The sequence below is a fragment of the Streptomyces sp. NBC_00223 genome (genome assembly GCF_036199905.1).
Lineage (GTDB): Bacteria > Actinomycetota > Actinomycetes > Streptomycetales > Streptomycetaceae > Actinacidiphila.
The window spans coordinates 6,623,187-6,679,159 of sequence record NZ_CP108109.1 but is presented as its reverse complement, the minus strand read 5'-3'; the positions used below and the strand labels follow the sequence as shown (position 1 = coordinate 6,679,159).

At 72.3% G+C, this 55,973-nt stretch carries 51 protein-coding genes and 2 pseudogenes (2 of these 53 cut by a window edge); 24 read left to right on the top strand and 29 right to left on the bottom strand.

Annotated elements, in window-relative coordinates; all coding sequences use genetic code 11:
- The 3 genes from OHA30_RS28490 to OHA30_RS28480 all read right to left on the bottom strand — a co-directional run.
- Window positions 1–13 carry the 5' end (the start) of a hypothetical protein gene (locus OHA30_RS28490; protein WP_328916737.1) on the bottom strand. Its footprint begins 1,193 nt before the window's first position, so only the first 13 of its 1,206 coding nucleotides appear in the window; the start codon lies at window positions 11–13; the stop codon falls past the left edge of the window.
- Window positions 14–78: 65 nt separating this feature from the next.
- The gene (locus tag OHA30_RS28485; RefSeq protein ID WP_328916736.1) at window positions 79–390 is read right to left on the bottom strand and encodes a chaplin family protein; all 312 of its coding nucleotides are present in this window, start codon (window positions 388–390) and stop codon (window positions 79–81) included.
- 182 nt (window positions 391–572) lie between these two features.
- A complete protein-coding gene (locus tag OHA30_RS28480) occupies window positions 573–1,550 on the bottom strand; it encodes a GlxA family transcriptional regulator (RefSeq protein ID WP_328916735.1) in 978 nt (325 codons plus the stop codon).
- 71 nt (window positions 1,551–1,621) lie between these two features.
- Between OHA30_RS28480 and OHA30_RS28475 the strand changes: the two genes are divergently transcribed.
- Together OHA30_RS28475 and OHA30_RS28470 are read left to right on the top strand one after the other, a co-directional pair.
- A complete protein-coding gene (locus tag OHA30_RS28475) occupies window positions 1,622–3,085 on the top strand; it encodes an MFS transporter (protein ID WP_328916734.1) in 1,464 nt (487 codons plus the stop codon).
- Between the two features lie 45 nt (window positions 3,086–3,130).
- Window positions 3,131–3,493, top strand: coding sequence for a DUF488 domain-containing protein (locus OHA30_RS28470; RefSeq protein ID WP_328916733.1), 363 nt, complete (start codon window positions 3,131–3,133; stop codon window positions 3,491–3,493).
- 728 nt (window positions 3,494–4,221) lie between these two features.
- Here OHA30_RS28470 and OHA30_RS28465 read toward each other — a convergent pair.
- A complete protein-coding gene (locus OHA30_RS28465) occupies window positions 4,222–5,751 on the bottom strand; it encodes an aldehyde dehydrogenase (NADP(+)) (protein ID WP_328916732.1) in 1,530 nt (509 codons plus the stop codon).
- Window positions 5,752–5,881: 130 nt separating this feature from the next.
- On the opposite strand from OHA30_RS28465, the gene OHA30_RS28460 reads away from it, so the two are divergent.
- From OHA30_RS28460 to OHA30_RS28445, 4 genes and pseudogenes are all read left to right on the top strand, one after another.
- Window positions 5,882–6,652 carry an IclR family transcriptional regulator gene (locus OHA30_RS28460; protein WP_328916731.1) on the top strand — a complete coding sequence of 257 codons (771 nt, stop codon included), beginning with the start codon at window positions 5,882–5,884 and terminating at the stop codon, window positions 6,650–6,652.
- Window positions 6,653–6,670: 18 nt separating this feature from the next.
- Window positions 6,671–7,591 carry a class I SAM-dependent methyltransferase gene (locus tag OHA30_RS28455; protein ID WP_328916730.1) on the top strand — a complete coding sequence of 307 codons (921 nt, stop codon included), beginning with the start codon at window positions 6,671–6,673 and terminating at the stop codon, window positions 7,589–7,591.
- A gap of 88 nt (window positions 7,592–7,679) precedes the next feature.
- A pseudogene (locus OHA30_RS28450) lies at window positions 7,680–8,258 on the top strand (SigE family RNA polymerase sigma factor); the annotation flags it as partial.
- 230 nt (window positions 8,259–8,488) lie between these two features.
- Window positions 8,489–9,427, top strand: a complete 939-nt coding sequence (locus tag OHA30_RS28445) for a hypothetical protein (RefSeq protein WP_328916729.1) — start codon at window positions 8,489–8,491, stop codon at window positions 9,425–9,427.
- Window positions 9,428–9,622: 195 nt separating this feature from the next.
- On the opposite strand, the gene OHA30_RS28440 is transcribed toward OHA30_RS28445, so the two are convergent.
- Both OHA30_RS28440 and OHA30_RS28435 read right to left on the bottom strand, forming a co-directional pair.
- Window positions 9,623–10,813 carry a hypothetical protein gene (locus tag OHA30_RS28440; protein ID WP_328916728.1) on the bottom strand — a complete coding sequence of 397 codons (1,191 nt, stop codon included), beginning with the start codon at window positions 10,811–10,813 and terminating at the stop codon, window positions 9,623–9,625.
- 111 nt (window positions 10,814–10,924) lie between these two features.
- Window positions 10,925–11,857, bottom strand: coding sequence for a 5-dehydro-4-deoxyglucarate dehydratase (locus OHA30_RS28435; protein WP_328916727.1), 933 nt, complete (start codon window positions 11,855–11,857; stop codon window positions 10,925–10,927).
- Window positions 11,858–12,134: 277 nt separating this feature from the next.
- Here OHA30_RS28435 and OHA30_RS28430 point away from each other — a divergent pair, with 277 nt between their 5' ends.
- Window positions 12,135–12,959 carry an NAD-dependent epimerase/dehydratase family protein gene (locus OHA30_RS28430; RefSeq protein ID WP_328916726.1) on the top strand — a complete coding sequence of 275 codons (825 nt, stop codon included), beginning with the start codon at window positions 12,135–12,137 and terminating at the stop codon, window positions 12,957–12,959.
- A gap of 39 nt (window positions 12,960–12,998) precedes the next feature.
- Here OHA30_RS28430 and OHA30_RS28425 read toward each other — a convergent pair whose 3' ends face one another.
- Genes OHA30_RS28425 through OHA30_RS28415 form a run of 3 tightly spaced genes read right to left on the bottom strand, consistent with a single transcriptional unit; the run spans window position 12,999 to window position 16,440 of the window.
- Window positions 12,999–13,439: a response regulator gene (locus OHA30_RS28425; RefSeq protein WP_328916725.1), complete on the bottom strand. Its 441-nt coding sequence runs from the start codon at window positions 13,437–13,439 to the stop codon at window positions 12,999–13,001.
- Window positions 13,436–15,181, bottom strand: a complete 1,746-nt coding sequence (locus tag OHA30_RS28420; RefSeq protein WP_328916724.1) for a sensor histidine kinase — start codon at window positions 15,179–15,181, stop codon at window positions 13,436–13,438. Before OHA30_RS28420 ends, OHA30_RS28425 begins: the two co-directional genes overlap by 4 nt.
- The gene (locus OHA30_RS28415; RefSeq protein ID WP_328916723.1) at window positions 15,178–16,440 is read right to left on the bottom strand and encodes a PP2C family protein-serine/threonine phosphatase; all 1,263 of its coding nucleotides are present in this window, start codon (window positions 16,438–16,440) and stop codon (window positions 15,178–15,180) included. The genes OHA30_RS28420 and OHA30_RS28415 overlap by 4 nt, the downstream gene beginning before the upstream one ends.
- Before the next feature lie 298 nt (window positions 16,441–16,738).
- On the opposite strand from OHA30_RS28415, the gene OHA30_RS28410 reads away from it, so the two are divergent.
- Window positions 16,739–17,965: a TerD family protein gene (locus OHA30_RS28410; RefSeq protein WP_328916722.1), complete on the top strand. Its 1,227-nt coding sequence runs from the start codon at window positions 16,739–16,741 to the stop codon at window positions 17,963–17,965.
- A gap of 126 nt (window positions 17,966–18,091) precedes the next feature.
- Here the strand turns inward: OHA30_RS28410 and OHA30_RS28405 are convergent, their stop codons facing one another.
- Window positions 18,092–18,328 (bottom strand): hypothetical protein, encoded by a 237-nt coding sequence (locus tag OHA30_RS28405; RefSeq protein WP_328916721.1) that lies wholly within the window; start codon window positions 18,326–18,328, stop codon window positions 18,092–18,094.
- A gap of 287 nt (window positions 18,329–18,615) precedes the next feature.
- Here OHA30_RS28405 and OHA30_RS28400 point away from each other — a divergent pair, with 287 nt between their 5' ends.
- The 4 genes from OHA30_RS28400 to OHA30_RS28385 all read left to right on the top strand — a co-directional run bounded on the left by OHA30_RS28400 (window position 18,616) and on the right by OHA30_RS28385 (window position 22,759).
- Entirely contained in the window at window positions 18,616–18,882 is a 267-nt protein-coding gene (locus tag OHA30_RS28400) for a hypothetical protein (RefSeq protein ID WP_328916720.1), read from the top strand.
- A gap of 599 nt (window positions 18,883–19,481) precedes the next feature.
- A complete protein-coding gene (gene ltrA / locus OHA30_RS28395) occupies window positions 19,482–21,245 on the top strand; it encodes a group II intron reverse transcriptase/maturase (protein WP_328911761.1) in 1,764 nt (587 codons plus the stop codon).
- 104 nt (window positions 21,246–21,349) lie between these two features.
- Window positions 21,350–21,877 carry a DUF6879 family protein gene (locus tag OHA30_RS28390; RefSeq protein ID WP_328918031.1) on the top strand — a complete coding sequence of 176 codons (528 nt, stop codon included), beginning with the start codon at window positions 21,350–21,352 and terminating at the stop codon, window positions 21,875–21,877.
- Window positions 21,878–21,904: 27 nt separating this feature from the next.
- A complete protein-coding gene (locus tag OHA30_RS28385; RefSeq protein ID WP_328916719.1) occupies window positions 21,905–22,759 on the top strand; it encodes a helix-turn-helix domain-containing protein in 855 nt (284 codons plus the stop codon).
- A 64-nt stretch (window positions 22,760–22,823) separates the two neighbouring features.
- Here the strand turns inward: OHA30_RS28385 and OHA30_RS28380 are convergent, their stop codons facing one another.
- Window positions 22,824–23,261, bottom strand: a complete 438-nt coding sequence (locus tag OHA30_RS28380; protein ID WP_328916718.1) for a nitroreductase/quinone reductase family protein — start codon at window positions 23,259–23,261, stop codon at window positions 22,824–22,826.
- Between the two features lie 274 nt (window positions 23,262–23,535).
- Between OHA30_RS28380 and OHA30_RS28375 the strand changes: the two genes are divergently transcribed.
- Window positions 23,536–24,180 carry an HNH endonuclease family protein gene (locus OHA30_RS28375; RefSeq protein ID WP_328916717.1) on the top strand — a complete coding sequence of 215 codons (645 nt, stop codon included), beginning with the start codon at window positions 23,536–23,538 and terminating at the stop codon, window positions 24,178–24,180.
- Between the two features lie 131 nt (window positions 24,181–24,311).
- On the opposite strand, the gene OHA30_RS28370 is transcribed toward OHA30_RS28375, so the two are convergent.
- Window positions 24,312–25,883, bottom strand: coding sequence for a hypothetical protein (locus OHA30_RS28370; RefSeq protein ID WP_328916716.1), 1,572 nt, complete (start codon window positions 25,881–25,883; stop codon window positions 24,312–24,314).
- A gap of 404 nt (window positions 25,884–26,287) precedes the next feature.
- On the opposite strand from OHA30_RS28370, the gene OHA30_RS28365 reads away from it, so the two are divergent.
- Window positions 26,288–26,533, top strand: coding sequence for a hypothetical protein (locus OHA30_RS28365; protein WP_328916715.1), 246 nt, complete (start codon window positions 26,288–26,290; stop codon window positions 26,531–26,533).
- 2 nt (window positions 26,534–26,535) lie between these two features.
- Here OHA30_RS28365 and dapD read toward each other — a convergent pair whose 3' ends face one another.
- From dapD to OHA30_RS28350, 3 genes are all read right to left on the bottom strand, one after another.
- Window positions 26,536–27,516, bottom strand: coding sequence for a 2,3,4,5-tetrahydropyridine-2,6-dicarboxylate N-succinyltransferase (dapD, locus tag OHA30_RS28360; RefSeq protein WP_328916714.1), 981 nt, complete (start codon window positions 27,514–27,516; stop codon window positions 26,536–26,538).
- Window positions 27,517–27,625: 109 nt separating this feature from the next.
- Entirely contained in the window at window positions 27,626–29,407 is a 1,782-nt protein-coding gene (locus OHA30_RS28355) for a DUF2264 domain-containing protein (protein WP_328916713.1), read from the bottom strand.
- Window positions 29,408–29,892: 485 nt separating this feature from the next.
- Window positions 29,893–30,315: a MarR family winged helix-turn-helix transcriptional regulator gene (locus OHA30_RS28350; protein ID WP_328916712.1), complete on the bottom strand. Its 423-nt coding sequence runs from the start codon at window positions 30,313–30,315 to the stop codon at window positions 29,893–29,895.
- 160 nt (window positions 30,316–30,475) lie between these two features.
- Here OHA30_RS28350 and eno point away from each other — a divergent pair, with 160 nt between their 5' ends.
- Window positions 30,476–31,807 carry a phosphopyruvate hydratase gene (gene eno, locus OHA30_RS28345; RefSeq protein ID WP_328916711.1) on the top strand — a complete coding sequence of 444 codons (1,332 nt, stop codon included), beginning with the start codon at window positions 30,476–30,478 and terminating at the stop codon, window positions 31,805–31,807.
- Between the two features lie 361 nt (window positions 31,808–32,168).
- Here eno and OHA30_RS28340 read toward each other — a convergent pair whose 3' ends face one another.
- From OHA30_RS28340 to OHA30_RS28300, 9 genes are all read right to left on the bottom strand, one after another.
- Window positions 32,169–33,260, bottom strand: coding sequence for a DUF1996 domain-containing protein (locus tag OHA30_RS28340; protein ID WP_328916710.1), 1,092 nt, complete (start codon window positions 33,258–33,260; stop codon window positions 32,169–32,171).
- A 271-nt stretch (window positions 33,261–33,531) separates the two neighbouring features.
- Window positions 33,532–33,879 (bottom strand): metal-sulfur cluster assembly factor, encoded by a 348-nt coding sequence (locus OHA30_RS28335; RefSeq protein WP_328916709.1) that lies wholly within the window; start codon window positions 33,877–33,879, stop codon window positions 33,532–33,534.
- Window positions 33,876–34,346, bottom strand: a complete 471-nt coding sequence (gene sufU, locus OHA30_RS28330) for a Fe-S cluster assembly sulfur transfer protein SufU (RefSeq protein WP_328916708.1) — start codon at window positions 34,344–34,346, stop codon at window positions 33,876–33,878. Before sufU ends, OHA30_RS28335 begins: the two co-directional genes overlap by 4 nt.
- 105 nt (window positions 34,347–34,451) lie before the next feature.
- Window positions 34,452–35,714: a cysteine desulfurase gene (locus OHA30_RS28325; protein ID WP_328918030.1), complete on the bottom strand. Its 1,263-nt coding sequence runs from the start codon at window positions 35,712–35,714 to the stop codon at window positions 34,452–34,454.
- 2 nt (window positions 35,715–35,716) lie between these two features.
- Complete coding sequence (gene sufC, locus OHA30_RS28320) at window positions 35,717–36,481, bottom strand: Fe-S cluster assembly ATPase SufC (protein WP_328916707.1); 765 nt, start codon at window positions 36,479–36,481, stop codon at window positions 35,717–35,719.
- Window positions 36,482–36,488: 7 nt separating this feature from the next.
- Window positions 36,489–36,806 carry a non-heme iron oxygenase ferredoxin subunit gene (locus tag OHA30_RS28315; RefSeq protein ID WP_328918029.1) on the bottom strand — a complete coding sequence of 106 codons (318 nt, stop codon included), beginning with the start codon at window positions 36,804–36,806 and terminating at the stop codon, window positions 36,489–36,491.
- An 8-nt stretch (window positions 36,807–36,814) separates the two neighbouring features.
- Window positions 36,815–37,984, bottom strand: coding sequence for a Fe-S cluster assembly protein SufD (gene sufD, locus OHA30_RS28310; RefSeq protein ID WP_328916706.1), 1,170 nt, complete (start codon window positions 37,982–37,984; stop codon window positions 36,815–36,817).
- A gap of 102 nt (window positions 37,985–38,086) precedes the next feature.
- Window positions 38,087–39,508, bottom strand: a complete 1,422-nt coding sequence (sufB, locus tag OHA30_RS28305; protein ID WP_328916705.1) for a Fe-S cluster assembly protein SufB — start codon at window positions 39,506–39,508, stop codon at window positions 38,087–38,089.
- Window positions 39,505–40,269 (bottom strand): helix-turn-helix transcriptional regulator, encoded by a 765-nt coding sequence (locus OHA30_RS28300; protein ID WP_328916704.1) that lies wholly within the window; start codon window positions 40,267–40,269, stop codon window positions 39,505–39,507. Before OHA30_RS28300 ends, sufB begins: the two co-directional genes overlap by 4 nt.
- 133 nt (window positions 40,270–40,402) lie before the next feature.
- Between OHA30_RS28300 and OHA30_RS28295 the strand changes: the two genes are divergently transcribed.
- The 3 genes from OHA30_RS28295 (at window position 40,403) to OHA30_RS28285 (ending at window position 43,417) form a co-directional block, all read left to right on the top strand.
- On the top strand, window positions 40,403–41,329 hold the full coding sequence (locus OHA30_RS28295) for an ABC transporter ATP-binding protein (RefSeq protein ID WP_328916703.1): 927 nt from the start codon (window positions 40,403–40,405) through the stop codon (window positions 41,327–41,329).
- Between the two features lie 130 nt (window positions 41,330–41,459).
- A complete protein-coding gene (locus OHA30_RS28290) occupies window positions 41,460–42,254 on the top strand; it encodes an ABC transporter permease (protein WP_328916702.1) in 795 nt (264 codons plus the stop codon).
- Between the two features lie 89 nt (window positions 42,255–42,343).
- A complete protein-coding gene (locus tag OHA30_RS28285; protein WP_328916701.1) occupies window positions 42,344–43,417 on the top strand; it encodes a COX15/CtaA family protein in 1,074 nt (357 codons plus the stop codon).
- On the opposite strand, the pseudogene OHA30_RS28280 reads toward OHA30_RS28285, so the two are convergent.
- From OHA30_RS28280 to OHA30_RS28270, 3 genes and pseudogenes are all read right to left on the bottom strand, one after another.
- Window positions 43,349–44,401: pseudogene (locus OHA30_RS28280) on the bottom strand (amidohydrolase); the annotation flags it as partial. The gene OHA30_RS28285 and the pseudogene OHA30_RS28280 overlap by 69 nt on opposite strands.
- A gap of 66 nt (window positions 44,402–44,467) precedes the next feature.
- Window positions 44,468–44,815 (bottom strand): hypothetical protein, encoded by a 348-nt coding sequence (locus tag OHA30_RS28275; protein ID WP_328916700.1) that lies wholly within the window; start codon window positions 44,813–44,815, stop codon window positions 44,468–44,470.
- Window positions 44,816–45,457: 642 nt separating this feature from the next.
- The gene (locus OHA30_RS28270; protein WP_328915400.1) at window positions 45,458–46,849 is read right to left on the bottom strand and encodes an IS4 family transposase; all 1,392 of its coding nucleotides are present in this window, start codon (window positions 46,847–46,849) and stop codon (window positions 45,458–45,460) included.
- A 383-nt stretch (window positions 46,850–47,232) separates the two neighbouring features.
- Here OHA30_RS28270 and treZ point away from each other — a divergent pair, with 383 nt between their 5' ends.
- A complete protein-coding gene (gene treZ, locus OHA30_RS28265) occupies window positions 47,233–48,975 on the top strand; it encodes a malto-oligosyltrehalose trehalohydrolase (protein WP_405785125.1) in 1,743 nt (580 codons plus the stop codon).
- Complete coding sequence (locus OHA30_RS28260) at window positions 48,972–49,151, top strand: hypothetical protein (RefSeq protein ID WP_328918111.1); 180 nt, start codon at window positions 48,972–48,974, stop codon at window positions 49,149–49,151. The genes treZ and OHA30_RS28260 overlap by 4 nt, the downstream gene beginning before the upstream one ends.
- Before the next feature lie 32 nt (window positions 49,152–49,183).
- Here OHA30_RS28260 and zapE read toward each other — a convergent pair whose 3' ends face one another.
- On the bottom strand, window positions 49,184–50,179 hold the full coding sequence (gene zapE, locus OHA30_RS28255) for a cell division protein ZapE (protein WP_328918028.1): 996 nt from the start codon (window positions 50,177–50,179) through the stop codon (window positions 49,184–49,186).
- 1,122 nt (window positions 50,180–51,301) lie between these two features.
- On the opposite strand from zapE, the gene OHA30_RS28250 reads away from it, so the two are divergent.
- From OHA30_RS28250 to msrB, 4 genes are all read left to right on the top strand, one after another.
- Window positions 51,302–52,063 carry a pyrimidine reductase family protein gene (locus OHA30_RS28250; protein ID WP_328916698.1) on the top strand — a complete coding sequence of 254 codons (762 nt, stop codon included), beginning with the start codon at window positions 51,302–51,304 and terminating at the stop codon, window positions 52,061–52,063.
- Window positions 52,064–52,213: 150 nt separating this feature from the next.
- Window positions 52,214–52,681, top strand: coding sequence for an indole-3-glycerol phosphate synthase (locus OHA30_RS28245; RefSeq protein ID WP_328916697.1), 468 nt, complete (start codon window positions 52,214–52,216; stop codon window positions 52,679–52,681).
- A gap of 156 nt (window positions 52,682–52,837) precedes the next feature.
- On the top strand, window positions 52,838–54,232 hold the full coding sequence (gene murC, locus OHA30_RS28240) for a UDP-N-acetylmuramate--L-alanine ligase (RefSeq protein WP_328916696.1): 1,395 nt from the start codon (window positions 52,838–52,840) through the stop codon (window positions 54,230–54,232).
- 10 nt (window positions 54,233–54,242) lie between these two features.
- Window positions 54,243–54,662 carry a peptide-methionine (R)-S-oxide reductase MsrB gene (msrB, locus tag OHA30_RS28235; protein ID WP_328916695.1) on the top strand — a complete coding sequence of 140 codons (420 nt, stop codon included), beginning with the start codon at window positions 54,243–54,245 and terminating at the stop codon, window positions 54,660–54,662.
- Window positions 54,663–54,738: 76 nt separating this feature from the next.
- Here msrB and OHA30_RS28230 read toward each other — a convergent pair whose 3' ends face one another.
- Window positions 54,739–55,973 carry the 3' portion of an ATP-binding cassette domain-containing protein gene (locus tag OHA30_RS28230; RefSeq protein WP_328916694.1) on the bottom strand. 367 nt of this gene lie beyond the right edge of the window, so 1,235 of the gene's 1,602 nt are visible here — the last part of the coding sequence; the start codon falls outside the window, past its right edge — the gene reads right to left on this strand; its stop codon occupies window positions 54,739–54,741.

The following is a 55,973-nucleotide window of genomic DNA, read 5'->3' as shown; positions in this document are numbered from 1 at the left end:
GCAGCTCAGTCACCGCCCTGTCCCCCACCGGCGTCTCCGCCACCGTGTTCACCGCCGCCCCGCCGGTCACCCCTCAGGTCAGACGCTGGAACCGAATACGGCGGTGCAGACGATGCCGCTGGAGCCGCAGTGGTTGCGCGGCAGGCTCAGCGGCAGCCCGGCCTGATTGCCGCTGCCCAACCCGCTGCCGGCCACCGTGGCGCCCGCGGACCGCACGCCGTGGTCCTGGTTGACGCAGGCGTTGCCGAACACCGCGTTGCCCACCCCGATGACGCTCGCGTGGGCGGCACCGGCCGGCAGCAGCGCGGCCCCGGCCACCGCGCCCAGCACCGCCGCCCGCACACCCGCCTTGCCCGCACCGCCGCCAGTACCCCGCAGGTCCGTGCCCATCGCGCTCCTCCTTCGTCCGGGATCGGGTCCCGGGTGCCGTATCGACCGTGCCCGCCGCGTATATCCGGTGATTCCGGGCCGTACCCGGACCAACGACTCGGCCCGCCGGGCGACACGGCGGAAACCCGTGTCAGTACGTCCCCGGGCTCCGGCGGGCGGGCGGGGGCGTACGACCGCGGGGGTCAGGCCGGGGTGAGGCGGGTGAAGGTGGCGCGGTAGTCGGAGGGGGTGAGGCCGACGCGGCGCAGCAGGTGCAGACGCAGGGAGTCCGCCGTGCCGAGGCCGCTCGCGCGAGCCACCTGGTCGACCGGGAGTGTCGTCGTCTCCAGCAACTCCCGTGCCCGCTCGACGCGTTGGTGCAGCAGCCACTGCAACGGGCTGAGCCCGGTCTCCGCGTGGAAGCGCCGGGTGAGCGTCCGCACGCTGACGCTCGCGTGCCGGGCGAGATCCGTGAGGGTGAGCGGCTGGTCGAGCCGTGTCATCGCCCAGGCGCGGGTCTCCGCGAAGGACGTGCCCGTCTCCGGCGGCAGCGGCGTCTGCGTGAACTGGGCCTGCCCGCCCGGCCGTACGGGTGCCACCAGCGCGAGCCGGGCGACGTTGTTGGCGACCGCGGCCCCGTAGTCGGTACGGATGATGTGCAGGCACAGGTCGATGCCGGCCGCGTACCCGGACGACGTGAGCAACTGGCCGTCCTGGACGAACAGGGCGTCCGGCTGCACGACCACCGACGGGTATTTCGCGGCGAGTTCGCGGGTGTACGTCCAGTACGTGGTGGCCCGGCGGCCGTCGAGCAGGCCCGCCTCGGCCAGGACGAAGGCACCCGTACAGATCGAGGCGACGCGCTTCCCGGCCCGGGCGGCGGTCCTCAGCGCCGTCAGAATGCGCGGGTCGGGGTCCTCGCCCGCGCCGCCCGTACCGGCCACGATCACCGTGTCGGCACGCTCGACCGCGTCCAGACCGCCGCGGATGACCAGGTCGGCGCCGCCGTTGGTGGCGACGGCGCCGGGGTCGGACGTGCACAGCTCCACCTCGTAGCCGGGGGCGCCGTCCACCTCGACCTTGGCGAAGAGCATCTCCGGCACCGCGAGGTTGAACATCGCGACGGGCGGCGCGGCGATCACGGCGACCCGGTGGGCGCGGGGGCAGGTGAAGGGGGGCATGGCCAGAACCTCCGGGATCATGGCGTTCCGGCCACTACTCTAGTGCCGCCGCGCCCGGCAGGCTGGTGCGCATGCCTGAGGACGCCATCGCCCGATCCGCCGAACACCCCTCCCCGGCAAGGCCGTTGGGCCCCCGTCGTGCGCCCGGGGACAGTGCGCCCACCGGCCGTACCGCCCCCGGCCTCACCCTCCTCGCCGCCCTCCTCGGCTTCTTCCTCATCACCCTCGACGCCTCCGTCGTGAATGTCGCGCTGCCCTCCGTGGGCCGTGATCTGCACGGCGGGCTGTCCGGCCTCCAGTGGGTGGTGGACGGCTACACCCTGGTCTTCGCCGCGCTGATGCTCTCCACGGGCGCGCTGTCCGACCGGATCGGGGCGAGCCGCGCCTTCGGGGGCGGGGTCGCGGTCTTCACGGCGGCCTCGTTCGCCTGCGGCCTCTCCCCCGGCCTGGCGTTCCTGGTCGCCGCCCGGGTTGCGCAGGGCGTGGCGGCCTCGGTGATGCTGCCGTCGTCGCTCGCGCTGGTACGGCAGGCGTTCCCCGACGCGACCAGGCGGGCGCGGGCCATCTCCCTGTGGGCGGCGGGCGGTTCGACGGCGATAGCGCTCGGTCCCGTGGTCGGCGGCACGCTGACCTCGTTGTGGAGCTGGCGTGGCATCTTCTTCGTCAACCTGCCGGTGGGGCTGCTGGCGCTGGCCCTGCTGGCCCGTACCGAGCGCTCGGTACGGCGGCCGGCGCCGCTGGACCTGCCGGGCCAGGCGAGCGCGGTGGGGGCGCTGGCCGGGCTGACCTTCGCGGTGATCGAGCAGGGCCGGGCGGGTCTGGTGGCGCTCGTGGTCGCGGTGGCCGCGGTGGTGGCCTTCCTCGTCGTCGAGTCCCGGCATCCGCACCCGGTGGTGCCGCTCGGGCTGTTCCGCGACGCCACCGTCTCGGTGTCGATCGCGGTCGGCGGCGCGCTCAGCGTGGGCTTCTACGGGATGATCTTCGTGTTCAGCCTCTTCTTCCAGGAACTGCGCGGCCAGTCGGCGCTGACCGCCGGGCTGATGTTCGTACCGATGACCGCGCTGATCTCGGTGGTGAACGTGCTCTCGGGCCGGGTCACCAACCGGTACGGGCCCCGACTGCCCATGATCGTGGGGCAGTCGGTGATGTTCGTCGGGGCGCTGATCGTGCTGCCGCTCGGTACGGGGACGCCGGCCGCGCTGCTCGCGGTGGCGATGATCCCGCTGGGGCTGGGCGGGGCGATCGCGGTGCCGCCGCTGACGGCGGCCATGCTGGAGGCCGTGCCGGGCGAGCGGGCCGGGCTGGCGGCCGGCGTGCTGAACGCCGGCCGGCAGGTCGCGGGGGGCCTGAGCGTGGCGGTGTTCGGCGCGCTGGTCGCCGATCGGGCGCACTTTCTGGCCGGGATGCGGGTGAGTCTGCTGATCACGGCGGGGCTGCTGGTCGTGACGACGACGGCGACCGTGCTGGGGCTGCGGGGGCGAGCGCCGGGGCCGCGCGGGCGGGTGGCGGGGCCGCGCGGGCGGACGGCGGGCTGACGGGGGAAGCTGGGGGGAGGAACCGTAGCGCTGAGGAGGTCGGTCATGGCGTCGACGAACGGATTCCGGGTGCGCCGCGTGTACGACCCGCCGGAGCCCGACGACGGGGTACGGGTGCTGGTCGACCGGCTCTGGCCGCGCGGGCTGGCCAAGGGCCGCGCGGCGGTGGACGAGTGGCCCAAGGGCCTCACCCCGACGGGCGAGCTGCGCAGCTGGTACCACGCGCACCTGGACGCGTACGACGAGTTCGAGCGGCGCTACCGGGAGGAGCTGGCCGCGCCCGACCGCGCGGAGACGGTCGCGCACCTGCGCGGGCTGGCGAAGAAGAGCCAGGTCACGCTGGTGACGGCGGTCAAGGACCCGGACCACAGCCACGTCCCGGTCCTCCTGTCCCACCTCAACGCCTGACACGCCCGGCCTGGGCCGCCGTACGCGACAACGACGCGCCCACGCCATGCCCTACGCCGGGCCGACGGTGTACGTGACCGCCCGCACGAGTCCCCGCTCCGGACCCCGAGCACGCGGGCACCCGCGCACGCCGACCCCGGGCCGGCGAGCCCGCCGAATGCGCATGCACCGTCGGTGCGGCAGCAGCGCTCCCGGGCCCGCGCGCCGAGCGCACGCCGTACGCGACACCGACGCGCCCACGCCAGGCCCGCGCGGGCCTGCGCGCGACAGCGCCGAGCGCCAAGCCCTACGCCCGCACGCTGGGCCCACGATGTACGTGACGACCCGCACGAGTCGCCGCTCCGGACCCCAAGCGCCGAACACACGCCCTGCGTAAGCCACCGCGCAGGCACCCGCACACGCCGTACGCGACAGCGACACCCGCCCGTCGGAACCGCGCGGGCCCGCACACGCACAGGCGCGGGCGCGCCGCGCCTCGGGGCCACGCGGGCGAGGCGCCCGGGCTACTCGCGTACGTCAGCCCTAGGCCGCCGAGCCCGCCGAATGCGGCACCGCCCGCGCGGCAGCGCTGCTCCCGGGCCCGTGCGGCGAGCGCACGCCGTAGGCGATACCGACGCGCCCACGCCAGGGCCACGCGGGCCCTGACACGACCGCCCCCCGACCCCCGGCGCAGGCACGCCGCACCCCCCGCGCGGGCGCGCCATACCCACTGGCCCGCGCGGCGAGCGCTAGGTGCGGACGCCGTTCAGCCGGCGGGGCAGGCGCAGGGGGTTCGTGTCGTGGAGTTCCGGGGGGAGGAGGGCCGGCGGGGTGTCCTGGTAGGCGACCGGGCGGAGCCAGCGTTCGATGGCCGTGCCGCCGACCGACGTGGAGGTCGAGGTCGTGGCCGGGTACGGGCCGCCGTGGTGCTGGGCGCCGGTGACGGCGACCCCGGTCGGCCAGCCGTTGACCAGCACCCGCCCGGCGAGCGCGGTCAGCTGCCGCAGCAGCTCGGCCGCCGGGCCGTCCGCCCGCTCCGCCTCGGCCGTACCGAGATGCGCGGTCGCCGTGAGGTTCCCGGGCAGCCGCCCGAGCACGGACGCGAGCTCGTCGGCGTCCTCGTACCGTACGACGACGGTCAGCGGCCCGAAGCACTCCGCGAGCAGCAGGTCGTAGGCGCCCTGGTCGGTGAGGTCGGCCGCGGCCGCGGTGACGAAGCCCGGGCGTACCTCGCGCTCGCCCTCGCCGCCGGGGGTGACGGGCGCGGTGACGCCGGGCAGCGCGGTACGTGCGGCGACTCCGCGCAGGAAGTTCTCGCGCATCCGGGCGTCGAGCAGGACGCCGGGCCCCGCGGCCGCGGCGGCGGAGGTCAGCGCGGCGACCAGTCGGTCGCCGCCGTCGCCCGCGGGGGCGAGGACGAGGCCGGGCTTGGTGCAGAACTGGCCGTTGCCGAGGGTGAAGGACCCGGCGAGCCCGGCGCCGATCTGCTCGGCGCGCTCGGCGGCGGCCTCCTCGGTGACGACGACCGGGTTGAGGCTGCCCAGCTCGCCGTGGAAGGGGATCGGGCGCGGGCGGGCCGCGGCGGCGTCGTACAGCGCGCGGCCGCCGGGGATCGAGCCGGTGAACCCGGCGGCGGCGACCAGCGGGTGGGTGACCAGCTCGACCCCGGCCCGGAAGCCGTGCACCAGGACGACGGTGTCCGCAGGCAGGCCGACGGAGACGGCCGCGCGGCGCAGCAGCGCGGCGCTCAGCGCGGAGGTCGCGGGGTGGTCGGGGTGGGCCTTGACGACGACCGGGCAGCCGGCCGCCAGGGCGCTCGCGGTGTCGCCGCCGGGCACGGAGAAGGCCAGCGGGAAGTTGCTGGCCGCGTAGACGGCGACGACGCCCAGCGGGATCTTGTAGCGGCGCAGGTCGGGGCGCGGAATGGGCTGCGCGTCGGGGTCGGGGTGGTCGATGATCACATCGAGGAACGCGCCCTCGTCCACGATGTCCGCGAAGGTCCGCAGCTGGAAGGCGGTACGGGCCAGCTCGCCGGTGAGCCGGGGCACGCCGAGCGCGGTCTCCGCGTCGGCGGTCTCGATCACCTCGGCGGCGGACTCCTCCAGGAGCGCGGCGGCCGCGCGCAGCAGCCGGGAGCGTACGCTGCGGTCGGCGAGGGCGGGCAGCGCGTCCGCGGCCGCGCGTACGGCGGCGTCGACGTCCTCCGCCGTGGCCTCGACGGCGACCTGCTCGCGTTGCTTCCCGGTTCGGGGGTCGACGCTCCAGACTGGTACTGCCACCGGAAGAACCTCCACATTCTGCGTACAGCACACCATCATCGTTCTATATACTGAACGATGTCTTCACATGTGAATCTATGTCGGGAGCCTACGTCCGCGCCTCCCGGCCGAACAAGAGGGGTCTGACGCGATGACTGCTGCCGAGGGAGCCGGTTCCCAGGTCAAGTCCGCGGTCCGCACGGTGGAGTTGCTGGAGTTCTTCGCGGGCAGGCCCGGTATGCACAGCCTGGCGACCGTCCAGGAAGCCGTCGGCTACCCCAAGTCCAGCCTGTACATGCTGCTGCGCACCCTGGTCGAGCTGGGCTGGATCGAGACCGACGCGACCGGCACGCGGTACGGCATCGGGGTGCGCGCGCTGCTGGTCGGCACCTCGTACATCGACGGCGACGAGGTGGTGGCCGCCGCCCGGCCGACGCTGGACCGGCTCTCGGACGACACCAGCGAGACGATCCACCTGGCCCGGCTGGACGGCACCAGCGTGGTCTACCTCGCCACCCGGCAGTCGCAGCACTATCTGCGGCCCTTCACCCGGGTGGGCCGCAGGCTGCCCGCGCACTCCACCTCGCTCGGCAAGGCGCTGCTGGCCACCTACAGCGACGAGCAGGTGCGCAAGCTGCTGCCGGAGACACTGGAACCGCTCACCGAGCACACCCACACCGACCGCGAGAAGCTCATCGCGGAGCTGGCGGTGATCCGCGAGCAGGGGTACGCCGTGGACCGCGAGGAGAACACCCTGGGGCTGCGCTGCTTCGGCATCGCGATCCCGTACCGCACCCCGGCCAGGGACGCGGTCAGCTGCTCGGTGCCGGTAGCCCGGCTGACCCCCGGGCACGAGCAGATGATCAAGGACACGCTCTTCGACGCGCGGGACCGGCTGCTGCTCGCCACCCGGCGGCTCTGATCTCCTAGGGTCGGTGCCATGGCCACCCATGGAGCACATGACGACGACCGAGCCGGCGACGGCCGCACCGACGACACCACCCGCGCCCACGACGGCGACCGTCACGGCAGCGCCGGCGGCGACCGCGCCCATGACGGCGCCACCACCGGCGGCGGGGACGAACAGCCGCCCTACGACCCGGAGTTGTTCGCCCGCCGGGCCTCCTCCTTCGGCGTCGAGGCCGCCGCGTACGCCGAGCACCGCCCCGACTACCCCGAGGCCGCCCTGCGTTGGGCGCTCGAACCGGCCCTCCGTGAGGCCGACGGCACCCTGCGCGTCCTCGACCTGGGCGCGGGCACCGGCAAACTCAGCGCGCTGGTGGCCGGGTTGGGCCACCGGGTGACCGCCGTGGAGCCCGACCCCGGGATGCGCGCCGAACTGCTGCGCCGGGTGCCGGGGGTGACCACACTTGAGGGCAGCGCCGAGCAGATCCCGCTGCCGGACGCCTCGGTGGACGCCGTGGTGGTCGGCCAGGCGTTCCACTGGTTCGACCAGGACCGGGCGCTGCCGGAGATCGCCCGGGTGCTGCGGCCGGGAGGGCCGCTGGCCGCGCTGTCGAACGCCGACAACGACCGGGTGGAGTGGATCGCCGGGCTCCACGAGGTCGCCCGCGGCCTGGTCCCCTCCGTCCGCCGCAGCCGGCACTGGGGCATCCGGGAGTACCCCGCCTTCACCCCGGTCGAGGGCGCCGAATTTCCGCACAGCCAGCGGCGGACCGTCGAATCCATGGTTGCTACGGTCGCCACGCATTCGCATGTGCTGGTGCGGGAACCGGCCGAACGCGAGGAGACGAAAGAGCGGATTCGGCAGTATCTGCGCTCCCGGCCGGAGACCTCGTCCGGCGAATTCGACCTCCCGTTGGTCTCGCGGGTGCAGCGCTGCACCCGCCGTGTGAATTAGGGGTTACCCAACCTCTGCCCAGGGCCTTTCCCCGCTGCTACGCTCTCGCCGCGCCGTGGCGGGGAGGTCCGGGCAGGAAGAGGTGACCGTGGGCACAGCCATCGAGGACGATGCCGCCGCGTTCCACGAGTTCTTCGAACGCCATTACGCGGAACTCGCCCGTCTCGCACACCTGTTGACCGGTGAGGCGGACGCGGCCGACGACCTCGCGGCGGACGCGCTGGTGGCGATGTGGCGGCATTGGGACCGGGTGCGCGCCGCCGATCACCCAGTGGCGTACGCCCGGGGCGTGGTGGCGAATCTGGCCCGCTCCCGGATCCGCAGCGCGGTACGGGAACGGCGGCGCGTCGCGCAGTTCTGGTCGCAGCGCAGCGAGCGGGTCGAGGACCCGGACGTGCCCGCCGTACTCGATCTGCGCCAGGCGCTGCAACGGCTGCCGTTCCGCAAGCGGGCCTGCGTGGTGCTGCGGCACGCCTTCGACCTGTCGGAGAAGGACACGGCCGTGGCGCTGGGCATCTCGGTGGGCACGGTCAAGAGCCAGACGTCACGCGGAGTGGCGGAGTTGGAGCGGTTGCTGGCCCCGCAGCCGGCCGACCCGGGCCCGGGGGCGGGCGGTACGGGCGTGGCCGCGGCGGGCGCCCGGGTGACGGGCGCCGGTGCCACCGGCGCCGGAGTGAGGACGGGCGCCGGGGTCGGGACGGCCGCGCCGGCGGGCCTTCCCGCGCCCGGCCGGGAGCAGGTGGCAGAACACAAGTCCGGGCAGGGCTCCGACCAGGGGTCGGACCCCGCCGTGGCGCGAAGTCCGGGGGCGGCCGCAACGGCGAAGAACACAGCACGGATACTGGGTGCGACGAATCCCGCGGCACGTGCTCGTACACGTACGGGACGGGGAGTGTGATGGCCGAACTGCCGGAGCGGCTGCGTGAGGCAGCGGACGCGCACCGGCCGGACCGCGAACGGATGCTGGCCCGGGTGGAGCGCGCTATGGCCGCGCCCGAACACGGGGTCGGGCTGCCGCAGCAGCGGGAGCGGCCACCCGCGCCCTGGATGCGGGTGACGGCCGTGGCGGCCGCGGTCGCCGGAGCGGTCGGGCTGGGCGGGCTGGCCGTGGGCGCGGTCTCCGCGGGTAGCAGCGATCCCGCGCGGACGGTGGTCACCTCGGGCGGCAGCGGCTCGGCGCGCCCGGGACCGGTCGGCTCCGGCACCTCGGGCGAGGCGGAGACCCACCCGAGCCCCGTGACGCACCCGGCGACGCCCCACCGGCACACCCCGGACGGCACCCACGCGCCCGAACTCCCCGGCACGCCGACGACGACCGGCAAGGCGCCGGACACCGCGACCCCGTCGGCCGACGCCGGAGACGGCGGCGGCGCCGGGAGCGGCGGCACGAGCACGGGCACGGGAACGGACGCGAGCGGCACGGGCGGCGGACAGACCTCGCAGACCGCGCCGCCCGTGCAGAACAGCGGGGTGACCTCGGTCGGCGGTGTCGACAAGCAGAGCAACCCGTACTGGATGCAGAGCGATGTCAATCTGACCAACAGCAAGCAACTCACCTCGTTGACGGTTGAGTTGCGGGTGGCCAGGACCAGCGGGGTGAGCAGCACCGGCTCCTTCACCTCGATCTCGGGGCAGTCCAGTGCGTCGATCACCGTCGAGGGCGACGATCTCGTCTACCGGTGGACGCTCAACTCGGGTCAGACCCTGCAACCCGGCTCGTACATCTTCGCCGGGCAGTTCGGGCACACGGTCGGCGACCGGGACACCACCGGCGACCGCTACACCGTCACGGGCAGCGGGCCGGGCGGACCGGTCGCGCTCAGCGGCGGTTTCTGACCGTTTCGCCCCGGTTCCCGGACGTCTTCCGGAACTCGTGGAAATTCTCGCGCCATCACGGCAACCTCCCGCGCCCCGGTGACGACATGGGTATGCACGGACCCTTCCGCCTCAGCGGCGGTTCACAGCTCCGGGGCGCGGCGGTACCCCCATGATCGCCGCGCTCCGGCATCAATGGACGTCGTACGGCCGCTGTCACCGGACCTCGTTCAGCGCCGTGCGCACCGCCGCGAGATCGGCCTCGGAGGCCAACCCCGCGTGGTACAGCCTCAGTTCGGTCGCCCCCAGCGCGGCCGCGTGCTCGGCGTCCGCGGCGAGCGTGGCGGGGCTTCCGCCCATGCCGGCCACGACGGCGAAGTTCGCGGCGAGCACGGTGTGTTCAGCTCGGTGCGGGGCCGTCGGGCCGAGCATCGCCTCGCGCACGGCCGGGCCGCCGGTGCAGGGCAGCACCAGACCGTCGGTGTGCCGCAGGATGTGCGCCGGGTCGACGCCCGCGTTGGCCCCGCAGTGGTACGGGACGGGGTCGGCGTGCATCAGCACCTGGAAGCCGGGGTCGGCGGCGGCCCGTACGGCGGCCACGGCCCGCTCCTGGAGCGAACGGGCGGTACGGGTACGCCAGTCGAGGGTGAGCGCGGTCAGCTCCTCGCCGAGCAGCCGCTCGATCCCGGGTACGCCCGCGCCCGGGGCGCCCTCGCTCGTCCAGGCGGGGGCCAGGGCGGTACGGACGGTGGCGGCCAGCGCGTCCGGGTCCGCGCCCAGCCCCGCGTAACCCTCACGGCAGTGCGGGCAGAAGCACAGCGACATCACGTACGCGGCCGCGTCATCGAGTTCGACCCCGGCGATCTTGTCGTGCGCGTGCAGATGGGCCAGGCCGTACCAGCCCAGGGATTCCAGCTCGGTGCCGCGCGCGCCCGGTCGTACGGCCGCTTCGGCGGCGAGGTCCACCAGGTAGGCGCGGACGGCTGGTTGGGCGGCGCACAGCGCCCACGGGTAGCGGTCGCCGTAGGCGTTGACCACGGCGACGGCCGGATGCTCGGCGCCCAGGCGGGAGTTGTGGGCGAGCACCACCCAGGTGTGCACGTCGAGCCCGGCGGCGGCCAGCGCCGCGGCGGCCGTACCGTACGCGTCCGGGTCGCCGTCCGCCCACGGCCCGGCCGCGTACGGGCGCAACTCCCGTCCCCGCCAGCGGCCTTCGTCACGGGGGTAGAGCACGGCGGCGTGCTCGGCGGTGACGATCCGGTGCCGGGGGTGGCGGGGGGTCAGCGCCCGGGTGGAGTGGTACGCGGCGGCGAGGGTGACCTGCTGGACGCCGAGGGCCGCGATCCGGTCGGCGGCCGCGGGGTCGCCGACGACGTCCCAGGGGTAGAGGAAGACTCCGGCTCTCACGGGCGGCCCTCCGGCGAAGTGGTGGGGGCGGGCGGGAAGCCTGGCGGCGTCGGGACGCGTATGGGCGTGCCGGCGGCCCCGGTGGCTGCGGTGTTCATGGGCTTCCCCCGCTCAGTGGTCGCCGAGCAACGACAGCCCGTGCTCGACGAGTTCGGCCAGTTCCCTCACATGCGCGGGCGACGGCTCCGACAGCGGCGGCCGTACCCCGCCGACGTCCAGACCGCGCAGCCGCACCCCGGCCTTGACCAGGGAGACGGCGTAGCCCCGGCCCCGGTTGCGCAGCTCGACCAGCGGGCGGTAGAAGCCGTCGAGCAGCCGGGCGACGGTGGCGTCGTCGCCGGTGGAGAGCGCGCGGTGGAAGGCGAGCGCGATCTCGGGCGAGAAGGCGAAGACCGCGGAGGAGTAGAGCCGTACGCCCAGGCCGCGGTAGGCGAGCCCGGTGAGTTCCGCGGTGGGCAGGCCGTTGAAGTAGAGGAAGTCGCTGCCGGGCAGTTCGGTGCGGACCGCGCTGATCACGCGCTGCATCAGGTCGAGATCGCCGATGCCGTCCTTGAGGCCGACGATATTGGGGACCTGGGCGAGGGCGACGACCGTCTCGGGGGTGAAGACGGCGTTCTCCCGCTGGTAGACGATCAACTCCAGCCCGGTGCCCGCCGCGAGGGCGGTGTAGTGCCGCAACAGGCCCGCCTGGTCGGCGAGTACGAGGTAGGGCGGCATGGCGAGCAGCCCGTCGGCGCCCGCCTCCTCGGCGATCCGCGCGTAACGCAGGGCGAGCGCGGTCCCGTAACCCGCGCCCGCGACCACCGGCACCCGGCCCGCGGTCTCCTCGACGGCGGCGGCCACGCACACGCCGAACTCCTCGGGGGTCAGCGCGTGGAACTCACCCGTGCCGCAGCAGGCGAAGACAGCCCCCGCCCCCGCCTCGACCCCCGCCCGCACATGCGCGCGGAAGGCGTCGAGGTCGAGGCCGCCGTCCGGGCCGAAGGCCGTCACGGGGAAGAACAGCAGGCCGTCGAGACGCTCGGCGAGTGCGGGTGAGGTCATCAGGTCCCCTTCGGGTGGGTACGCTGCGTGCACTCCGCCCAAGCGTGCGCACATCTGATTCGCGTCCATATTCGTGAACTCTGCCACGCTAGGCGAGCCCACGGGCACGGGTCAAGCCGATGAGCGGCGAGCCGCCCGGTCCCCGCTGCCCGCCGTCGATCACGTACGTGAATGACGGCCCTCGCTACACTCGGGTCCGCCGACCGCCCGAGAAAGGCCCCCGGGCGCCGCTGCGCACGCGCCCGACCGGGGCCGGTGAGACCGAGGAGACTCCCCCATGCCCGCTCCCCGTACCGTCCTGCTCACCGGCGCCGCCGGCGGCCTGGGCACGCTGATGCGCGGCCTGCTGCCGTCCTACGGTTACGACCTGCGGCTGTTCGACGTCCGGCCGGTCGAACCGGTCGAGGGCGAGGGCGACGTCGAGGTGATCACCGCCGATCTGGCCGACCGCGACGCGCTGCGAGCGGCCGTGCACGGGGTCGACGCGGTCCTCCACCTCGCCGGCATCTCGCTGGAGTCCACCTTCGACGACATCCTGCGCGCCAACATCCAGGGCACCTACCACCTCTACGAGGCCGCCCGCGCGGAAGGCGTGCGCCGGATCGTCTTCGCCTCCAGCAACCACGCCGTCGGCTTCACCCCGCGGCCGGGGGCGGACGACCCGCTGATCCCGATCACCGCGCCGCGCCGCCCCGACACCTACTACGGCCTGTCCAAGTGCTTCGGCGAGGACCTGGCCCAGCTGTACGCGGACCTGCACGGGATCGACACCGTCTCCGTACGCATCGGCTCCTGCTTCGCCGAGCCCACCACCGTACGGATGCTGTCGCTCTGGCTGAGCCCGGCCGACGGCGCCCGGCTCTTCCACGCGGCGCTCACCGCACCGGTCACCGGGCACACCGTGGTCTACGGCAGCTCCGCCAACACCCGTCTGTGGTGGGACCTTTCGGGCGCGCGGGCGCTCGGCTACGAGCCGCGGGACGACTCCGAGCAGTACGCCGCCGCGCTCGTCGCCGCGCAGGGCGAACTCGACCCCGCCGACCCGACGCACGCCAACCTCGGCGGCTCCTTCTGCACCGACCCGCCGCTCTGGCGGGCGTGACGGGCGTGACGGGCCCCGGAGCCTGCCCCCTCGGCGGGGTCAGCGACCGGGCAGCCGGACCACCGACACGAAGAAGTCGTCGATCTGCCGTACCGCCCGGATGAACTGGTCGAGGTCGACCGGCTTGGTGACATACGCGTTGGCGTGCAGCTTGTAGCTGCGCACGATGTCCTCCTCGGCGGAGGACGTGGTGAGCACGACCACCGGAATGGCGGCCAGATCGGGGTCGTTCTTGATCCGTTCGAGCACCTGACGGCCGTCGTACTTGGGCAGGTTGAGGTCGAGCAGGATCAGGTCCGGGCGCGTGACGCCCTCGTGGGCTCCCCGGCGGTAGAGGAAGTCCAGTGCCTCCTGGCCGTCGCGGACCACGTTCAGGACGTTTCTGATCTTGTTGTCGGCGAAGGCCTCGCGGGTGATCAGCTCGTCACCGGCGTCGTCCTCGACCAGCAGGACCTCGATCGGCTGCGGGGACTGGCTCATGCGGGGTGCGCTCCTTCGTCGGGGTGCTTTTGCTCGTGCTCGGAGTGCTCTCGCCCGGGGCCGGCGTCGAGGGCGTGGGCGTCGGCGTCGGTGTCCGCGTGCTTCGGACCGTGGCTGTCTCCGGGGGGCTCCTCGTCCGGCGCGGCCGGCAGGGTGAAGCGGATACGCGTACCCCCGGTGTAGGAGGTGTCCAGGGCGATCCGGCCGCCGTGGTGCTCGACGATCTTGCGGCACAGGGCGAGCCCGATCCCGGTCCCGTCGTACACGTCCCGGCTGTGCAGCCGCTGGAAGATGACAAAGACCTTCTCGCCGAACTCCGGCGGGATGCCTATGCCGTTGTCGGTGACGGCGAAGGTGTGCTCGCCGTCGGGCCCGGTGCCCGTCTCCACGGTGATCAGCGGCGGCCGGTCGGCGGAGCGGAACTTGACCGCGTTGCCGATCAGGTTCTGCCAGAGCATGGTCAGCAGGGTGGGATCGCCGGTCACGCCGGGCAGCGCGTCCGGCCGGACCACGCGCGCGCCGGACTCCTCAAGTCCCGCCGACAGATTGGCCAGCGCGGTGTCAAGCGCCGCGTCCAGCCGGACCGGCAGCCGGTCGTCCTGGGTGCGGCCGACCCGGGAGAAGGCCAGCAGGTCGGTGATGAGGATCTGCATGCGCTTGGCGCCGTCCACCGCGAACTGGATGTACTGCACCCCGCGTTCGTCGAGCTGGTCGCGGTAACGCTTCTCCAGCAGCTGGCAGAAGGACGCGACCTTGCGCAGCGGCTCCTGGAGGTCATGGCTGGCGACGTAGGCGAACTGCTCCAGCTCGCTGTTGGACCGGCGCAACTCCTCGGCCTGCGCGGTCAGTTCGACGGCCTGCTCGGACAACCGCCCGCGCTGGTCATGGGCCTCGGCCAGCGCCCCGGCCAGATTGAGCCGCATCGACTCCACGGCCTCGGCAACCACCCGCAGATCGGCCGGGCCGCTGGGCTCGATCCGGTTGCCGAAGTCGCCGCCGGCCACCAGCAGGGCGCTGTCCCGCAGCCTGACCAGGGGCCGGCCCACGATCTGCCGCAGCAGCAGGGCGAGGACCAGCGCGGCGACCAGGAAGGAGGCGAGCATCGCGAGGAACACCGCGTCGCGCTGCCCGTTGACGTGCCGCAACTGCGCCTGGCAGTCCACCCGGTCGGCCAGCAGATGCCGGTCCTCGGCCGCGTAGAGGGCGCGGATCCCATCGAAGGCGCGCCTGCTGCCGTCGAGCATCCGGCTGTCCGAAGAGGTCGGGCGGCCCTGCCGGGAGTGCGTGATCAGCGGTTCCGCGTACTGCTCGCGCCACTGACGCGCCGCGTTCTGCAGCGCGTCGAGGTCGCCGAGCGCCCGGTCGTTCTCACCGATCAGCACACGCAGCCGGGCGGTGATCGTCTCCTCGTCGCTGAGCCCCTCGGTGTACGGGGCGAGGAACTGGTCGTCGTGGGTGAGCACGAAGCCGCGTACGCCCGTCTCCTGGTCGAGCAGCGCGGTCTGCAACCGCACGCCCTCGACCCGGGCGGGCTGGACCTGCCGGGACAGGGTGTCGGATATCTCGGAGGTACGGGAGAGCAGCCGGGCGCCGATCACGGCGAAGACCAGTACCAGCAGCACCATCACGCCGAGCACGAGGTTGAACCAGACCTGGACGGTCGCCCGCCCGTGCCGGCCTCCCGCGAAGGAAAGGCGGCCGCCGGCCGCTCGCGCGCTGCCGTCCGCCCGGTCCGTGCTCATGACGCGGCGCTCCAGCCGACGTGCACGACGGCGGCGTCGTCCGACAGCCCGCCGTGGCCCGCGCCGGCGTCCTCGGCCGCGCCTATCAGGGCGTCGACGAAGGCGTCGGGGTTCAGCGCGCGGTGGCGCCTGGCCAGCGCCAACAGGCCCTCCTCGCCGAGCCGTTCGGTGCCCGTGCCCAGCCGCCATTCGAACAGGCCGTCGGTGAACATCACCAGCGAGGCTCCGTCCAGCGGCAGGGTCGTCACCGGCCACCGCGCGGTGCCCGGCAGCAGGCCGAGCGCGGGCCCGCACTCGGGCTCGTACCACTCCACCTCGCCCTCGCGGCGCAGCAGCAGCCCCGGGTGGCCGGCCCGTACGATCCGCACCGAGCGGCGGTCGGGCGGGAACTCCAGGGCCATGACGGTCGCGAAGACATCACCGCTCGCGCGCTCGGCGACCAGCATCTGTTCCAGCAGCGCCGTACGGTCGGCCAGGCCGGTGCCGGCCAGGACGAAGGAGCGCCAGGCGACCCGCAGGCACACCCCGAGCGCGGCCTCGGCGGCGCCGTGGCCGGAGACGTCCCCGATGACCACGTGCACGGTGCCGTCCTCGGTCTGCACCACGTCGTAGAAGTCGCCGCCCAGCAGCGCCTGGTCGCGGCCCGGACGGTAGCGGGTGGTCACCTTGAGGTCGTCGGTGCGCAGCAGCGGGGTGGGCAGCAGCCCGCGTTCGAGCCGGGCGTTCTCCTCGGCGCGCATCAGGCTCTCGCCCAGCGCCGCGTTGGCCCGCTCGATCTCCTTGCGCTGCACGGCGTAACGGATGGCGCGGTCCAGCGACTGCGGTTCGAGCAGGCTCTTGGAGAGGTACTCGTGGGCGCCGGCGGCGACCGCGGCCAGGCCCGCGTCCTCCTCGGACAGTCCGGTGAGCACGACGACGGCCGCGCCGGGCGCGTCCTTGAGCAGCCGGGTCACCGCGTCCACCCCGAAGGCGTCCGGCAGGTGCAGATCGAGCAGGACGCACTCCGGCAGCGGGCCGCCGGTCAGCAGCTTCACGGCCTCGGCGAGGTTGACGGCCCGCAGCAGCGTGGGCGTCGCGGCCGGGCCCATGGCCAGATACTCCTCGACGAGCAGCGCGTCGCCCTCGTCGTCCTCGACCAGCAGGACGGACCTCGGACCCGTCCACGGGCGGGCGGGCGCCGAGAGGCGGCGCCCATGGGGGTCGCGGCTGCGTGGAATGACCTTCGGAAGTCCTACCGGGGTCGGGCCGTCGTGCGCCAAGTCGTCATCCTCCAGCGGTCCGCCACCCTTTCCTCGGTGGTGTCGCGCTGAGATTACGTGACGGGGGCCTGTGACAGGTAGCGAAGGTGGGACACATGTGCAGAGGGGGCCGGGGCGCAGCTCAGAGGGCGTTCGGGGCGGGGGCGGGGGCGGCTCCCCCTCGGGGTACGGGGACGGGTTCGGACGGGGTGGGCGGGGTGTGGGCGGGAGTGTGGGCGGGAGTGTGGGCGGGGTCAGGTTTCAGCCGGGGTAATGGAACCGCAAAGGCCGATCCGTCGTTACCAACAGCATGACCGTAATGACGCCTGGCTCGAATGTGCCGCTCTCCGTCCCCCGGGTGACGGTGGAGGTCGCCGCCCCCGTGCGGCTCGATGTCTCGGGCCTGCTCCTCACCGCTGACGGCAAGGTGCGCTCGGACGACGACTTCATCTTCTACAACCAGCCGCAGGGGCCCGGCGTGAGCCACCGCTCCGGCGGCGGTTCGTCCCCCGACGCGATCACCGTGGACACCGGCGCGGTGCCCGCCGGGATCGAGAAGATCGTGGTGACCGCGAGCCTGGACAGCGGCGGTCCCTTCGCGGGCACGACCCCGACGGCCACGGTCCGCGGTGACGACGGCTCGGTGGTCGCCACCTTCTCGCCCACCGGGCTGGGACCGGAGACGGCGCTGGTCATCGTCGAGATCTACCGGCGGGCCGGGGCGTGGAAGGTCCGCGCGGTCGGCCAGGGTTACGCCAACGGGCTGGGCGGCATCGCCACGGACTTCGGGGTCAATGTCGAGGAGCCGGCCGCGCCCGCGCAGCCCGCCGCCGCGCCCTTCAGGCCGAGCGCCGCGCCGGTGCCCCCGCCGCCGGTCGCTCCCCCGCCGTTCGGGCCCGCGGCCACCCATCTGCCGCCCCCGCCCTCCGCGCCGCCCGCCATGCCGCCGGCCCCGCCCGCCGTGCCCGGGAAGGTCAACCTGGACAAGGGCCGGGTCAGCCTGCGCAAGAACGAGACGGTGTCGCTGGTCAAGGCGGGCCGCCCGCTGCTGTCGTCGGTCCGGATGGGCCTGGGCTGGGAGCCGGCCTACCGCGGCCGGGACATCGACCTGGACGCCTCGGTCATCGTCTACGACCCGCAGCGCAACCACGTCGTCACCTGCTACTTCGGCAAGCTCTCGGTGCTGAACGGGGTGATCCAGCACTCGGGCGACAACCTCACGGGTGACGGCTCGGGCGACGACGAGGTGATCACCGTCAACCTGGGCGCGCTGCCCGCGAACGCGACCGGTCTGATCTTCACCGTGAACTCGTACTCCGGGCAGAAGTTCGACAAGGTCGCCAAGGCGTACTGCCGGCTCTTCGACGCCATCACGGGCGAGGAGCTGGTCCGCTTCGACCTCACCAACGGCGAGGCCCGCACGGGTGTGCTCATGGCAAAACTGGTGAAGCAGTACTCGGGCGAGTGGGAGATGACGGCGCTCGGCCAGTTCGTCGACGGCCGTACGGCGAAGGCGATGGTCCGGCCGGGCGCGGCGGCGCTCTGAGCGTCGGGCCCTCTTCCGGGGGCCTCCCGGGGACTTCGGGGGCCTTCGGGGCCTTTCGTGGCCTTGTGGCCGCGCCGCCGTGCGGGCGACTCCGCGTGGTGGCGCGGCCCTTTCCGTGGGCCCGGCTCACCTCGCGGCGGCCCGCGCCTGGGTCTGCGCTGCTTGGATGGCGGCGCGCAGCTCCTCGGTGAGGCCGAGCGGGACGCCCGTGCGGTGGCAGTGGTAGAGCGTGCTGACCAGGACATGCAGACGTCTGCACGTCTCGCCCGTGACCGGCTGGGCGACGATCTGCCGCAGGTCGGCGAGGACTTCGTCCAGCGGCCGGGCCGCGACCCGCACGCACGCGGCCTCCAGGGACGGCACGCGGGGCAACGGCAAGGCCGCGTCCACAAGCCCGCGAACGGTGAGCCGCCCACCCGGCCCTTCCCCCACGCCCACCACCTCCCGCCTCCGCCGTAGCCCCGACCCCGGGTCTACGGGGGTGCTCCGCTGCGACGCTACGAGCCCGTGGTACGCGGTGGCGAGCAATGTGCAGAAGTGTGCAGACACATCACCCGGCTGCGAATCCACCGCCAACGCGCCCTTGACGGCTGACGCCCGGCACGCGACCGTGATGCACACAACTGCACGTACTGCCGATGGAGGCTGACATGCCGTTACAGTTCATCGGGATCGATCCCGAGACAGGGGACAAGCACAGTCCCACCGTGTGGGTCGACCGGGAGCACAGGGAGCTGGTCCTCCAGGGGTGGCGGCCGGGGACGGAACTCGCCGCGGAATGTGCCGCGTTCGAGGTCCCCGGGCACGCGAAGGGCATCCCGGAGGACGAGGCCGTGATCCGTATCCCCGCCAGGATGGTGCACATGATCAGGGAGGCGTGCGAGTGCGACACGAGGTCGCTCCAGCTGAGTGGATGAGTGAGAGGAGGAGGTAACCGCCCCGGACCGGTGTCCAAGGTCCGTCCCCACGTTCGCATGCGTCGCTGGCAACGGCGGGGTGTGAAGCCGAGCGGAAAAGTCCAAGAGCAGCCTGGCCATCGGGCAGCCACAGGCGAAGGGGAAGGCTGGACGGGCGAATGTGAGTGAACCCTTGATGACGCCTCGTTACTTCCAAGTCGCGCGGATGGCAGAGCAGTTGGCGGCTATAGAACCCGAGCACGGAAGAGTGCTGTGCGATCCCGCTTCTTCGCATGAGCGGGAGTGGACACCGCAGGTTCCGGGGTAAAGAGGGCGCCCACCCCAGCCGCATCTCACTGGAGCGGAACGTGGAAACCCTGTTGGAGTCCGTGAGGTTCACGGTAAGCCGGAGGCAACGAAGGCTCAACTCTCCAGCAGGACAGGATGATCCGAGAAGCGAATGCCGACAGGGCGAAAGTCCAGGGGAAACCGGGGCGGACAAGCCTCCCCGCATAACCCGTCGGATACGGGCATGTGCCCGGCCCGAAAGGGAGCCCACGCGGATCAGGTGAGCCTGTGAAGATCAGCTATCTGGAAACCAGAACTGAGGGGCAAGTTAGATGCCGAGTTCAGGAACGAGGACAGGAGCAACTGTCCGGCCTGCTCTGGCGAACGGACCCGAAGACCACACGCAGGCATGGAACAGCATCGACTGGGCCAAGGCCGAAGCGTCGGTACGGCGACTGCGGCAGCGCATCTTCACAGCTACGCGCGAAGGGCACTTGAAGAGAGTCCGAAACTTGCAGAAACTCATGCTGCGATCCCACTCCAACGTGCAGGTAAGCGTGAAGAGGGTGGCCCAGTTGAGTTCCGGACGCCGGACGGCCGGCATCGATGGTGAAACCGCCCTGACTCCGAAGGAGCGAGGACGGATGGTGGCCGAGCTGGCAGCCAAACCCACCATCGACCATGCTCGCCCCGTACGGCGCGTGTACATTCCCAAAGCGAACGGAAAGCGACGCCCGCTGGGAATCCCAGTCATGTGCGACCGTGCCCGCCAGGCCATGGTCAAGAATGCGCTGGAACCCGAGTGGGAAGCTCGTTTCGAGGCTCGGAGTTTCGGCTTCCGCCCCGGACGAGGGTGCCACGACGCGATCACGAACATCTTCAGCACGGTGGCCCAGAGACGGGCACGGCGGCTGTGGGTTCTCGACGCTGACCTGGCATCGGCATTTGACCGGATCGACCATGAGCACCTGATGACGAACCTTGGCCACTTCCCTGGTAGGGGAATGATCCGTGGATGGCTCAAGTCAGGGATCATGGAGAACATGCGGTTCGCGCCTACTGAGGAGGGAACTCCGCAGGGTGGCGTGGTGAGCCCGTTGTTGTTGAACATCGCTCTTCACGGGATGAGTGCAGCCGCCGGTTGCCTCGAAGGTGCCACGTTGTGGCAGCGGAGGGATGCGCCGGTGCTTGTGCGGTACGCCGACGACTTCGCCGTGTTCTGTCACAGCGAGAGTCAGGCGTATCGGGTCAAGGATGACTTGGCCGGGTGGCTGGAGCCGAGAGGGCTGTCCTTCAACGAGGAAAAGACGCGCGTTGTCCACCTCGAAGAGGGATTTGACTTTCTCGGGTTCAACGTTCGCCGCTACAACGGGAAACTGCTCACGAAGCCGAGCAAGTCCGCTGTCAAGGGGTTCCGGAAAAGGCTCCGCGACGAGATGTTGGCCCACCGAGGGTCTAACGTGATGGCCGTGGTGAAGCGGCTCAACCCGATTCTTCGGGGATGGGCCACCTACTACCGGTCGGGTGTGTCCAAGAAGACGTTCCGCGATCTGGACGACTACTTGTGGAAGCTGACCTTCAAATGGGCCAGACACACGCACCCGAGGAAGTCGAAGACCTGGTGTACCGAAAGGTACTACGGTCAGTTCAACTCGTATCGCCAGAGCAAATGGGTATTTGGTGACCGGGAAACCGGCATGTACCTCTACAAGCTCAGGTGGACCAAGATTGAACGGCACGTCGGCCTCAAGGCGGGGTATTCGCCTGATGATCCGACGCTCGCCGAGTACTGGGCGAATCGCACGCGCAAAAGGATGCCAGCAACCGCGGACAGGACGTCTGTCACGCTGGCAGCTCGCCAAAAGGGGATCTGCCCCCTGTGCAAACAGGCGCTGATCTCCGGTGCCGAATACGAGCCTGACAGCCCGCGGGAGTGGGCGGCCTGGTTCTCGGCATCCATGAAGATGCTTCACAAGCATCACTTCGTGTATAGGCGGCACGGCGGCTCGGACGAGAAGACAAACCTCCGCCTCGTACACGCTGAATGTCATCGCCAGCATCACGCTGGCGACAACAGGAGGGCCGGGCAGGCATGAACGCGCGCAACAGCTCTGGGGGCTCGCTTGAGCCGGATGCGGTGAACAGCCGCACGTCCGGTTCTGAGGGGGCCGGGGCGTGGCAACACGCTCCGGCTACCCGACTGCCGTCGAGCGTGCCGACCTTCGATGAGCTGATCGGCTCGTGCGAGAGTTCGGCCGTGCACCTGGAGATGCGCGACAGCTACGCGGTCGACTACGAAGCCGGGCCCTTCGCCGACTGGAGGGCCGGCGTCCGTCCGGACCCGGCCGACCGCGCTTCCTGGTGGCGCCCATGGCTCGACCTCATCTCCGGCACCGTCGCCCGTGGTGTGGTCGTGCGCCGGGCCCGCATCGTGTCCGAGCCCGTCAGCGAGTACATCCGCTATGAGCACTCCGGTACGTTCACCAACGTGGCCGCCGGTGAGCACGTCCGCTGGCTGCCGCGTCGGCAGGCGTCGACGATCGCCCTACCGGGAAACGACTTCTGGCTGTTCGACGGACGGTGGGTGCACTGGAACCACTTCGCCGGGGACGGCTCCTCGACCGGTGAGGAGATCACCGACGACCCCGCGGCGGCGAAGCTCTGCGCGAGCGCGTTCGAGGCCGTGTGGGAGCGCGCCGTCCCGCACGACCAGTACGCCGTCCGCTGACGCCAGCCGCACCGACAGGTCCAGCCCATGCCCGAATCACCGTCGTCCTCCGCCCAAGCCGCGCGGGAGGCGGTGGCACGGCGCCTGCGCACCATGCGCAAGAGTGCCGGGCTGACGGTCACCGAGCTGGCCGACCGGTGCGGCTGGCACCACGCCAAGACCTCCCGTATCGAGAACGGGCGGACAGCCCCTTCCGCCGTCGACATACGCCGCTGGTCGGCCGCGTGCGAGCAGTCCGCACAGGCCGAGGATCTGATCGCGCGGTCCCTCGACGCCGAGTCGATGTACCGGGAGTGGCGCGAGCAGGTCCGGGCCGGGATGCGACAACTCCAGGAGAGCGCCGCACGGCTCTTCCACGAGACGGCGCTCTTCCGGGTCTACTCGTCGACAATGGTGCCGGGCCTGCTCCAGACCGAGGGGTACGCCGCGGCGCTGCTGTCGACGATCGCTGACTTCCGGCAGATCCCCGTCAACGACGGCCCCGAGGCCGCGCGGGCCCGCGTCGAACGGTCCCGGGTCATCCACCAGCCGGGGCACCGGTTCGTGTTCCTCGTCGAGGAGGCGGCACTGCGCTACCGGATCGGTGACGCGGAGGCGATGGCCGCGCAGCTCGGCCACTTGCTGACGGCCGGCGCGCTGCCGGCGGTGTCGCTGGGCATCATCCCGGGCACGGCACGCGCGCGCGGAATGTGGCCGCAGGAGACCTTCCATGTGTACGACGACCGTCTGGTGTCGGTGGAACTGCTCTCGGCGGAGGTGACCGTCAGCCGGCCCGGCGAAGTCGCCCTGTACGTCGCCGCGTTCGAGCGGTTGCGGGCCATGGCCGTGTACGGGGCCGACGCTCGGGCCCTGGTGGTGCGCGCGATCGACGCGCTGCGCTGACGGCGACCGGTCACCGCCCCGCGGAAGGATCACGTGCCGCGCGCGCCGGCCCCGTCGGGGACCGTCAGCCCGCCGCGCGGGTGAGGCGTACGAGGGGGATCTGCCGGTCGTTCCGGCAGCGGTCCTGGTAGCCGTACAGCCCGGTGATCTCCTCGCTCAGCAGGTGGAAGAGGCGGTCGCGGTCGGGACCGTTGGTCACGGTGGCGGCGGTCGCCCGGAACGACTCGCCGAGGTACTCGACGCCGACCTCGGGGTGGGCGACGAGGTTCGGGTACCACTGGGGGTGCCGGGGCTGACCGCCGGCCGAGGCGGCGACGATCAGATCGTCGCCGTCCTCCCGCACGCACATCGGTGTCTCGAACTCGCGTCCGGTGCGCACACCGACCGTGGTGACGATGACGAGCACCTGCCCGCTGCCGAGCCGGCCGCCGTTCGCGCGCAGTTCGGACATGATCGAGGCGTTCCTGGACTGGCGTTCGCCGGTCGTGGCATCGGTAGTCATACCCGAGACCGTACCCGAGCGCTTCCCCGCGAGCGCCTGCCCGGGGGCAGGCCGCCCAACAGGGGTCGGAGGCACGAGGGTTGGCCGCCGGGCGGTGCGATTCCACGCGGGGGGCGGGCCGTTCGCAGGTCCGGCACTCCTTCTGCACAGACGGTCATCTGTTGGTCACCCAACCTTTACCGCCTCACATCTACCCGCATAGACCCGTGGCCGGGACCCTGAAAGAGATCGCCGGTCCCCCACCCCACACCCCTAGCCACGGGAGCGCTCCCCCATGCCCAAATACCGTCTCCTGCACGGCGTCTGCGCCGCCGCCGGTTCCGTACTGCTCGCCGCGACCGCGCTGTTCGCGGGCGGCGGCAGCGCACAGGCCGCCCTGCCCACCCCCATCGCCGCCTCGACCGCCCTCACCTACCTGTCGGGCATGACGGCGACCGACGAGACGCACGCGTCCACGTACGACCGCAGCCTGTTCCCGACCTGGATCACCATCTCGGGCACCTGCAACACCCGGGAGTACGTGCTCAAGCGCGACGGCTCGGACGTCGTGACCAACAGCGCCTGTACGGCCACCTCCGGCAGTTGGACCAGCCCGTACGACGGCGTGACCACCACCAACCCCTCGACCTTCGACATCGACCACCTCGTACCGCTCTCCGAGGCGTGGGCGTCCGGCGCGTGGGCGTGGACCACCGCGCAGCGGCAGGCGTTCGCCAACGATGTGACCCGCCCCCAACTGCTCGCGGTCTCCGCGTCGTCCAACCGCTCCAAGGGCGACGACGACCCGGCCGAGTGGCTGCCGCAGGCGTCGTACCAGTGCACGTACGCGCGGGCCTGGGTGCAGGTCAAGCACTACTACGGTCTCGACGTGGACACCGCCGAGAAGACGAAGCTCAGGTCGGTGCTCAACGGCTGCTGAGCGCACGACCGTATACGACCGCCCCCACGCGCCGGACCGCATCCCGGACCGCGGGCCGCACCTCGCGCCTGACCGCGAGCCGCACGCCGGCCCGCCCCAACTCGCCGAACCGCCCCACCCGCCGGCCCGCCTCAGCTCGCCGTGCCGCCCTCGCGCGAGCGGGCCTTGAAGGCGGCCTTGCGGGCGTCCTTCGCGGCCTTGCGGTCCGGGTGGAGGCGGCCCATGGCCTCCAGTACGTCCGCGGTGGCCGGGTGGTCGACCCGCCACGCCTGCTCGAAGAAGCCGTCGTGCCGGGCGACCAGATCGCGGACCAGCTCGGAGAGGAGTTCGGGCGCGTCGTCCGCGGCGAGCTGGGCGGCCAGCGTGTCGATGGTGAGCCAGAAGACCATGTCCGCGCCGGGCGCGGGGATGTCGGCGGCGTCGTGCTCGGTGAGCCAGACCCGGGCGAGGCCGCCGAGCCGCCGGTCGTCCAGCACCTCGCGCACGGCGGGCTCGGCCTCGGCGCCGAGCAGGGCGAGCGTCTGCTGGCACATCAGCCGGCGGCCGGGCGCGGCCGGGTCGTCGCCGCGGCTCGCGGCCAGCAACTCCCGTGCCGCGTCGGCCGGTTCACGATCGGCCAGCCACAACTCGGCCTCGGCGCGGGCCGAGTGGTCCGGGTAGTCGGCCAGCGCGTCGAGCAGTTCCTCGGCGGGGGCGCCCACGAGGTCGCCGAGGGCGGGCGCGTGGGCGCCGGCGTCGGCGAGCCGTTCGCGCAGGCCGTGCACGCCCAGCGGGGTGAGCCGGACCAGCCCGTAGCGGGAGATCTCGTCGGGGTCGAGGTCGTCGAGGCTGTTCAACTCCTCGGCCGCACCGGCCCCTTCGGCGGAAGCGCCGGCCGCGGCGTCCGGCCGATCGCCCTCGTGGCCCTGGTCCTCGCGCTCCTCCTCGATCAGCGTCTCGTCCACCGGGTCGTAGTCCAGCAGCCCGGTCGGCGCGAGCAGCCGGAAGTGGTCGTCGAGCCGCATCATCACCTCGGTGACCTCTTCGAGCACGGCGTCGCTCGGCTGTTCCATCTCGTCGGGCACGACGAGGGACGCGGCGAGCACCGGCAGCGGCACGGCGCCCGCGGCGGGCGACTCGCCCGTGCCGTCGTCCATCGCCATCAGCGCGTAGAGGTTGGCGAGGGCGCTGTCCAGAAGCTCCGCCTCCTCCTCGGGGTCCCAGTCCAGCTCGTCGAGCAGCGACTCCCTGACACCGTCGATCGGTTCGCTCCGCAGGCCCTCGAAGTCCGGCGCGGCGGCCTCGGCCAGCGCGGATTCGGCAGCGGCCAGCCACAGGTCGACGATCTCGCGCGGGTCTCCGGTACCGATCCGGGAGTACGTCGGCCCCTGCACCACCCGTCCGGCCGCCTCGCCGACCGGGGTGGACTCCTCGGCCTCCTCCTCGATCTCCAGGACGAGCAGCCCGGTGTCGACGGCCACACCCCACGCCTGGACGGTCCCGACGAGCCCTTCCTCACCGCTGTCCGCGAGCCCCAACTCCGCGGCGGCCAGCGGCAGATCGTCCTCCAGCAGCTCGCCCATGCCGTCCACCCGCCGGTACGGCGCGGCCCAGCGGGTCAGCCGCAGCGCGCGGTCCAGCAGCGGGACGGCGAGCGCCTGCCGCGCGAGGTCGTCCACGGGAAGCAGCCGTACCGGCGGCAGGACGAGGGGACTTGCGGGCATCGGACGGGCTCCCATTCGGCGAAAGTGTCGAGGATACGGGCACGGGGGGACGGTTCGGGCGCGGCAGGGCGGAGCGCGGCCGCGGGCCCACGGCGGGCACACACGGCGGGGGACGCGTGAGGTTCAGCGTATTGCCTGCGCAGGGGTTCCCGGTCGCGTCCTGGCCGACCCGGGCGGGCCACGGACCCGTCTTCGCCGGTGATTCAGCCGGTCGGGTGAGGGTGTTCGGACCGCCCCGGTTGACCCGGCGCCCCGCCCTGTGCCCATCCGGCCGTCCGAGCACCCGCCGCCGAAAGCGGCACCCGCGCGTCGCGGGGGTCCGGGCCGGACTCACCGCGGATCACGTCGGGCGGGGAACGCCGGCCGTTGCGTGGGCGGCGGGGGCAGACGGCAGGGCGGGGGCCGTGAGCGGATCCGCGGTGGACGCGAGGGAGTTGACCGGACGGTTCCTGTCGGCGGCCGGTGCCCGGCAGACCATGGCCGTACTTCCGCCCGTACAGGTGGCGGGCGATCCGCCGTGGGCGCGGGGGCCGTTGCCCTTCGCCCCGGACGGGCGGCCGTCGGACGGCGCCCTTGCCCGGACCGTGCGCCCCACGACGACATACGCCCGCGCCCGGCGGACAGCGCCGGGCGCGGACGGACTGACCTAGCGTCAGTTGTGGCTGTGCAGCGCCGCGTTGAGCCCGCCCCAGGAGCCGGTGCGCTGGAGCACCTCGACCTTGCCGGTGGTGGAGTTGCGGCGGAAGAGAAGGTTGTCGGCGCCGGACAGCTCGACGGCCTTGGCGATCTGGCCGTCGGGCAGGGTGACGCGGGTGCCCGCGGTGACGTAGAGCCCGGCCTCGACCACGCAGTCGTCGCCCAGCGCGATGCCGAGCCCCGACTCGGCGCCGAGCAGGCAGCGTTCGCCGACCGAGATGATCTGCGTGCCGCCGCCGGAGAGGGTGCCCATGATGGACGCGCCGCCGCCGACGTCGGAGCCGTCGCCGATGACGACGCCCTGCGAGATCCGGCCCTCGACCATCGAGGTGCCCAGCGTGCCCGCGTTGAAGTTGCAGAAGCCCTCGTGCATGACGGTCGTGCCCGCGGCGAGGTGGGCGCCCAGGCGGACCCGGTCGGCGTCGGCGATCCGGACGCCGGAGGGGGCCACGTAGTCGGTCATCCGGGGGAACTTGTCGATGCCGTACACCGCCAGGTGCAGGCCCTCCGCGCGGGCGGCCAGCCGGGTCGCCTCGATGTGCGGCACGGGCACCGGGCCGAGCGAGGTCCAGGCGACGTTCGCGAGGAGGGCGAACAGACCTTCGAGGTTCAGGCCGTTGGGGCGGACCAGGCGGTGGCTGAGCAGGTGCAGCCGCAAATACGCGTCGTGCGCGTCGAGGGGCTTGTCGTCGGTCGAGGAGATGACCGTACGGACGGCGATGACCTCGACGCCGCGGCGGGGGTCGGGGCCCAGCGCCTTGGGGGCGGAGGCGCCCAGGGCCTCGGCGGCCTGCTCGGGGGTGAGGCGTGTGCTGCCCGCGGGGCCCGGTGCCTCGGTGAGTTCCGGGGCGGGGTACCAGGTGTCGAGTACGGTGCCGTCGTCGGCGACGGTGGCGAGGCCGAGGCCGGTGGCGCCGGGGGCACGGGTGTCAGTCATGGGACGACGCTAACAGCGTCCCCGCACCCGCCGCACCATCGGCTCCCCCGTCCCCCCTGTCCCGGCCACCCCTGCGCCCGGGCCCGCCCCGACCCGCCCGGTCACCCCCTCAGTAGCGCTGCTCCGGCGGCGCGTCCTCCCAGGCGGCCGCCTGCTCGGGGGACGCGCCCAGCACCGCCGAGCGCAGCCAGTGGGTGCCCGGGGCGAGAGTGGCCGCGAGCAACGGCAGCGCGGTTCGCGGGAAGTAGACGTGGGTGCCCGGCTGGAGGTCGATCACCCGGCCCGCGCGGGCGCCGCCGAGGTCGCGCAGTCCGCTGAGATCGCCCGCCGGGGACACCGCGAGCGCGCTGCCGGCGGTCTCCTCGCGGACCGTCGGTCCGCCGTCGCGGTCCACCGCGAAGCCGCCCTCGGCGGTGTGCAGGGTCCGCCCGGTACGGACCCGGTGGGTGCGCAGGTGCCAGGGCGCGGCCGCCGTGAGCCAGGTGGTGATCTCCACGTCGGGCCACGGCCGCCAGGTGCTGACGATCGTGCCGTCCTCCCCGGTCGCCGTGTCCACCGGCTCCTCGCGGACCCGCCAGTGGACCGGCTCGCCCTCCCCCGCGTCGTCGCTGACGGCGAGCATGGAGTCGTACGCCCCCTGCTCCAGGCCGAGTTCGCCGACCGGCAGGCTGAAGCCGAAGCGGGTGGAGTAGGCGAACTTGGCGTACTTCGCGGAGCCGCCGCGCGCCCAGCGGTTGTGCTGCTGCCCGCTGAGCAGCGTCACATCGCCTCCGGAGCGCATCAGCACCGCGCCCGGTTCGGGCTGGACCAGCGCCTCGGGCAGGTCGGACGGCAGCGGCCGCTCCTCGGCGGTCCAGAACGGGTGCTCGGCGGGGAGCGCGAGCGGCAGGAACGCCTTCATCGCCCAGTACGGCGACCCGGGCCCGTTGTACTGTTCGGCGATCGCGGGCTGCGGATAGCCGTAGCCGATGGTCAGCAGCCCGTGCGGCGCGGTCCGCGCGGTACGGTCCCGCCACCACCGCAGATGCCGCAGCAGCAGCCCCTTGACCTCGCCGGCGGGTACGGCGTCCACGCCCGCGTACGGCAGCGCGCCCCAGAAGGCGCCCTGCGCGAAACGGTAGGTCAGGCTGCGGCCGTACGGCACGGCGGATCCGTCGTCGGCGAACCAGTGCCGGAAGCCGAGTGCGAACTCCCCCGCCCGCTGCCGGAATCGGGCCGCCCTGACCGGGTCCTGGTCGCTGGCCAGGGCGGCGTAGATCAGGCCGTAGAAGTGCATGGCCCAGGGGATGTAGTAGTCGCGCTGCGGGGTGGCGCCGTCCGCGTACCAGCCGCCGGACAGCGCGTAGGTCTCCAGCCGGTCGAGCCGGGTGTGCCGGGCGTCGCGGTCGTGGGCGTAGCCGACCCGGTCCAGGCCGAGGCTGACCATGACGGGGAAGAAGTTCCAGTTGTTCGCGGCGGTCACCCGGTGCAGGCAGGCCGCGAGCCAGGCGCCCACGCGGTCGCGCTCGGCGCCGCTGAGCGGGTCCCAGATCCGTTCGGGGGCCAGCGCGAGGGTGAAGCCGATGGCGGCCATCTCCACCAGCCGCTGGTCGACGTCGCCGGGGGCGCCCCAGTATTCGGGGTGCTCGGGGTCGGTGCCGGCGGCCAGGCCGCGGGCCCAGTGGTCCCAGTGCGCGAACTCCCCGCCGCCCGCGCCCAGCGGTGCCAGACCCCACAGCGGACGGGCGTATCCCTCCAGGTCGGCGGCGTTGTCGTCGTGGTGGGCGGCGTTCACCCCGAGCCTGATCCGGGCCCCGCCGGGACTGATGTACGGCAGCAGGGGTTCCGCCAGCTCCCGGACGTACGCCTGTGTCTGCTCGCGTGCCGTCCGCCCGTCCGTGCCGCCCGCCATGACCCGACCACCCTCCGCTGGAATATTGCGATAACTTTCGCAACTTCCGCCGGAGCCCGCAATGTCTCTGCCACGACAAGGTCAGTGGTTCTGCCATGTGAGACGTCGGTGGGCGCTCTTCCGTCTCCGTATCGAAAGGCGCGCGTTCACCCTTCGGCAACGCGGATCGCACGGAAGCGAGGGTGGGTTGGCAGAACGGGTCGACCTCACGGGCCGACAGTTCGAGCACTTGGCGGTCGGCGGACGTGCGGGCAAGGACATCCACGGCGGGACTCTCCGGCATTGCCGGGCCCACGACCGCTGATCACCTCGGAATGACCCGTCGAGTGCCGTGGCCGGAAAGGTTTGCCTGGTTCGCGGCGTCCGGTGCGGTGCATCGCAAGGCGGAGAATCGCCCTCGTACTGGGCGTACTCGGGCGACTTCGACAACGCAGCGAGGTGCCGTGCAGGGCGTCGCGAAGCGGTGAACCTTTCCGGTCACGGCACTAGCGTGTGGCGAGCCGCTCCAGCAGGGCGGCGCTCCGCGCCAGCAACGCCCGCTCCTCATCGGTGAGTTCGGCCTCGATGGCCTGCGCGAGCCAACCGGCCCTGCGGCCGCGCTCCGCTTCGAGCGCGGCCCGGCCCGCGTCCGACAGCTCGACCAGCGACTTGCGGCCGTCCGTGGGGTGCGCCCGGCGCGTGATCAGGTTCTGTTCCATGAGCAGCCCCACCGCCCGGGCCATCGACTGAGGGCGTACGCGCTGATCGGCGGCGAGGTCGCTGGTGGTCATGGCGCCGTCGCGGTCGAGTGCGCCGAGCACGGCGACCTGGCCCAGCGGGATGCGGTCCTCGTGTTTGACACGTCGGGTGAGCTTGCCCATCGCGGTGCGCAGTTCGGCGGCGATGACGGCGGCTTCCGAGGTGGGCATAGGGCACTTTACCCCGTTGGTCAGCAAGGCTGTGCACCCGATCTGCACAGCAATGCTGTGCAGCAAAACTGAGCAGCATTGCTGTAGGGTTTAGTTGTCGGGCCAGCGCCAGCGTTGTCGCAGCCGGGGCCACGGCACACGACAACGGGAAGGAACTCCCATGTCCGCGAAGGCAGTTGGAACCGTCAACGCCGCCATCGAGACGGCCGTCGAGACCACCATCGAAACCGTCACCGCCCGGCGGATCATCGACAGCCGGGGCAACCCCACGGTCGAGGTCGATGTCGTCCTGACGGACGGGTCCCTTGGGCGGGCGGCTGTCCCCTCCGGCGCCTCCACCGGCGCCCGGGAGGCCGTGGAACTGCGCGACGGAGACTCCGCGCGCTGGCACGGCAAGGGCGTCGACCGCGCGGTGGCCCACGTCAACGGGGAGATCGCGGCGTCCGTGCGCGGCCGGGACGCGGCGGACCAGGCGGGTCTCGACGCCGCGCTGGTCGCCCTCGACGGCACCGCCACGAAGTCCCGGCTCGGCGCCAACGCGATCCTCGGCGTCTCCCTCGCCGCCGCCAAGGCCGCCGCGGCGGCCCACCGCCGGCCCCTCTACCGCTACCTCGGCGGCGCCGACGCCCACCTCCTGCCGCTGCCGATGATGAACATCGTCAACGGCGGCGCCCACGCCGACAATCCGCTGGATTTCCAGGAGTTCATGATCGCGCCCGTGGGCGCGGACACCTTCGCCGAAGCCGTCCGCATGGGCAGCGAGGTCTTCCACACCCTGCGCCGCGATCTGCTGGCCGCCGGGCACTCCACGGGCGTCGGCGACGAGGGCGGCTTCGCGCCCGCGCTGCGTACCGCCGAGGAGGCGCTCGACTTCGTGATGACCGCCATCGAGCGCACCGGCTACCGCCCCGGCACGGACATCGGCCTGGTCATGGACCCGGCGTCGTCGGAGTTCTTCCGCGACGGGGTGTACGACTACGCGGGCGAGGGGGTGCGGCGCACTCCCTCCGAGCACGCCGACTACCTGGCCGGGCTCATCGACGCCTACCCGGTCGTCTCCATCGAGGACCCGATGGCGGAGAACGACCTGGACGGCTGGCGCGAGCTGACCGCCCGCGTCGGCGACCGCTGCCAGCTCACCGGCGACGACGTGTTCTGCACCAACGAGACGCTGCTGCGCGAGGGCATCCGCACCGGCGTCGGCAACTCGGTTCTGGTCAAGGTCAATCAGATCGGGACCCTGACCGAGGCGCTGACCGCGGTGGCCACGGCCCACCAGGCGGGCTGGACCGCTGTCATGTCGCACCGCTCGGGCGAGACGGAGGACACCACCATCGCGGATCTGGCGGTGGCGACCGGCTGCGGTCAGATCAAGACCGGCTCGCTCTCCCGCTCCGACCGCACGGCGAAGTACAACCAACTGATCCGGATCGAAGAGGAGTTGGGCGACTCGGCGCGCTTCGCGGGCCGCTCCGCACTGCGTCGGGCGTGAACGGCGGGCAGAGGTAGGGACCACGCGGGCCACCGACCCGGCCGCGGACCCGACTACCGACCCGGCCACCGACCCGGCCGCGGGCCTGTACGGCGGCCGGGCCCTCGTTCGCACGCGACACGATCAGCTCCCGAATGAATTCAGCCAGTCCTCAACGCCTGCCTGCGCGACGAACGCCTCGGCACCGGGCGGCAGGGGTCGACCACATGGGAGAGCGCTCTCCCGGAAGGCCGGAAAGACCCTCCGAGAAAGCGCTCTCAGCGGTGGTTCGGTGGATCAGCGGTGGATCAGAGGTTCTGCGCTCTGCGCTCTGCGCTCTGTGCTCTGTGCTCTGTGCTCAGCGGTTCGGTGGATCAGAGCTTCAGTGGATCAGCTGGTAGTTGCTGTCGAGCACCGCGCCCTTGCCGGCCTGCGACTCGTCGTAACCGTGGGCGTCGCACTGGAGGCCGCCGTTGATGCAGTGCGCGACCATGGCGGACTGCGTCGCGGTGTCCCAGTCCGCGAAGAAGTCGTAGTGGAAGGAGAAGCCGGCCCCGCTGGACAGGCTCACCTGCGACATGTTGCCGTTGACCGGCCATGCCATCTTGAACTCGATCATCGGCAGGGCCACCGGGTGGTCGGCCGGGCAGACGTTCGCGTTGGCGCCGCCGGCCACCGGGTAGGCCATGTGGCTCTTGTGGTCCGGGGTGTCCAGGTGGATACCGTCCCAGCAACTCGGCGCCTGGAGACGGAGGTTGAGCTGTGTGTCAGGGGTGTTCGGGCAGGTGGGCGGGAAGTTGTAGTTCTTGTAGCTCGTTCCGCACTCCCAACCCTCCACGGTCCCCTTGAGGTTCTTGAACTCGTCCTGGGACTGCGTGGGGCTGCCGACCACGAAGCGGAGACCCTTGGGGAAGGGCCGGACGCTGGTGTAGTCGTTGATGGACGACTTGTAGTAGATCGTCTGCGGGCCCACCGGAAGGATCTTCTGGGAGCCGTTGAACAGACTCGGCATCCAGTAGGCCGACTTGTCGCCGGGTGCCAGGCAGGTGGTGCCGCTCGCCGCCTCCAGGGAGGCGGTGACCGAGTTGGCGTTGGTGCTCACATTGCCCATGAAGGTGTGGTCGTGCGACTTGCCCGGCTGCCCGGGGTAGACGATCGGGTCGTCCGGGGCGGTGTGCGTGGGGGCGCACTTGGCCTGGAACTCGTGGAAGTACGCGTGCGGCGGCTCGTACGTGGAGGGCGTGACGCCGGTGACCGGCGGATTGGCCATGATGTAGCCGTCTCCGTCGGGGTCGTCCCCAGAGGTCTGGGTGGACGCGGCCATGGACATCGCCATGACCTGCTGGTGTCCCGCCGACGAGGCCGCGACGGCCGTGCCGTCCGACGCGTTCGCCGTGAGCGCGGCCCCGCCGCCGACGGCGATCAACGCCAGCGCGATGAGCAGTCCTGGGCCTCTTCTGAATCTGCGTGCCATGGAAGTACCTCCTGCGGGTGGGGGGGAGGGATCGCGCCGCCCGCCGAAAGGCAGGCATGACTCACCGAAAGGCAGGCGCGACTCGCCGGAAAGACCGGCGGGAGAGCGCTCTCCCGCTGAGGATGTTGCGCCTCTGTTGCGGGTGTGTCAACAGACAGAGATGTGAAGAACGCGCATGTGTGCGTATGGCCGAAAACGACCGCGGGAACAACAACGGACGGCCACCGCCGGGGAAGCGGTGGCCGTCCGTCAAAAGGGCGAAAAGTCGGGCTCAGACGTTGAAGCCCAGGGCACGCAGCTGGTCGCGGCCGTCGTCGGTGATCTTGTCCGGGCCCCACGGCGGCATCCAGACCCAGTTGATCTTCAGATCGTTGACGATGCCCTCGGTCGCGGACCTGGCCTGCTCCTCGATCACATCGGTCAGCGGACAGGCCGCCGAGGTGAGCGTCATGTCGAGGGTGGCGATATTGGCCTCGTCGATGTGGATGCCGTAGATCAGGCCCAGATTGACGACGTCGATGCCGAGTTCGGGGTCGACCACGTCGTAGAGGGCCTCACGCAGCTCCTCCTCCGAGGCCGGCTTGACAGCGGTCCCTGAGTTTCCTGCGACGTCGCTCATGCTGACTCCTTAAACGTGCTCGCGGTGCCGGACAGCGCCTGCGCGGTCGCGTCCTTCCACGCCATCCAGCTCAGCAGCGCGCACTTCACGCGCGCCGGGTACTTGGAGACGCCGGCGAACGCCACCGCGTCCTCCAGCACCTCCTCCATCGCGTCGTCCGGCTCGATACGGCCCTTGGACTGCATCAGCTCCAGGAAGGTCTCCTGGATCTTCCGCGCCTCGGCCACGTCCTTGCCGACCAGCAGTTCGTTCAGCACCGAAGCGCTGGCCTGGCTGATGGAACAGCCCTGGCCCTCGTACGAGACGTCGCCGATGACACTGCCGTCCATCCGTACCCGCAGGGTGATCTCGTCACCGCAGGTGGGATTGACGTGGTGCACCTCGGCCTGGCCGTCGCGCAGCCCGCGCCCGTGCGGGTGCTTGTAATGGTCCAGGATCACGTCCTGGTACATCGAGTCCAGCTTCACTGGCATTCACCTCGCGATGTCGTCCCGGGCGCACCGGTCGGCCTGGTCATTGCGTGGGGGTACGGGGGGTCGCCCCCCGCAAGGAACAGCACAGCAGCACCACCATCACCCGAAGAAGTTCCGGACCTGCTCCAACCCGTCGACCAGGGCGTCGACCTCGGCCGGGGTGGAGTACAGATAGAACGACGCCCGCGTGGTCGCGGGAATTCCGTACCGCAGGCAGACCGGCCGGGCGCAGTGGTGACCGACCCGTACGGCGATGCCCTGTTCGTCCAGTACCTGCCCCACGTCGTGGGGGTGGATGTCGCCCAGGGTGAAGGAGATCGCGGCGCCGCGGTCCTCGGCGGTGGCCGGACCGATGATCCGCAGATCGGGGACTTCCAGCAGCCGGTTCACCGCGTACTCGGTGATGGCGTGCTCATGGGCGGCGATCTTGTCCATGCCGATCGCGGTCAGATAGTCCACCGCCGTGCCCAGGCCCACGGCCTGGGCGATCGGCGGGGTGCCGGCCTCGAACTTGTGCGGCGCGGGCGCGTAGGTGGAGGAGTGCATCGAGACGGTCTCGATCATCTCGCCGCCGCCCAGGAACGGCGGCAGGTCCTCCAGCAGCTCCTGGCGGCCCCACAGCACCCCGATCCCGGTCGGGCCGAGCATCTTGTGGCCGGTGAAGGCCACGAAGTCCGCGCCGAGCGCCTGCACGTCCAGCACCATGTGCGGGGCGGCCTGCGAGGCGTCGATCAGGACCAGCGCGCCCACGTCCTGGGCGCGGCGGACGATCGCCTCGACCGGGTTGACCGTGCCCAGGATGTTGGAGACCAGCACGAAGGAGACGATCTTCGTCTTCTCGGTGATGACCTGCTCGATGTCGGACAGGTCGAGCCTGCCGTCGTCGGTCAGACCGAACCACTTCAGCTTCGCGCCCGTGCGCTGCGAGAGCAGCTGCCACGGCACGATGTTGGAGTGGTGCTCCATCTCCGTGATGACGATCTCGGTGTCGCGGTCCACCCGGTAGGGCTCGTCGGCCCAGCCGAGCATGTTCGCCACGAGATTGAGCGATTCCGAGGCGTTCTTGGTGAAGATGACCTCGTCGCGGCTGGGCGCGTTGATGAAGGCGGCGATCTTGTCGCGGGCGCCCTCGTACAGCGCGGTGGCCTCCTCGGCGAGCACGTGCACTCCGCGGTGGACATTGGCGTTGTGCTGCTCGTAGTACGCGTTCAGCGAGTCGAGGACCTGGCACGGCTTCTGCGAGGTGGCCGCGTTGTCCAGGTAGACGAGCTTCTTCCCGTCGTGGACCAGACGGTCCAGGACCGGGAAGTCCTTGCGGATCGCCTCGGTGTCGAGGAGGCCGGGGAGCACCCGGCCGGGCATGGTCACGCGGATGCTCCACCCTTCACGTAGGACTCGTAGCCCTCTTCCTCCAGCTTGTCCGCCAGCTCGGCGCCGCCGGACTCGGCGATCCGGCCCTGCGCGAAGACGTGCACGAAGTCGGGCTTGATGTAGCGCAGGATGCGCGTGTAGTGGGTGATCAACAGGGTGCCGACCTCACCGGACTCACGGACCCGGTTGACGCCCTCGGAGACGACCCGCAGGGCGTCCACGTCGAGGCCGGAGTCGGTCTCGTCGAGGATCGCGATCTTCGGCTTGAGCAGTTCGAGCTGGAGGATCTCGTGGCGCTTCTTCTCGCCGCCGGAGAAGCCCTCGTTGACGTTGCGCTCGGCGAAGGCGGGGTCCATGTGCAGTCGCTCCATGGTCTCCTTGACCTCCTTCACCCAGGTGCGCAGCTTGGGGGCCTCGCCGCGGATGGCGGTGGCCGAGGTGCGCAGGAAGTTGGAGACGGAGACGCCGGGGACCTCGACCGGGTACTGCATGGCGAGGAAGACGCCCGCGCGGGCCCGCTCGTCGACGGTCATGGCGAGCACGTCCTCACCGTCGAGGGTGACGGTGCCGCCGGTGACCGTGTACTTGGGGTGTCCGGCGAGCGAGTAGGCGAGGGTGGACTTGCCGGAGCCGTTGGGGCCCATGATGGCGTGGGTCTCGCCCTGCTTGACGCTCAGGTCGACGCCGCGCAGGATCTCGCGGGGGCCGTTCTCGGCTTCGACGGTGACGTGCAGGTCGTTGATTTCAAGCGTGGCCATGGGTGACTCAGGACTCCTGGGTGACGGAGACGAGCACGTCGTCCCCAACGATCTTGACGGGGTATACGGGGACGGGCCGCGTGGCGGGCAGTCCGGAGGGCTTGCCGGTGCGCAGGTCGAAACTGGAACCGTGCAGCCAGCACTCGATCTGGCAGTCCTCGACCTCGCCCTCCGACAGCGAGACGTTCGCGTGCGAGCAGATGTCATTGATCGCGAACACCTCGCCCTCGGTGCGGACGATCGAGACGGGGACACCGCCGAGTTCGACCCGGTGCGGAGTGCTGTCCTCCAGCTCGCTCAGCGCGCAGGCGCGGACGAAGGGCACGGTGCTGGTCATCCGACGGACGCCTCCAGTTCCGCGTCGATCTTGGCCATCAGCCGCTCTTCGAGGTCGGGCAGGCCGATCTGCTGGACGAGTTCGCCGAAGAAGCCGCGGACCACCAGCCGGCGGGCGTCCTCGGAGGCGATGCCGCGCGACTGGAGGTAGAACAGCTGCTCGTCGTCGAAGCGGCCGGTCGCCGAGGCGTGGCCGGCGCCGACGATCTCGCCGGTCTCGATCTCCAGGTTGGGCACGGAGTCGACCCGGGCGCCGTCGGTGAGCACCAGGTTGCGGTTCAGCTCGTAGGTGTCGGTGCCCTCGGCCGCCGCGCGGATGAGCACGTCGCCGATCCACACCGCGTGCGCGTCCTTGCCCTGCAGCGCGCCCTTGTAGGTGACGTTGCTGCGGCAGTGCGGGGTGTCGTGGTCGATGAAGAGCCGGTGCTCCTGGTGCTGGCCCTTGTCGGTGAAGTACAGGCCGAACAGCTCGGCCTCACCGCCGGGCGCGCCGTAGATCACCTTCGGGTGCAGCCGGACCAGGTCGCCGCCGAAGGTGACCACGACCGACTTGAAGCTCGCGTCGCGGCCGATCAGCGCGGTGTGCTGGGCGACGTGCACGGCCGTGTCGTCCCAGTCCTGCACGGAGACCACGGTGAGCTTGGCGCCGTCGCCGATCAGGAACTCGACGTTGGCGGCGAGCACGCTGTCGCCGGTGTGGTCGATGACGACCACGGCCTCGGCGAAGGCGCCCAGCTCCACGACCTGGTGGCCGTAGGCGGTGCCGCCCTCGCCGTGCACGGCGATCCGGATCGGCTCGGTGAGCACGGCGTCCTTGGCCACGCTGACCACGGACGCCTTCTCGAAGGAGCTGAACGCCTGGGCGGCGACCCGGTCCACGGGCTTGCCGGCCCGGCCGATCCGGGCGTCGGTGCGGTCCACGGTCGCCACGGTGACGCCCTCGGGCGCGGTCACCTCGACCCGCAGGCCGCCGGTGGCCTCCGCGGTGCCGTCGTGCAGACCGCGCAGCCGTTCCAGCGGAGTGAAGCGCCACTCCTCCTCGCGTCCGTGCGGCACCGGGAAGTCGGCCACGTCGTAGGACGGGGCCGCGCTGACCCGGGCGTCGGCGGGATGGCCCACCGTGATGGCACCGTCCGTGGTGCTGCCCGCAGGGTTGTTGTCAGCCATGGCTGTGCTGCTGCTCGCTTTCTGCCTGATTGTGTTCGCTCGACTCCGGGCCGCGCGGGCCCGGAGTCTCGCTCACCCGGGGTTGCCGTGATTGCGGGGCGGTCAGCCGACCGCGCCTTCCATCTGGAGCTCGATCAGCCGGTTGAGCTCCAGGGCGTACTCCATCGGGAGTTCCTTGGCGATCGGCTCGACGAAGCCGCGCACGATCATCGCCATGGCCTCGAACTCGGTCATGCCCCGGCTCATCAGGTAGAAGAGCTGATCGTCGGAGACCTTGGAGACGGTCGCCTCGTGGCCCATCGACACGTCGTCCTCGCGGACGTCCACGTAGGGGTAGGTGTCGGAGCGCGAGATCGTGTCGATCAGCAGCGCGTCGCACAGCACATTGGACTTCGATCCCGCCGAGCCCTCGCCGATCTCGATCAGACCGCGGTACGAGGTGCGGCCGCCACCGCGCGCCACCGACTTGGAGACGATGTTGGACGACGTGTTCGGCGCCATGTGCACCATCTTGGCGCCCGCGTCCTGGTGCTGGCCCTCGCCCGCGAAGGCGATGGACAGGGTCTCGCCCTTGGCGTGCTCGCCCATCAGATAGACGGCCGGGTACTTCATGGTGACCTTGGAGCCGATGTTGCCGTCGACCCACTCCATCGTGGCGCCCTCGTAGGCGACCGCGCGCTTGGTGACCAGGTTGTAGACGTTGTTCGACCAGTTCTGGATCGTCGTGTAGCGGCAGCGGCCGCCCTTCTTCACGATGATCTCGACCACCGCGGAGTGCAGCGAGTCCGACTTGTAGATCGGCGCGGTGCAGCCCTCGACGTAGTGGACGTACGCGTCCTCGTCGACGATGATCAGCGTCCGCTCGAACTGGCCCATGTTCTCGGTGTTGATCCGGAAGTAGGCCTGGAGCGGGATCTCCACGTGCACGCCCTTCGGCACGTAGATGAAGGAGCCGCCGGACCACACGGCCGTGTTCAGCGAGGCGAACTTGTTGTCGCCGGTCGGGATGACCGTGCCGAAGTACTCCTGGAACAGCTCGGGGTGCTCCTTGAGCGCGGTGTCGGTGTCCTGGAAGATGACGCCCTGCTCCTCCAGGTCCTCACGGATCTGGTGGTAGACGACCTCGGACTCGTACTGCGCGGCGACACCGGCGACCAGGCGCTGCTTCTCCGCCTCGGGGATGCCGAGCTTGTCGTAGGTCCTGCGGATGTCCTCCGGCAGGTCCTCCCAGGACTCGGCCTGCTTCTCGGTCGAGCGCACGAAGTACTTGATGTTGTCGAAGTCGATGCCGGAGAGGTCGGAGCCCCAGGTCGGCATCGGCTTCTTGCCGAAGAGCTTGAGACCCTTGAGCCGCATCTTCAGCATCCACTCGGGCTCGGACTTCTTGCCCGAGATGTCGCGGACGACGGCTTCGGAGAGCCCGCGCTTGGCAGCGGCGCCCGCCACGTCGGAGTCGGCCCAGCCGTACTCGTACGTGCCGATGCCCTCGAGCTCCGGGTGAGTGGTCTCCGTGGGAGCAGTCATGCGGGGTTCCTCCCGGACGTGCTGGCAGATGCTGATGAGTCGGACGGTTCTTCGGTGCTCCGGCCGGCCCGCGGAATGAACGTGGTGCACACCCCGTCGCCGTGGGCGATGGTGGCCAGTCGCTGTACATGGGTCCCGAGCAGACGGGAGAAGACCTCGGCCTCCGCCTCGCACAACTGCGGAAACTGCTCGGCGGTGTGGGCCACCGGGCAGTGGTGCTGACAGAGCTGCTCACCGGCGGGACCGGGCGCGCTGCGCGCGGTAGCAGCGTACCCGTCCGCGGACAGGGCCCGGGCCAGAGCCCGGGTACGCTCCTCGGGCGCCGCCGCGTCCACGATCGCGCGGTAGCGCTCGGCCTGGGCGGCGACCCTGGCGCGGGCGAACGCGGAGACCGCGGCCTGTCCGACCTCGCCGCCGCCGGCCGACTGCGCGATCCAGCGCAGGGCGTCGGCGGCGAGCTGGTCGTAGGCCTGGTCGAAGGCGTCCCGGCCGCAGTCGGTCAGCGCGAAGACCTTGGCGGGGCGGCCTCGGCCGCGGTGGCCGTAGACCCGCTGGTCGCGGGCCTCCACCACGTTCTCCGCGGCGAGGGAGTCCAGATGACGGCGGACGGCGGCCTGGGTGAGGCCCAGTCGCGCGGCCAGGTCGGCCGCGGTGGAAGGTCCGTGGTCCAGGATGGAGCGGGCGACACGCTGGCGGGTGCGCCGCTCACCGGTCGTCTGCTCCTCCGCCACCTCGGCGGCAGCACCACTGACGTATTCCACAACACCATTGTTGCGTAATTCGGCGAGCCCCGGCAAGCGGGTCGGATCGCCGACACGGTGTGCTACGTCACTAAGGGTTACCTAACTTCGCCCTGCCGCACGGCCCGCCCGCCGCGCTCCCTACACTCGCAGCATGCGAAACGAGCCCGCGGTCGAGGTGACCGGTCTGGTCAAGCGGTACGGGGCCAGGACCGCGGTGGACGGCCTGGATCTGACCGTCGCCCGCGGCGGGGTCACCGCCGTGCTCGGCCCCAACGGCGCCGGCAAGACGACCACGATCGAGGTCTGCGAGGGCTACCGCAGACCCGACGCCGGCACCGCGCGTGTCCTCGGCCTCGACCCGGTCACCCAGGGCGCCGAGCTGCGGCCCCGGATCGGCGTGATGCTCCAGTCGGGTGGCGTCTACCCCGGAGCGCACGCCGTGGAGATGCTGCGGCACGCCGCCACCCTCCACGCGGCCCCGGTCGACCCGGCCCTGCTCATCGAGCGGCTGGGCCTGGAGTCCTGCGGCCGCACACCCTACCGCCGGCTCTCCGGCGGCCAGCAGCAGCGGCTCGCCCTGGCGATGGCCGTGGTCGGCCGCCCCGAGCTGGTCTTCCTCGACGAACCCACCGCCGGCCTCGACCCGCAGGCCCGGCACGCCACCTGGGACCTGGTACGGGAGCTGCGCGCGGACGGCGTCACCGTCGTGCTCACCACGCACTTCATGGACGAGGCCGAACAGCTCGCCGACGCGGTGGTGATCATCGACGGCGGCCGGTCCATCGCCACCGGCACCCCGGAGGAGCTGTGCCGCGGCGGCGCCGAGAACACCCTGCGCTTCTCCGGGCGCCCCGGCCTCGACCTCGCCTCGCTGCTCAACGCGCTTCCCGCGGACACCGCGGCGCTGGAGCCGACGCCCGGCACCTACCGTATCGAGGGCCGGGTCGACCCCCAGCTGCTGGCCACCGTCACCTCCTGGTGCGCGCAGCACGGTGTGATGCCCGACAACCTCGCGGTGGAACGGCGCACGCTTGAGGACGTCTTCCTTGAGCTGACCGGCAAGGAGCTGCGGGCGTGAGGGACGTACGGCGGCCCTTGTCCGCGGCAGGACGCGCGGCCGTTCGAGGGGCCGCGGCGGGCGGAGAGCTTCGGGAAGCAGAAAACGCAGAGAACACAGTGGACACTGTGGGCATGAAGGAGCCGCGGGCATGAGCATCACCACCACGGAGACGGCGTACGCGTCCGGTGTGTTCACGCCCGCGCCCGGGGCCGCGCCGCTGCCGCGGATGATCCGCGCGCAGGCCCTGCTGGAGACGCGGATGCTGCTGCGCAACGGCGAGCAACTGCTGCTCACCGTGGTGATCCCGGCGCTGCTGCTCGTACTGTTCAGCGCGGTCGACATCGTGGACACCGGCGCCGGCGAGTCCGTCGACTTCCTCACCCCGGGCGTGCTGGCGCTGGCCGTACTGTCCACCGCCTTCACCGGCCAGGCCATCGCGACCGGCTTCGAGCGGCGCTACGGCGTGCTCAAGCGGCTGGGTGCCTCGCCGCTGCCGCGCTGGGCGCTGATGACCGCCAAGACCTGCTCGGTGCTGGTCACCGAGGTGCTGCAGATCGCGCTGCTGATCGTCATCGCCTTCGCGCTCGGCTGGTCGCCGCACGGCAACCCGCTCGCCGTGGTGGCCCTGCTCCTACTGGGCACGGCCGCGTTCTCCGGGCTCGGGCTGCTGATGGCGGGCACGCTCAAGGCCGAGGCGACGCTGGCGGCCGCGAATCTGGTCTTCCTCCTGCTGCTGGTCGGCGGCGGGGTGATCGTGCCGATGGACAAGTTCTCCGGCGGGGTGCAGGCCGTCCTCAAGCTGCTGCCGATCTCCGCGCTGTCCGACGGGCTGCGCGACGTGCTCCAGCACGGCGCGGCCGTGCCCTGGGGCGACCTGGGCATCCTCACGGTCTGGGCGGTGCTCGGGCTGGCCGCGGCGGCGCGTTTCTTCCGCTGGGAGTGAGGACCGGGCACCCACCGGGGGCGGAAACGGGCACGGTGGCCCGTACCCCCTCGTGAAACCGTGCACAAGGGGGCGCCTACGATGGGCCCGTGCCCAAGCTGCCCGAAATCGCGCGGAACCCGCTCGCCCACATCGCCGCAAGGTGGACGCCGACACCTGCGACGGTGTCGCGGGCGACCATGTCCGCGCTGGTGATGTCCGTGGTCATCGTGGTCACCGGCGGGGCCGTACGGCTGACCGCTTCCGGCCTCGGCTGCCCCACCGCGCCGCGCTGCGTGGGCAGCAGCTGGGTGCCCACCGAGGCGATGGGCGTGCACGGCGCGATCGAGTTCACCAACCGCATGCTGACGTACGTGCTCTGCGCGGCCGTCGGCTGGGCGATCGTCGCGGTGCGGTCGCGGAAGCCGTTCCGGCGCAGCCTGACCCGGCTGGGCTGGGCGCAGTTCTGGCTGGTCGTGGCCAACGCGGTGCTCGGCGCCTTCACCGTCCTCACCGGCCTCAACCCGTACGTCGTGTGTGTGCACTTCCTGCTGGCCGCCGCGCTGATCGTGCTCGCGGTGCTGCTGTGGCAGCGCACCCGGGAGGGCGACGCGTCGCCGCGGCCGCTGGTGGGCAAGCCGGTACGGCAGCTCGGCTGGGTGCTGACCGGTGCCACGGCGCTGCTGATCGCCGTGGGCACGGTGGTGACCGGCGCGGGGCCGCACGCGGGCGACTCCAGCGATGTGCACCGCATCCCGGTCGACTGGAAGTCGATCGCCCAGCTCCACGCCGACCTGGCGTGGGTGGTGGTCGCGCTGTCGGTGGCGCTGTGGTTCGTGCTGCGGGCCGTCGACGCGCCGGCCGGGCCCCGGAACCGCAGCCGTGATCTGTTCCTGGTGCTGATGTCCCAGGGCGTGATCGGCTACGTCCAGTACTTCACGGATCTGCCCGAGGCGCTGGTGGGGCTGCACATGCTCGGCTCGTGCCTGGTGTGGATCTCGGTGCTGCGTGTGCTGCTCTCCTTCCGGGAGCGCCCGCTGACCGAGCCGGGCGCCGGACCTTCAGCGGAGGGCGCCGCCGTACGGGTGCGGCAGGACGCCGACGCCGCGGTCGGGCAGCCGGTGGACGCGGCGGGCGTTGCCCTCGCCGACCAGGGCGGCGACCCGCTGTCCGTCCGCGGCTGACCACTCGCCGCACGCCACCCGCTCCCCGATCAGCCGGCCGAGCGCGGCCCTGAACAACCGGGTGCCGGTCACATACAGCTCGGGCAGCCCGGCGGCGGAGCTGGCGTAGAGCACCTTGCCGAAGGGCGTACGGGCGAGCACCGCGGCCGGGTCGGTGCCCAACGCCACGTAGACGTGCGGGAGTTCGGCGGCCAGTTCGGCCGCGGCCGTCTCGTGCTCGGGCGGGGACGCGGGCAGCAGTACGACGTCGGTGCCGAGCCCGGCGGTGGCCCGCAGAAACGGCTCGGCGCCGCGTGGGCCCGGACCGGCCGCGTGGTGCCGCAGCGCCAGCGGCAGCCCGGAGGTCACGGCCTGCCAGCGCAGATGCCGCAGCAGTACGGGGTCGGTCGGCCACTCCCCCACCCGTCGCGCGGTGAGCCAGCGGGCGGCGGCGTACCGTACCTCGGCGTGGCCCGGCGGGCGCGCCTCCTCCCGGACGCGCCGGCCCCGCCCGCCCGGCCCCTCGCAGGAGAAGCCCGCGGCGCTCGGGGCGGTGCCGTGGACGGCCTCGGTGAGGTTGGCCAGGAAGGCGGCGGCCGTGCCGGAGGTGTCGGCGACCTGCTGGGCGAGGGGTTCGAGCCGGACGATCTCGTACGCCCGGCAGCCGCCCGCCGCGCCCAGCTCCTTGGGCGGGGTCAGCTCGTCGGGCTCGCCGGTGTCGACGAGATACGCGCTGACGAGTGTGCCGCGCAGCAGCAGCCGGGCGGCCTCGTACGCGCCCAACTCCCGGCGGCGGGCCAGGTAGTGGGCCGGCGGGCAGTGCGGTTCGAGGCCGAGCAGCGGTGGACACCAGCGCCTCACGGCGAAACCTGTGGGGCTGTCGAAGAGGGTGGTGCCGGGCGCGGCGGTGCCGGGCAGTCGGCGCTCGAAGGCGCCGATGCCCAGCTCTCCGGGGAACACACCGTGGCAGTACGCGTCCACCAGGTGCATCTGCGCTCCGGCCATCCGCCCGCCCCTCGCCGCTCGCCCGTCCGTCACGACCCCGCACGGGCATAACGGCCGAGGGCGCCGTCAGGTGTTGGCGCGGCCGCCGATCTGGATGCCGGCCATCCGGGACCACTCGTACGGGCCGGTGCGGAGCCTTGCGGCGAACTCCCCGGCGAAGTCGTCGTGGACGGTCACGCCGGAGCGCTCGACCGCGCGCCGGCCGATGTCGTACGTGGGGGCCACGAGGTCGCCCCAGGCGCCGTCCCCGGCGACCAGCACGATGCGGGCGCCGCGTTCGCCGAGATACGCGAGGTTCGCCTCGGCGCTGCCGCCATGGTGACGGGCGAAGGAGCCGATCTGCCGGGCCAGCCGCCCGACCCGCCGCTCGTCCCGCGCCGCGTCCCGCTTGTGTTCGAGGGTTCTGTCATCCATACGCCCGATGCTACGCACGGGTATTCCCCCGGTGAACCCCCACCGCCCGCCTGCGGCGACGCCCCCACGAACGTCGCCCGGCCGCCCGGACCCGGAGGTCCGCCGCCCGAAAGCGCCCCAACTGGGCCCGCGAGGCCCCCGCTCGCCCCCCGCGACAGCGGGCCACCCGGCCGGGGCCGCCCCCGTGGGTGGGGGCGAGCGGGGGCTTCCCTGCGGGGCTTTCTCCCCTGACCCGCCCCTCCCCGAAACCGGGGCTCCGCCCCGGACCCCACCCGCAGGGCCCCAGGGCACGCGCCCCAAAAGGGGCGGCTGGGGGCACCCCCGGGCGAAGCCCGGAGGCGGAACTCCACGACCAGCCACAACCCCGGGCCACCCCACCCACCGGCGGGCGGGGACCCTGCGGGGGCTCTCTCCCCTGACCAGCCCTACAGGGCCCTGGGGGGTGCGCCCCGAAAGGGGCGCGAGGAACTGCGCGACAAGCCACAACGACGGGCCACCGCACCACCGAGCGGACGGGGGCACCCCCTCAGGGGCGCGAGGAACTGCGCGACCAGCCACAACGGCGGCCCACCGCACCTACCGGCGGGCGCGGGCCCTGCGGGGTGCGCCCCGAAAGGGGCGCTGGGGGTACCCCCAATGCCGTCAAGTTTGGCGTTTGGGCTGGTGGGGGTGGGAGTTTGGGCTGTTGTGGTTGATGGTTGCGGTGATGTGGGCGGTGCCGGTGGGGACGGTCTGGCGTTTCTTGCCGTTGCCGATCTTGCCGGCGGCGTATTTGGACAGGGATCGTTTGACGAGGCGGTTGTATATCCGCAGGCGGCGTGGGGGTAGTGGGTGGTCGCGGAGGTAGGTGCCGACCGCGCCGAGCAGTCGGGCGTCTGGGGGACCGTCGATCTCGGTGGCGGTGGTGATGCCGTTGACGGTTTCACGCAGGGCCAGGGTGAAGCCCATCGCGGTGCAGGGCAGCCCTGCGGCGGTCCCGGCGCGGGCCATGACCAGGCGCAGGAGCTGGTAGCTGATCAGCAGGGCATGGATCTCCTGGGCCAGGCCGGCTGGGGTGGTGCAGTGCAGGACCCGGCCGCCGAGCATCGTGGACTTGACCGAGCAGAACGTCTCCTCGACTTCCCACCGGTCGTGGTAACAGGCGGCGATCGCGTCGGCGGGATGGGTGCGCCAGTTGAGCAGGCTGGTGGCCAGCAGCCATGTGCTGGTGCGGGTGCCCTGGTCGGTGGTGACCTGGACGGTGACGGCGATCGCGCGGACTTCGCGGCCGGCCCGCAGCGTCAGCCATGAGCCGTCGGGGTAGCGCTGAAGGGCCGGCAGGCGGGCGGTGCGGGGCAGCCGCACCGTGAAGTCGGCCCCGGTGGCGACCAGATCCGACAGGAACCCGGCCGCGTCGAACCCCGCGTCGAGCAGGACCAGCATTCCCGTGTGCAGGCTGCGCAGCAGCCGCCGGGCCGGAACGAACTCCCGGCCTGAGACCGGGCCGAAGACCGCATCGGCCAGGGTGCGGGTGGAGCAGTAGACCAAGGCGATCACCTGCACCAGCGGATAGCCCGCCGTGCCGTAGCGGTGCTTGTGCTTGCCCAGCCAGGCCCGGGTGGCCGCACTGTCCGGGACGGCCAGGACCGTGCCGTCGACCGCGCAGACCTCAAGGCCCCGCCACGGCTGCGGCACCGCGGCCGGGTGACGGCACAACTCGCGCAACAGCAACTGCAGCGGACGCGACCCCAGCCGCACCCGCGCCGCGTGCAGGCCCTGCCGGGTCGGGTCCGGCAACCCCGCGCCACCGAGCGCGGCACCCGCCATCCGGTACACCGCCCCCAGGGACACCGACCCGCACAACCCCTGCGCGACCAGCAGATAGACCACCACCCGGGCCGGCAGATCACGCACCCGCCGCTGCACCCGGCCCGTCCGCGCCAAAACCTCATCGACCACGGAGAACGGCAGCAGCCACGTCAACGGCCCCAGATGCCCCGGCGCGAAACACCCGGCACCTGCGGCCACCGAACGAGTAATGACAGACTCAGACACAGCAGGGCCCCTCCACGGATCCGGACTCGACACCCATATCCGTAGCGGGGCCCTGCCCCCGCTGTCCCACAAACACCCCAACCCCAACAACCCAACCCCCAAACTTGACGGCATTGGGGGCACCCCCGGGCGAAGCCTGGGGGAGGGCGGGAACGAAAAGCCGCACCCCCAACGGAGCCGCACCCGGCGAACCGGGCGAACCGCAGACGGAGTCGACACCGCACGGGTGGGCGGGCGGGTAAAAAAGACCGGGAAGCGCCGACGAAGTCGGCCGCCCCCGGGCATGCATGTCCCGCAGGGACAGAGACCGCACCGGCCCCGCGCAGGGGCCAACGCCCCCCGCGGAGGGGGCCGACGACCAACAACCCCGCAGGAGCGACCCCGTGATGTTCGACCTCTGGGCCCCCCGGGCCCACCACGTCGAGATCCTGATCGACGACCACCCACCCCATCCCCTCGGCGGCGACCCCGCCCGCACCGGCTGGTGGCAGGCCGAACTCCCCGCCGAGGACGGCACCCGGTACGCGTACGTCCTCGACGGCGGCCCGCCCCTGCCCGACCCCCGCTCGCGCCGCCAACCCGACGGCCCGGACGGGCCGAGCGCGGTCGTGGACCAGGACACCTTCGCGTGGACGGCCCCGTGGCCGGGCCGCCCGCTGGCCGGAGCGGTGCTGTACGAGCTGCACATCGGCACCTTCACCCCCGAGGGCACGTTCGACGCGGCGATCGAGCGCCTGCCGCACCTGGCCGCGCTCGGCGTCACCCATGTCGAGCTGATGCCGGTCTGCCCCTTCCCCGGCACCCACGGCTGGGGATACGAGGGCGTGTCGCTGTGGGCGGTGCACGAACCGTACGGCGGACCCGAAGCGATGAAACGATTTGTCGACGCGGCACACCGTCACTGCCTGGGCGTCGTGCTCGACGTGGTGCACAACCACCTCGGCCCGTCGGGCAACCATCTGCCGTCCTTCGGCCCGTACTTCACGGACCGTCACCACACGCCGTGGGGCGACGCGGTGAACCTGGACGCGCCCGGCTCCGACGAGGTGCGGAACTTCCTGATCGGCAGCGCCCTGGCCTGGCTGCGGGACTACCGGCTGGACGGGCTGCGGCTGGACGCCGTGCACGCGCTGGTCGACACCCGCGCGCTGCACTTCCTCGAAGAGCTGTCGACGGCCGTGGACGGACTCGGCGCCGCGCTGGGCCGCCCGCTCTTCCTGATCGCCGAGTCCGATCTCAACGACCCGCGGACCACGGCGCCGCGCGAGGCGGGCGGCCTGGGCCTGCACGCCCAGTGGAACGACGACTTCCACCACGCCGTGCACAGCGCGGTCACCGGCGAGGCGCAGGGGTACTACGCCGACTTCGCCGCCGCCGGGCCCGCCGCCGTGGCGAAGGTGCTCACCCACGGCTTCTTCCACGACGGCAGCCGGTCGTCCTTCCGGGGCCGGCGCCACGGGCGTCCGCTGGACATCACGACCGTCCTCGCCCACCGGCTGCTCGGTTACGCCCAGACGCACGACCAGATCGGCAACCGGGCCACCGGCGACCGGCTCACCCCCGAGCAGCTCACCGCCGCGTCGGCGCTGGTGCTGACCTCGCCGTTCACCCCGATGCTGTTCATGGGCGAGGAGTGGGGGGCGACCACGCCGTGGCAGTTCTTCACCGACCACGACGACCCGGAGCTGGCGGCGGCCATCACCCGGGGGCGGCGGCGGGAGTTCGCCGAGCACGGCTGGGCCGAGCAGGACGTACCCGATCCGCAGGACCCCGCGACCCGGGACCGGTCCTGTCTGGACTGGGCGGAGCAGGACCGGGCCGTCCACCGGGAGCTGCTGGAGTGGTACCGGTCGCTGATCGCGCTGCGCCGGGCCGAGCCCGCGCTGACCGATCCCCGGCTGGACACGGTGACGGCGACCGCGGGCGGCCGTACGCTGCGGGTCGCGCGCGGGCCGTTCCGGATCCTGGTCAACTTCTCGGACGCGCCCGCCCGGGTGCCGCTGGACACGCCCTGCGAGGTGCTGCTGTCGCGGCCGGAGTGCAAGCTGCTGCCGGGGGACGCCGTACAGCTTCCCGCCCGGGGGGCCGCCGTACTGAGGGCCGAAGAGGTTACGGTGAACGGGTGACGCGGACCCCTGCGGAGAGCCCCCAGAGCCCCGAGATTTCCCAGACCCCTGAGACGCCGCTCGCCGACTGCGTGCTGTGCGGCGAGCCGACCGAGTACCCCGCCAGTACGCGGGGCGCGACGTACTGCCCGGTGTGCGAGTGGCAGGAGGCCCAGCGCACGGCGTGCTCGGGCTGAGCCCTCCAGGGCCGCGGCACGGTGTCCCTGGTTCAGTGCCCGTCGGCGGTGAGGCGCTTGGCGTCGCGGGCCAGTGAGGTCAACCGCGAGACCGCGCGGAAGTACTTCTTGCGGTAGCCACCCGCCAGCATCTCCTCGCCGAACAGCCGGTCGAACGGCACGCCCGAGGCCATCACCGGCACCTCGCGGTCGTAGAGCCGGTCGGCGAGCACGACCAGCCGCAGCGCGGTGGCCTGGTCGGTGATCCGCTCCACTCCGCGCAGGAAGACGGCCTCGACGCCGTCGCACAGGGCGCCGTAACGGCTGGGGTGGACCGTGGCCAGATGCGCGGTGAGCGCTCCGAAGTCGTCCAGGGAAGCGCCGGGCGTACGGAGGGCCACCGCGGTGACCTCGTCGTCGGTGTACGGCGCCGGGGCCGCGGGCAGGCCGCGGTGGCGGTAGTCCTCGCCGTCGATCCGCAGGGACATGAAGCGGGCGGACAGGCCCTGGATCTCGCGCATGAAGTCGGCGGCGGCGAAGCGGCCCTCGCCGAGCCTGCCCGGCAGGGTGTTGGAGGTCGCGGCGAGCCGTACGCCCGCGTCGGCGAGCTTGCCGAGCAGCGTCGAGACGAGCACGGTGTCGCCGGGGTCGTCCAGCTCGAACTCGTCGATACAGACGAGCCGGTGACCGCTCAGCGCCTCCACGGCGTGCTGGAAGCCGAGGGCGCCGACGAGGTTGGTCAGCTCGACGAAGGTACCGAACGCTTTGCGCTCGCGCGGGGCGGGGGCGGCGTGCCACAGCGAGGCAAGCAGGTGCGTCTTCCCGACGCCGTAGCCGCCGTCGAGGTACACCCCGGCGGGGGTGGTGGCAGGCGGTACGGCCGGGGTCCGGCGGAACCAGCGCCTGGGGCCTCCGGCCCCGGGTCCGTCCGCGGTGAGCGCTCCGGCGAAGGCGCGCAGCTTTCGTACGGCGTCGGCCTGGGATGCCTGGGCGGGGTCGGGTTCGTACGTGTCGAACCTCACCGCGTCGAAGCGGGGCGGTGGGACCATCTCCGCGACCAGGCGCCCGGGCTCCACGTGCGGGGTGCGCTCGCTGAGCGCGGCGGGCCGGGCTATGGCGGCGGTATCAGGATTCACGGCTCCCCAGCGTAACGCCTCCGGCGCGGCACCCCCCTCCCCACCTCGCCCGATCCGCCCCGGGCCCGGGCCTGGGCCTGGGCAGAAGTCGGGGTGCCGCCGCCCCGCCGCCGTCAGACCCGGGTGCCGAGCCGGCGACCCTCCGGATCGGCCGGCCCACACGACGCCGCCGCAGGCGCGCGAACCTGCGGCCGACACCCATGACCGCCATTCCGCCCCCTGCGTCGCCGAAGCGGACTCGGCCCGCCACGGAACACCCGATCGGAGTCGGCCCCAAGCGCGGGCGCCGCCCCCGCAGCCGAGCACCCCGCGCGCCCGGTCGGGCATCGACCGGCCACCCCCGCAAACGGACCCATCCCCTCCCGACCAAAGACAGCCGCCCCCCGGCAACCCGCAGGCCCATGTGCCCCGGACGGCAGCCCATCCGGGCCTCGTACCCCCGCAAGCGGCCGGAGACAGCCCCCGGGCTGAGCGAGCGCGAACCGATCCGCGTACTCCCGGCCGCGCCTCGGTCACCCGGCGGGCAACCCCCGGAGAGGGCTACGGTCCCCAGGCCCGCTGTCGGCAGACGCCACCCCCGCAAACGGGCCCATGCCGAGCCGGGTGGGGCGCCGGCCCCGGGCCGGTGTCGGCGGACGGCCCCGCAGGCGAGCCGGGGCGCACCGGCCGAGGGGCGGGGTTGAATCGCGAGGCCCCCGCTGAGTGGGCGCGAACCGATCCGCGTACTCCCGGCCGCGCCTCGGTCACCCGGCGGGCGACCCCCGGAGAGGGCTACGGTCCCCAGGCCCGCTGTCGGCAGACGCCACCCCCGCAAGCGGACCCATGCCGAGCCGGGTGGGGCGCCGGCCCAGGCCCGCTGTCGGCAGACGCCACCCCCGCCAAGCGGACCCGGGACATACCCCACCGGGTGGGGCGCCCGGCCCCGGGTCGGTGTCGGCGGACGGCGGCTCCCCGCAGGCGGGCCGGGGCGCGCCGGGCGAGGGCGGGGTTGGATCGCGGGGCCCCCCGGAGGGGAGTCGTGTCAGACTGCGGATCATGCAGCGGCTTTATCCCGTGTCCGAGCCGGACGGCTCGGTCGGTCTCGACACCCCACTCGGCCTGGCGGCCGCGTACGCGTACCCCGAGCGGGCGGCGGGCCCGTATCTGCGCGCGAACATGGTCACCTCCCTCGACGGCGCCGCCCGCCACGAGGGCAAGTCCGCCGCCCTCTCCTCGGACGCCGACATGCGCGTCTTCGGAGTCCTGCGCGCCCTCACGGACGTGATCCTCGTAGGGGCGGAAACGGTTCGCCAGGAGGGCTACCGCCCGGCCAAGGCGCGGGCGGCCTTCGCCGCGCACCGGGCCGCCGACGGGCAGCCGCCCGCCCCGGCCATCGCGGTGATCAGCCGCCGCCTCGACCTGGACTTCACCGCCCCCCTGTTCACCGAACCCTCCGTGCCGACCCTCGTCCTCACCGGCGCCGCAGTGGGCGACGACCGGCTCGACGCGGCCCGCGCGGCAGGCGCCCACGTGGTGGTCGCGGGCGACGGCGACGGCGTCGACCCGGCCCGCGCGGTCCGCGAACTGGCCGCGCGCGGCTTCGTACGGCTGCTGCACGAGGGCGGCCCCCGCGTCCTCGCCCAGTTCGCGGCGGCCGGGGTGGTCGACGAACTGTGCCTGACCCTCTCCCCGTTCGCCGTGGGCGGGGACGCGCCCCGGGTCATGAACGGTCCGGGCGTCGCGGGCCCGGCCCGCTTCGTACCGAAGTCCGTCCTGGAGGAGGACGGCTTTCTGTTCACCCGGTACGTCCGCGCCTGAGCCCGTAGCGAAAAAGCGGATTCGGTCGTTCCGCTTCGTGTCGCACGGGAAGACTTAGGGCGGTGCCCTGTGAAGATCGGGGCAGGAGGTTTCTGTGGCGGCCGCCCGGTGGCCCGTGAGCCCAGTGGCCCACGAGAAAGAAGGACATCCGTGTTCACGACCGTACTCATGATCGAGAAGCCGCTCGCCCCCGAGGACGTGGAGATGGTCACCACCCTCCACGGCGACGAGCCGGTCTCCTTCGTCGTGCTCATGCAGCCGCGCGGCGACCAGGACCGGCTGCTTCGGGCCGTGGACGACGTGGCGCTCGGCTACCTCGACGACGCCGCCCGGGAGCCCGACGTACCCGAGGGGAAACAGGCGTTCCCGCCGGCCGAACGCTCCCTGGCGCACTCCCTGGAGGTACTGCGGGCGACCGGCGCGGAGGCTGTCGGCGAGGTCGTCGAGCGGCACCCGCTGGACATGCTCAAGACGGTCGTCGAGCAGACGCGCGCGGACGAGGTGATCGTGCTGACCGCGCCGCACTTCGTGGAGGAGTTCTTCCACCGGGACTGGAGTTCACGGGCCCGGCACAAGGTGGGCGTACCGGTGCTCAAGCTCTTCGCCCAGCACGACTGACGCCGGGCCGGCCCGGGCGCGGGACATGGCCGGCCCGGTGGCCGGGACCCACGCGGCACGCGCCGGGGGCGCGGGCGGGCCGTTCCGCGGCGCGCCCCCGCGAAGTGCGAGAATCGGCACGCACCTATCCGCCTCGCCCCCTCCGGAGATCCGCGCATGAGCCCGTCCGTTCCCCCCGCCCTGGACCGACCGCACTTCATCGGGATCGGCGGCGCCGGAATGTCGGGGATCGCGAAGATACTGGCGCAGCGCGGGGCGCGGGTGGCGGGCAGCGACTCCAAGGAGTCGGAGACCGCCCGGGCGCTGCGCGCGCTGGGCGCGACCGTGCACATCGGGCACGACGCCGCGCACCTCGCGGACGACGCCTCGTCCGTGGTCGTGTCCAGCGCGATCCGCGCGGAGAACCCGGAGCTGGCCGCCGCCCGTGAGCGCGGCATCCCGGTGGTGCACCGCAGCGACGCGCTGGCCGCGCTGATGGAGGGCACCCGGCCGATCGCGGTCGCGGGCACCCACGGCAAGACGACCACCACCTCGATGCTGGCGGTCGCGCTGACCGCGCTGGGCCTGGACCCGTCGTACGCGATCGGCGGCGACCTGGACGCGCCCGGCTCCAACGCCCACCACGGCGGCGGCGAGATCTTCGTCGCGGAGGCCGACGAGAGCGACCGCAGCTTCCACGCCTACTCCCCCGAGGTCGCCGTCGTCCTCAATGTGGAGCTGGACCACCACGCCAACTACGCCTCGCTGGAGGAGATCCACGAGTCCTTCGAGACCTTCGTCGGCAAGGTGCGGCCCGGCGGCACCCTGGTGATCAACGCCGACCAGCCGGGCGCGGTCGAACTGACCTCCCGGGTACGGGACATGGGCGGGCTGCGGATCGTGACCGTCGGCGAGTCCGCGCACGCCGACGTGCGCATCACGAAGATCAACCCGCGCGGGCTGGCCAGCGAGGTCACCGTCGTACTGGACGGCCGGATGCTCACCTTCACCGTGTCGGTCCCCGGCAGGCACTACGCGCACAACGCCGTCGCCGCGCTGGCCGCGGGCATCGCCGTCGGCGCCCCGGCCCGGAATCTGGCGTCGGCGCTGGCGAAGTACACCGGGGTCAAGCGGCGCCTCCAGCTCAAGGGCGAGGCCGCGGGCGTACAGGTGATCGACTCCTACGCCCACCACCCGACCGAGATGGCCGCCGACCTGGAGGCGATCCGCGCGGCGGCGGGCGACGGACGGGTGCTGGTGGTCTTCCAGCCGCATCTGTTCAGCCGTACGAGGGAACTGGGCGTCGAGATGGGCGGCGCGCTGGCGCTGGCCGACGCCTCGGTCGTACTGGACGTCTACCCGGCCCGCGAGGACCCGATCCCCGGCGTGACCAGCGACATCGTGATCGACGCGGCCCGCGCGGCGGGCGCCGACACGGCCGCGGAGCACGACCCGGCGGCGATCCCGGAGGTGGTGGCCGGAATGGCGAAGCCGGGTGATCTCGTTCTCACCATGGGCGCGGGCGACGTGACCGACCTGGGACCGCTGATTCTCGCCCGCCTCGGCAGCTGAGGAGATCTCCATGTCGCACAAAGTGAACGAGTACGAAGTGAAGAAGACCGACGAGCAGTGGCGCGCGGAACTCTCCCCGGAGGAGTACGCCGTGCTGCGCCAGGCAGGCACCGAGCGTGCCTTCGTCGGCGAATACACGGACACCAAGGCCGAGGGCGTGTACTCCTGCCGGGGCTGCGGCGCCGAGCTGTTCCGCTCCGACACCAAGTTCGAGTCGCACTGCGGCTGGCCGTCGTTCTACGACCCGGCCGACTCGGACGCCGTCGAGCTGATCGAGGACCGCTCGGCCGGGATGGTCAGGGTCGAGGTGCGCTGCGCGAGCTGTGGCTCCCACCTGGGCCATGTCTTCGAGGGCGAGGGCTACGGCACCCCGACCGACCAGCGCTACTGCATCAACTCGATCTCGCTGCGGCTGTCCCCGAAGGAGTAGCCGCTCAAGGCCAGGCCCGTGGGAGCGGCCCGGTTCTCAGGAGCGTGCCGTCCCCCGGGCCCGGCCCTCACGGCCCTCACGGCCCCGCGGCGCCCGCCCGCGAGACACAGCGCGCCGACAACCCGACGGCGGCCGCCGCGAGCAGCGCGGCGGCGGCCAGGGCGAGCACCGGGTAGTGCACCGCGCCGGTGCGCGAGCCGGTGACCAGGCCGGTCACCGCGGCCTGCGCCGGTGAGCCGGAGACCAGCAGGACGGCGCCCGCGCCGACCGCCGTGACCAGCACCGACCAGCCGCTGCCGCGTACCAGCGGCGGGTTGGTCAGCGCGCCCACGGCCGTCCCGAGCAGGACGGAGACGGCCGCCGCCATCAGTCCCGCGACGGCCGCGGGCCCGACCGGTACGGCGGTGCGCATGTCGTCGGAGTGCGCGCCGCTGATCGCCGCGACGACCCCCGTGCCCAGGACGCCCAGCAGTCCGGACGCGGCCGACGCGGTGAGCAGCGCGCCGCGCTGGGCCCGCCCGGCGCCCACCGCCGAGGCCACACAGGCCCGCGCGGCGGCAGGCTCGGCGGTGACGCAGACCCGCACCAGCCAGGCGGCCACCGGGAGCAGCAGCGCGGCCGCGTACCCCAGGGAGCCGAGCAGGGGTTCGCCGCCCGCGACGCCGATGGCCATGATCGCGCCGTAGAACAGGACGGGCGGCAGCCAGCGGTGGGAGCGCAGCAGCAGGTCCGCCTGGTAGTGGAAGAGCGCGAGCGTCCGGCGGCGGGTGCTGGTCGCCGCGAGGCCGCCGGTGACGGGGGCGGCGGGGGCCGCCGGGCGCGGCGCCCGGGTGCGGACGGCCGTGATGTGCCAGGGCGGACGCGCGCCGAGCAGCGCCCGCAGGACGGCGTCGGACTCCTCCGCCGCCGTCTCGACCCGCACCCCGCCGTCCTCGGTCCGGGTGAACTCCCCGGCGGCGGGCGGGACTTCGCCTTCCCCGGCCGCCTCGATGAGCACGCGCGGCCCGGTCCGGACGGCGGGCGGCGCCTCCGGCGTCTCAAGCCGGCCGGTGCCCACCGCGTAGACGGCCGTCGCCTCGCCGGCCAGCCGGCGCGGGTCGTGGTCGACGAAGAAGACCGTGCCGCCGGCCGCGACCCGCTCGCGTACCGCGTCGTCCAGCACCGTACGGGCGTCGGTGTCCAGTCCGGTCCATGCCTCGTCCAGGACCAGGAGCCGGGGGTCGGCCAGCAGCGCCTGGGCGACGGCGACCTTCTGGCAGGTGCCCTTGGACAGCTCGTCCAGCGGGGTGCCGGCGTATCCGCTGATCGCGA

Bases quoted from the DNA above. Each gene is read 5' to 3' on its own strand.
- OHA30_RS28485 (WP_328916736.1), bottom strand. From the start codon at position 390: ATGGGCACGGACCTGCGGGGTACTGGCGGCGGTGCGGGCAAGGCGGGT.
- OHA30_RS28480 (WP_328916735.1), bottom strand. From the start codon at position 1,550: ATGCCCCCCTTCACCTGCCCCCGCGCCCACCGGGTCGCCGTGATCGCC.
- OHA30_RS28475 (WP_328916734.1), top strand. From the start codon at position 1,622: ATGCCTGAGGACGCCATCGCCCGATCCGCCGAACACCCCTCCCCGGCA.
- OHA30_RS28470 (WP_328916733.1), top strand. From the start codon at position 3,131: ATGGCGTCGACGAACGGATTCCGGGTGCGCCGCGTGTACGACCCGCCG.
- OHA30_RS28460 (WP_328916731.1), top strand. From the start codon at position 5,882: ATGACTGCTGCCGAGGGAGCCGGTTCCCAGGTCAAGTCCGCGGTCCGC.
- OHA30_RS28455 (WP_328916730.1), top strand. From the start codon at position 6,671: ATGGCCACCCATGGAGCACATGACGACGACCGAGCCGGCGACGGCCGC.
- OHA30_RS28445 (WP_328916729.1), top strand. From the start codon at position 8,489: ATGGCCGAACTGCCGGAGCGGCTGCGTGAGGCAGCGGACGCGCACCGG.
- OHA30_RS28435 (WP_328916727.1), bottom strand. From the start codon at position 11,857: ATGACCTCACCCGCACTCGCCGAGCGTCTCGACGGCCTGCTGTTCTTC.
- OHA30_RS28430 (WP_328916726.1), top strand. From the start codon at position 12,135: ATGCCCGCTCCCCGTACCGTCCTGCTCACCGGCGCCGCCGGCGGCCTG.
- OHA30_RS28425 (WP_328916725.1), bottom strand. From the start codon at position 13,439: ATGAGCCAGTCCCCGCAGCCGATCGAGGTCCTGCTGGTCGAGGACGAC.
- OHA30_RS28420 (WP_328916724.1), bottom strand. From the start codon at position 15,181: ATGAGCACGGACCGGGCGGACGGCAGCGCGCGAGCGGCCGGCGGCCGC.
- OHA30_RS28410 (WP_328916722.1), top strand. From the start codon at position 16,739: ATGACGCCTGGCTCGAATGTGCCGCTCTCCGTCCCCCGGGTGACGGTG.
- OHA30_RS28400 (WP_328916720.1), top strand. From the start codon at position 18,616: ATGCCGTTACAGTTCATCGGGATCGATCCCGAGACAGGGGACAAGCAC.
- ltrA (WP_328911761.1), top strand. From the start codon at position 19,482: ATGCCGAGTTCAGGAACGAGGACAGGAGCAACTGTCCGGCCTGCTCTG.
- OHA30_RS28385 (WP_328916719.1), top strand. From the start codon at position 21,905: ATGCCCGAATCACCGTCGTCCTCCGCCCAAGCCGCGCGGGAGGCGGTG.
- OHA30_RS28380 (WP_328916718.1), bottom strand. From the start codon at position 23,261: ATGACTACCGATGCCACGACCGGCGAACGCCAGTCCAGGAACGCCTCG.
- OHA30_RS28375 (WP_328916717.1), top strand. From the start codon at position 23,536: ATGCCCAAATACCGTCTCCTGCACGGCGTCTGCGCCGCCGCCGGTTCC.
- OHA30_RS28370 (WP_328916716.1), bottom strand. From the start codon at position 25,883: ATGCCCGCAAGTCCCCTCGTCCTGCCGCCGGTACGGCTGCTTCCCGTG.
- dapD (WP_328916714.1), bottom strand. From the start codon at position 27,516: ATGACTGACACCCGTGCCCCCGGCGCCACCGGCCTCGGCCTCGCCACC.
- OHA30_RS28355 (WP_328916713.1), bottom strand. From the start codon at position 29,407: ATGGCGGGCGGCACGGACGGGCGGACGGCACGCGAGCAGACACAGGCG.
- OHA30_RS28350 (WP_328916712.1), bottom strand. From the start codon at position 30,315: ATGCCCACCTCGGAAGCCGCCGTCATCGCCGCCGAACTGCGCACCGCG.
- eno (WP_328916711.1), top strand. From the start codon at position 30,476: ATGTCCGCGAAGGCAGTTGGAACCGTCAACGCCGCCATCGAGACGGCC.
- OHA30_RS28340 (WP_328916710.1), bottom strand. From the start codon at position 33,260: ATGGCACGCAGATTCAGAAGAGGCCCAGGACTGCTCATCGCGCTGGCG.
- OHA30_RS28335 (WP_328916709.1), bottom strand. From the start codon at position 33,879: ATGAGCGACGTCGCAGGAAACTCAGGGACCGCTGTCAAGCCGGCCTCG.
- OHA30_RS28325 (WP_328918030.1), bottom strand. From the start codon at position 35,714: ATGCCCGGCCGGGTGCTCCCCGGCCTCCTCGACACCGAGGCGATCCGC.
- sufC (WP_328916707.1), bottom strand. From the start codon at position 36,481: ATGGCCACGCTTGAAATCAACGACCTGCACGTCACCGTCGAAGCCGAG.
- sufD (WP_328916706.1), bottom strand. From the start codon at position 37,984: ATGGCTGACAACAACCCTGCGGGCAGCACCACGGACGGTGCCATCACG.
- sufB (WP_328916705.1), bottom strand. From the start codon at position 39,508: ATGACTGCTCCCACGGAGACCACTCACCCGGAGCTCGAGGGCATCGGC.
- OHA30_RS28295 (WP_328916703.1), top strand. From the start codon at position 40,403: ATGCGAAACGAGCCCGCGGTCGAGGTGACCGGTCTGGTCAAGCGGTAC.
- OHA30_RS28290 (WP_328916702.1), top strand. From the start codon at position 41,460: ATGAGCATCACCACCACGGAGACGGCGTACGCGTCCGGTGTGTTCACG.
- OHA30_RS28275 (WP_328916700.1), bottom strand. From the start codon at position 44,815: ATGGATGACAGAACCCTCGAACACAAGCGGGACGCGGCGCGGGACGAG.
- zapE (WP_328918028.1), bottom strand. From the start codon at position 50,179: ATGGTCCCACCGCCCCGCTTCGACGCGGTGAGGTTCGACACGTACGAA.
- OHA30_RS28250 (WP_328916698.1), top strand. From the start codon at position 51,302: ATGCAGCGGCTTTATCCCGTGTCCGAGCCGGACGGCTCGGTCGGTCTC.
- murC (WP_328916696.1), top strand. From the start codon at position 52,838: ATGAGCCCGTCCGTTCCCCCCGCCCTGGACCGACCGCACTTCATCGGG.
- msrB (WP_328916695.1), top strand. From the start codon at position 54,243: ATGTCGCACAAAGTGAACGAGTACGAAGTGAAGAAGACCGACGAGCAG.